The 56,590-nt window shown below is 63.1% G+C and carries 60 protein-coding genes, 1 tRNA gene and 1 pseudogene (2 of these 62 cut by a window edge); 28 read left to right on the top strand and 34 right to left on the bottom strand.

Annotated elements, in window-relative coordinates; genetic code table 11:
* The 4 genes from KEM60_RS05245 to KEM60_RS05260 all read left to right on the top strand — a co-directional run.
* Window positions 1-115: the 3' portion of a LytTR family DNA-binding domain-containing protein gene (locus KEM60_RS05245; protein ID WP_219106423.1), read on the top strand. The gene continues 653 nt to the left of window position 1, outside the view; only the last 115 of its 768 coding nucleotides appear in the window; its start codon lies off the left edge, out of view; the stop codon is at window positions 113-115.
* Window positions 112-531: a hypothetical protein gene (locus KEM60_RS05250; protein WP_219106424.1), complete on the top strand. Its 420-nt coding sequence runs from the start codon at window positions 112-114 to the stop codon at window positions 529-531. The genes KEM60_RS05245 and KEM60_RS05250 overlap by 4 nt, the downstream gene beginning before the upstream one ends.
* The gene (locus KEM60_RS05255; protein ID WP_219106425.1) at window positions 528-2,078 is read left to right on the top strand and encodes a cation acetate symporter; all 1,551 of its coding nucleotides are present in this window, start codon (window positions 528-530) and stop codon (window positions 2,076-2,078) included. The genes KEM60_RS05250 and KEM60_RS05255 overlap by 4 nt, the downstream gene beginning before the upstream one ends.
* A gap of 239 nt (window positions 2,079-2,317) precedes the next feature.
* The gene (locus tag KEM60_RS05260; protein WP_219106426.1) at window positions 2,318-2,668 is read left to right on the top strand and encodes a hypothetical protein; all 351 of its coding nucleotides are present in this window, start codon (window positions 2,318-2,320) and stop codon (window positions 2,666-2,668) included.
* A gap of 80 nt (window positions 2,669-2,748) precedes the next feature.
* On the opposite strand, the gene trpB is transcribed toward KEM60_RS05260, so the two are convergent.
* On the bottom strand, window positions 2,749-3,981 hold the full coding sequence (trpB, locus tag KEM60_RS05265) for a tryptophan synthase subunit beta (RefSeq protein WP_219106427.1): 1,233 nt from the start codon (window positions 3,979-3,981) through the stop codon (window positions 2,749-2,751).
* 331 nt (window positions 3,982-4,312) lie between these two features.
* Here trpB and KEM60_RS05270 point away from each other — a divergent pair, with 331 nt between their 5' ends.
* From KEM60_RS05270 to KEM60_RS05285, 4 genes are all read left to right on the top strand, one after another.
* Window positions 4,313-5,308 (top strand): hypothetical protein, encoded by a 996-nt coding sequence (locus KEM60_RS05270; protein WP_219106428.1) that lies wholly within the window; start codon window positions 4,313-4,315, stop codon window positions 5,306-5,308.
* 164 nt (window positions 5,309-5,472) lie between these two features.
* Window positions 5,473-7,434 (top strand): acetate--CoA ligase, encoded by a 1,962-nt coding sequence (gene acs / locus KEM60_RS05275; RefSeq protein WP_219106429.1) that lies wholly within the window; start codon window positions 5,473-5,475, stop codon window positions 7,432-7,434.
* Between the two features lie 127 nt (window positions 7,435-7,561).
* Window positions 7,562-9,442 carry an RNA polymerase sigma factor gene (locus KEM60_RS05280; protein ID WP_219106430.1) on the top strand — a complete coding sequence of 627 codons (1,881 nt, stop codon included), beginning with the start codon at window positions 7,562-7,564 and terminating at the stop codon, window positions 9,440-9,442.
* 33 nt (window positions 9,443-9,475) lie between these two features.
* Entirely contained in the window at window positions 9,476-10,417 is a 942-nt protein-coding gene (locus KEM60_RS05285; RefSeq protein ID WP_219106431.1) for an NADP-dependent oxidoreductase, read from the top strand.
* Here KEM60_RS05285 and KEM60_RS05290 read toward each other — a convergent pair.
* Window positions 10,378-10,776, bottom strand: a complete 399-nt coding sequence (locus KEM60_RS05290; RefSeq protein WP_255574284.1) for a 6-phosphofructokinase — start codon at window positions 10,774-10,776, stop codon at window positions 10,378-10,380. The genes KEM60_RS05285 and KEM60_RS05290 overlap by 40 nt on opposite strands.
* Window positions 10,777-11,005: 229 nt before the next feature.
* Here KEM60_RS05290 and KEM60_RS05295 point away from each other — a divergent pair, with 229 nt between their 5' ends.
* The 3 genes from KEM60_RS05295 to KEM60_RS05305 all read left to right on the top strand — a co-directional run bounded on the left by KEM60_RS05295 (window position 11,006) and on the right by KEM60_RS05305 (window position 13,040).
* A complete protein-coding gene (locus KEM60_RS05295) occupies window positions 11,006-11,476 on the top strand; it encodes a hypothetical protein (RefSeq protein WP_219106432.1) in 471 nt (156 codons plus the stop codon).
* Window positions 11,477-12,144: 668 nt separating this feature from the next.
* On the top strand, window positions 12,145-12,780 hold the full coding sequence (locus tag KEM60_RS05300) for a hypothetical protein (protein WP_219106433.1): 636 nt from the start codon (window positions 12,145-12,147) through the stop codon (window positions 12,778-12,780).
* Entirely contained in the window at window positions 12,768-13,040 is a 273-nt protein-coding gene (locus tag KEM60_RS05305; RefSeq protein ID WP_219106434.1) for a hypothetical protein, read from the top strand. Before KEM60_RS05300 ends, KEM60_RS05305 begins: the two co-directional genes overlap by 13 nt.
* Before the next feature lie 241 nt (window positions 13,041-13,281).
* Here the strand turns inward: KEM60_RS05305 and KEM60_RS16840 are convergent, their stop codons facing one another.
* The 3 genes from KEM60_RS16840 to KEM60_RS05320 form a co-directional block, all read right to left on the bottom strand.
* Window positions 13,282-13,623, bottom strand: coding sequence for a transposase family protein (locus tag KEM60_RS16840; protein WP_219106598.1), 342 nt, complete (start codon window positions 13,621-13,623; stop codon window positions 13,282-13,284).
* A gap of 3 nt (window positions 13,624-13,626) precedes the next feature.
* A complete protein-coding gene (locus KEM60_RS05315; protein WP_219106435.1) occupies window positions 13,627-13,983 on the bottom strand; it encodes a transposase family protein in 357 nt (118 codons plus the stop codon).
* A 563-nt stretch (window positions 13,984-14,546) separates the two neighbouring features.
* Window positions 14,547-16,850, bottom strand: a complete 2,304-nt coding sequence (locus KEM60_RS05320; protein WP_219106436.1) for a 6-phosphofructokinase — start codon at window positions 16,848-16,850, stop codon at window positions 14,547-14,549.
* Between the two features lie 304 nt (window positions 16,851-17,154).
* Between KEM60_RS05320 and KEM60_RS05325 the strand changes: the two genes are divergently transcribed.
* Together KEM60_RS05325 and KEM60_RS05330 are read left to right on the top strand one after the other, a co-directional pair.
* Window positions 17,155-17,613, top strand: coding sequence for a phage holin family protein (locus KEM60_RS05325; protein ID WP_219106437.1), 459 nt, complete (start codon window positions 17,155-17,157; stop codon window positions 17,611-17,613).
* A 25-nt stretch (window positions 17,614-17,638) separates the two neighbouring features.
* Window positions 17,639-18,553: an alpha/beta fold hydrolase gene (locus KEM60_RS05330; protein WP_219106438.1), complete on the top strand. Its 915-nt coding sequence runs from the start codon at window positions 17,639-17,641 to the stop codon at window positions 18,551-18,553.
* An 8-nt stretch (window positions 18,554-18,561) separates the two neighbouring features.
* On the opposite strand, the gene KEM60_RS05335 is transcribed toward KEM60_RS05330, so the two are convergent.
* The 3 genes from KEM60_RS05335 to nth are packed head-to-tail and all read right to left on the bottom strand — an operon-like array spanning window position 18,562 to window position 21,168.
* Complete coding sequence (locus KEM60_RS05335; protein ID WP_219106439.1) at window positions 18,562-19,764, bottom strand: MarP family serine protease; 1,203 nt, start codon at window positions 19,762-19,764, stop codon at window positions 18,562-18,564.
* Window positions 19,761-20,486: a CoA pyrophosphatase gene (locus KEM60_RS05340; RefSeq protein ID WP_219106440.1), complete on the bottom strand. Its 726-nt coding sequence runs from the start codon at window positions 20,484-20,486 to the stop codon at window positions 19,761-19,763. The genes KEM60_RS05335 and KEM60_RS05340 overlap by 4 nt, the downstream gene beginning before the upstream one ends.
* 7 nt (window positions 20,487-20,493) lie before the next feature.
* On the bottom strand, window positions 20,494-21,168 hold the full coding sequence (gene nth, locus KEM60_RS05345; RefSeq protein WP_219106599.1) for an endonuclease III: 675 nt from the start codon (window positions 21,166-21,168) through the stop codon (window positions 20,494-20,496).
* A gap of 159 nt (window positions 21,169-21,327) precedes the next feature.
* Between nth and KEM60_RS05350 the strand changes: the two genes are divergently transcribed.
* Window positions 21,328-22,005 (top strand): Crp/Fnr family transcriptional regulator, encoded by a 678-nt coding sequence (locus tag KEM60_RS05350; protein WP_219106441.1) that lies wholly within the window; start codon window positions 21,328-21,330, stop codon window positions 22,003-22,005.
* A gap of 2 nt (window positions 22,006-22,007) precedes the next feature.
* Here KEM60_RS05350 and KEM60_RS05355 read toward each other — a convergent pair whose 3' ends face one another.
* From KEM60_RS05355 to KEM60_RS16465, 3 genes are read right to left on the bottom strand one after another with little or no spacing between them, the layout of a single operon-like run.
* On the bottom strand, window positions 22,008-23,648 hold the full coding sequence (locus tag KEM60_RS05355; protein WP_219106442.1) for an MBL fold metallo-hydrolase: 1,641 nt from the start codon (window positions 23,646-23,648) through the stop codon (window positions 22,008-22,010).
* Window positions 23,649-23,656: 8 nt separating this feature from the next.
* Window positions 23,657-24,133 (bottom strand): RidA family protein, encoded by a 477-nt coding sequence (locus KEM60_RS05360; RefSeq protein WP_219106443.1) that lies wholly within the window; start codon window positions 24,131-24,133, stop codon window positions 23,657-23,659.
* Between the two features lie 3 nt (window positions 24,134-24,136).
* On the bottom strand, window positions 24,137-24,388 hold the full coding sequence (locus tag KEM60_RS16465) for a DUF4177 domain-containing protein (RefSeq protein WP_255574285.1): 252 nt from the start codon (window positions 24,386-24,388) through the stop codon (window positions 24,137-24,139).
* Window positions 24,389-24,406: 18 nt separating this feature from the next.
* Between KEM60_RS16465 and KEM60_RS05370 the strand changes: the two genes are divergently transcribed.
* Together KEM60_RS05370 and KEM60_RS05375 are read left to right on the top strand one after the other, a co-directional pair.
* Complete coding sequence (locus tag KEM60_RS05370) at window positions 24,407-25,444, top strand: ArsA-related P-loop ATPase (RefSeq protein ID WP_219106444.1); 1,038 nt, start codon at window positions 24,407-24,409, stop codon at window positions 25,442-25,444.
* Window positions 25,445-25,521: 77 nt separating this feature from the next.
* On the top strand, window positions 25,522-26,715 hold the full coding sequence (locus KEM60_RS05375) for an ArsA family ATPase (protein WP_219106601.1): 1,194 nt from the start codon (window positions 25,522-25,524) through the stop codon (window positions 26,713-26,715).
* 29 nt (window positions 26,716-26,744) lie between these two features.
* On the opposite strand, the gene KEM60_RS05380 is transcribed toward KEM60_RS05375, so the two are convergent.
* Window positions 26,745-27,068 carry a WhiB family transcriptional regulator gene (locus KEM60_RS05380; RefSeq protein ID WP_370626289.1) on the bottom strand — a complete coding sequence of 108 codons (324 nt, stop codon included), beginning with the start codon at window positions 27,066-27,068 and terminating at the stop codon, window positions 26,745-26,747.
* A 495-nt stretch (window positions 27,069-27,563) separates the two neighbouring features.
* On the opposite strand from KEM60_RS05380, the gene KEM60_RS05385 reads away from it, so the two are divergent.
* The 6 genes from KEM60_RS05385 (at window position 27,564) to KEM60_RS05410 (ending at window position 36,369) form a co-directional block, all read left to right on the top strand.
* Window positions 27,564-29,978 (top strand): penicillin-binding protein, encoded by a 2,415-nt coding sequence (locus KEM60_RS05385; RefSeq protein ID WP_219106445.1) that lies wholly within the window; start codon window positions 27,564-27,566, stop codon window positions 29,976-29,978.
* 94 nt (window positions 29,979-30,072) lie between these two features.
* Window positions 30,073-32,484 carry a transglycosylase domain-containing protein gene (locus KEM60_RS05390; RefSeq protein ID WP_219106446.1) on the top strand — a complete coding sequence of 804 codons (2,412 nt, stop codon included), beginning with the start codon at window positions 30,073-30,075 and terminating at the stop codon, window positions 32,482-32,484.
* Between the two features lie 138 nt (window positions 32,485-32,622).
* Entirely contained in the window at window positions 32,623-33,549 is a 927-nt protein-coding gene (locus tag KEM60_RS05395; RefSeq protein WP_219106447.1) for a metallophosphoesterase, read from the top strand.
* Window positions 33,550-33,729: 180 nt separating this feature from the next.
* Window positions 33,730-33,806, top strand: a tRNA-Pro gene (locus KEM60_RS05400).
* Window positions 33,807-34,038: 232 nt separating this feature from the next.
* Complete coding sequence (locus tag KEM60_RS05405; RefSeq protein WP_219106448.1) at window positions 34,039-34,668, top strand: peptidase E; 630 nt, start codon at window positions 34,039-34,041, stop codon at window positions 34,666-34,668.
* Window positions 34,669-35,274: 606 nt separating this feature from the next.
* The gene (locus KEM60_RS05410; protein WP_219106449.1) at window positions 35,275-36,369 is read left to right on the top strand and encodes a nidogen-like domain-containing protein; all 1,095 of its coding nucleotides are present in this window, start codon (window positions 35,275-35,277) and stop codon (window positions 36,367-36,369) included.
* Window positions 36,370-36,635: 266 nt separating this feature from the next.
* On the opposite strand, the gene KEM60_RS05415 is transcribed toward KEM60_RS05410, so the two are convergent.
* From KEM60_RS05415 to KEM60_RS05465, 11 genes are all read right to left on the bottom strand, one after another.
* Entirely contained in the window at window positions 36,636-37,094 is a 459-nt protein-coding gene (locus KEM60_RS05415; RefSeq protein ID WP_219106450.1) for a hypothetical protein, read from the bottom strand.
* Complete coding sequence (locus KEM60_RS05420; RefSeq protein ID WP_219106451.1) at window positions 37,049-37,738, bottom strand: hypothetical protein; 690 nt, start codon at window positions 37,736-37,738, stop codon at window positions 37,049-37,051. The genes KEM60_RS05415 and KEM60_RS05420 overlap by 46 nt, the downstream gene beginning before the upstream one ends.
* Before the next feature lie 214 nt (window positions 37,739-37,952).
* The gene (locus KEM60_RS05425) at window positions 37,953-38,651 is read right to left on the bottom strand and encodes a transposase family protein (protein ID WP_219106452.1); all 699 of its coding nucleotides are present in this window, start codon (window positions 38,649-38,651) and stop codon (window positions 37,953-37,955) included.
* Window positions 38,652-39,062: 411 nt separating this feature from the next.
* A complete protein-coding gene (locus tag KEM60_RS05430; RefSeq protein ID WP_219106453.1) occupies window positions 39,063-39,302 on the bottom strand; it encodes a hypothetical protein in 240 nt (79 codons plus the stop codon).
* 35 nt (window positions 39,303-39,337) lie between these two features.
* Window positions 39,338-39,895 carry a GNAT family N-acetyltransferase gene (locus KEM60_RS05435; protein WP_255574290.1) on the bottom strand — a complete coding sequence of 186 codons (558 nt, stop codon included), beginning with the start codon at window positions 39,893-39,895 and terminating at the stop codon, window positions 39,338-39,340.
* Between the two features lie 265 nt (window positions 39,896-40,160).
* Complete coding sequence (locus KEM60_RS05440; protein WP_219106455.1) at window positions 40,161-40,991, bottom strand: CAP domain-containing protein; 831 nt, start codon at window positions 40,989-40,991, stop codon at window positions 40,161-40,163.
* Window positions 40,992-41,205: 214 nt separating this feature from the next.
* Window positions 41,206-43,776, bottom strand: coding sequence for a cobyrinate a,c-diamide synthase (locus tag KEM60_RS05445; protein ID WP_219106456.1), 2,571 nt, complete (start codon window positions 43,774-43,776; stop codon window positions 41,206-41,208).
* Window positions 43,773-44,699 (bottom strand): ATP-binding cassette domain-containing protein, encoded by a 927-nt coding sequence (locus KEM60_RS05450; RefSeq protein ID WP_370626291.1) that lies wholly within the window; start codon window positions 44,697-44,699, stop codon window positions 43,773-43,775. Before KEM60_RS05450 ends, KEM60_RS05445 begins: the two co-directional genes overlap by 4 nt.
* The gene (cbiQ, locus tag KEM60_RS05455; RefSeq protein ID WP_219106457.1) at window positions 44,696-45,550 is read right to left on the bottom strand and encodes a cobalt ECF transporter T component CbiQ; all 855 of its coding nucleotides are present in this window, start codon (window positions 45,548-45,550) and stop codon (window positions 44,696-44,698) included. Before cbiQ ends, KEM60_RS05450 begins: the two co-directional genes overlap by 4 nt.
* 1 nt (window position 45,551) lies before the next feature.
* Window positions 45,552-45,923 carry an energy-coupling factor ABC transporter substrate-binding protein gene (locus KEM60_RS05460; protein WP_219106458.1) on the bottom strand — a complete coding sequence of 124 codons (372 nt, stop codon included), beginning with the start codon at window positions 45,921-45,923 and terminating at the stop codon, window positions 45,552-45,554.
* Window positions 45,916-46,617: an energy-coupling factor ABC transporter permease gene (locus KEM60_RS05465; protein ID WP_219106459.1), complete on the bottom strand. Its 702-nt coding sequence runs from the start codon at window positions 46,615-46,617 to the stop codon at window positions 45,916-45,918. The genes KEM60_RS05460 and KEM60_RS05465 overlap by 8 nt, the downstream gene beginning before the upstream one ends.
* 342 nt (window positions 46,618-46,959) lie before the next feature.
* Between KEM60_RS05465 and KEM60_RS05470 the strand changes: the two genes are divergently transcribed.
* From KEM60_RS05470 to KEM60_RS05490, 5 genes are all read left to right on the top strand, one after another.
* Entirely contained in the window at window positions 46,960-47,619 is a 660-nt protein-coding gene (locus KEM60_RS05470; protein WP_219106460.1) for a CGNR zinc finger domain-containing protein, read from the top strand.
* On the top strand, window positions 47,619-48,287 hold the full coding sequence (locus KEM60_RS05475; protein WP_219106461.1) for a precorrin-8X methylmutase: 669 nt from the start codon (window positions 47,619-47,621) through the stop codon (window positions 48,285-48,287). Before KEM60_RS05470 ends, KEM60_RS05475 begins: the two co-directional genes overlap by 1 nt.
* Window positions 48,284-49,450: a cobalt-precorrin-5B (C(1))-methyltransferase gene (locus KEM60_RS05480; RefSeq protein ID WP_219106462.1), complete on the top strand. Its 1,167-nt coding sequence runs from the start codon at window positions 48,284-48,286 to the stop codon at window positions 49,448-49,450. Before KEM60_RS05475 ends, KEM60_RS05480 begins: the two co-directional genes overlap by 4 nt.
* A gap of 97 nt (window positions 49,451-49,547) precedes the next feature.
* A complete protein-coding gene (locus tag KEM60_RS05485; RefSeq protein WP_219106463.1) occupies window positions 49,548-49,751 on the top strand; it encodes a CopG family transcriptional regulator in 204 nt (67 codons plus the stop codon).
* A complete protein-coding gene (locus tag KEM60_RS05490) occupies window positions 49,748-50,110 on the top strand; it encodes a type II toxin-antitoxin system death-on-curing family toxin (RefSeq protein ID WP_219106464.1) in 363 nt (120 codons plus the stop codon). The genes KEM60_RS05485 and KEM60_RS05490 overlap by 4 nt, the downstream gene beginning before the upstream one ends.
* Before the next feature lie 393 nt (window positions 50,111-50,503).
* Here KEM60_RS05490 and KEM60_RS05495 read toward each other — a convergent pair whose 3' ends face one another.
* From KEM60_RS05495 to KEM60_RS05530, 9 genes and pseudogenes are all read right to left on the bottom strand, one after another.
* On the bottom strand, window positions 50,504-50,683 hold the full coding sequence (locus tag KEM60_RS05495) for a helix-turn-helix domain-containing protein (protein ID WP_219106465.1): 180 nt from the start codon (window positions 50,681-50,683) through the stop codon (window positions 50,504-50,506).
* Between the two features lie 130 nt (window positions 50,684-50,813).
* On the bottom strand, window positions 50,814-51,044 hold the full coding sequence (locus KEM60_RS05500; protein ID WP_219106466.1) for a hypothetical protein: 231 nt from the start codon (window positions 51,042-51,044) through the stop codon (window positions 50,814-50,816).
* Between the two features lie 181 nt (window positions 51,045-51,225).
* Window positions 51,226-51,606, bottom strand: coding sequence for a hypothetical protein (locus tag KEM60_RS05505; protein WP_219106467.1), 381 nt, complete (start codon window positions 51,604-51,606; stop codon window positions 51,226-51,228).
* Window positions 51,607-51,896: 290 nt separating this feature from the next.
* Window positions 51,897-52,148 carry a hypothetical protein gene (locus KEM60_RS05510; protein WP_219106468.1) on the bottom strand — a complete coding sequence of 84 codons (252 nt, stop codon included), beginning with the start codon at window positions 52,146-52,148 and terminating at the stop codon, window positions 51,897-51,899.
* A gap of 131 nt (window positions 52,149-52,279) precedes the next feature.
* Complete coding sequence (locus KEM60_RS05515; RefSeq protein ID WP_219106469.1) at window positions 52,280-53,059, bottom strand: hypothetical protein; 780 nt, start codon at window positions 53,057-53,059, stop codon at window positions 52,280-52,282.
* A 342-nt stretch (window positions 53,060-53,401) separates the two neighbouring features.
* Window positions 53,402-53,677 (bottom strand): hypothetical protein, encoded by a 276-nt coding sequence (locus tag KEM60_RS16470; protein WP_255574291.1) that lies wholly within the window; start codon window positions 53,675-53,677, stop codon window positions 53,402-53,404.
* A gap of 129 nt (window positions 53,678-53,806) precedes the next feature.
* Window positions 53,807-53,920: pseudogene (locus KEM60_RS16845) on the bottom strand (RHS repeat-associated core domain-containing protein); the annotation flags it as partial.
* 187 nt (window positions 53,921-54,107) lie between these two features.
* A complete protein-coding gene (locus tag KEM60_RS05525) occupies window positions 54,108-54,440 on the bottom strand; it encodes a hypothetical protein (protein ID WP_219106471.1) in 333 nt (110 codons plus the stop codon).
* 244 nt (window positions 54,441-54,684) lie between these two features.
* Window positions 54,685-54,969, bottom strand: a complete 285-nt coding sequence (locus tag KEM60_RS05530; protein WP_255574311.1) for an RHS repeat-associated core domain-containing protein — start codon at window positions 54,967-54,969, stop codon at window positions 54,685-54,687.
* A 17-nt stretch (window positions 54,970-54,986) separates the two neighbouring features.
* Here KEM60_RS05530 and KEM60_RS05535 point away from each other — a divergent pair, with 17 nt between their 5' ends.
* Entirely contained in the window at window positions 54,987-55,388 is a 402-nt protein-coding gene (locus KEM60_RS05535) for a helix-turn-helix domain-containing protein (RefSeq protein WP_219106473.1), read from the top strand.
* Here KEM60_RS05535 and KEM60_RS05540 read toward each other — a convergent pair.
* Window positions 55,354-55,863, bottom strand: a complete 510-nt coding sequence (locus KEM60_RS05540; RefSeq protein ID WP_219106474.1) for a hypothetical protein — start codon at window positions 55,861-55,863, stop codon at window positions 55,354-55,356. The two genes, KEM60_RS05535 and KEM60_RS05540, sit on opposite strands and share 35 nt — an antisense overlap.
* Window position 55,864: 1 nt before the next feature.
* On the bottom strand, window positions 55,865-56,590 hold the 3' portion of the coding sequence (locus KEM60_RS05545) for an RHS repeat-associated core domain-containing protein (protein WP_370626292.1). 498 nt of this gene lie beyond the right edge of the window; only the last 726 of its 1,224 coding nucleotides appear in the window; its start codon lies beyond the right edge, outside the window — the gene reads right to left on this strand; its stop codon occupies window positions 55,865-55,867.

Here is a 56,590-nt window from a genome sequence, read left to right on the forward strand (position 1 = left end):
CGAACGCGGCCGGTGCGTCGTCGTGCTCAACGGCATCGAACTCCAGGTGAGTCGACGCCACACCCGCGAACTCCGCGAACGTCTGCTGCGCCTGCCCGGCCAAGAACGCGGTTGACCCCTCAGCACCGTCCCGCAGCGCCCCCGAGCACCACGAGCCGCGCCGGGGCGCCCCGACGGGTCAAAGTGACCTCACCGCGCAGCCAAGCCCGCCGTCGCCACCCCAAACGCACCGTCAGCCGGGAACTCGACGAGCAGACCGAATTGGGCGAGGTCTACGTCCGCTCCTTGATGCGCGCGCAACTACGCCTATCCTTCGTAGTCCTCGGCGGCGTCGGCCTGGCAGTAGGCCTGCTGCCCGCCGTCCTGACCCTGATTCCCTCGCTGTCCTGGCTCCACATCGGGCCGCTCTCGGTGACCTGGGTGCTGGTCGGCACCATGCTCTACCCCTTCCTACTGGTCGTGGCTCGCTCCTACCTGCGCGCCGCCGAACGCGTCGAACATGACTTCGACGAGCTCATGGGACGCTCATGACCGCCACGCTGGCTCTGGTCACCATCGCCGCGGTCTGCATCGGCACCGTCCTCGCCGGGAGTTTTGGTCTGCGCTGGTCCCGCACCACCCAGGACTTTTACGTCGCAGGCCGCGCCGTCTCCCCCGCCTGGAACGCCGCAGCCATCGGTGGCGAATACCTCTCCGCCGCGTCCTTCCTCGGCATTGCAGGCCTCATCTACGCCGATGGGCTGGACATGCTCTGGTATCCGGTGGGATACACGATGGGGTTCGTTGTCCTGCTGGTGTTGGTCGCCGCGCCCCTCCGCCGATCCGGCGCCTACACCCTGCCCGACTTCGCCGAGACCCGGCTGAGCAGTCACCGACTACGGCAACTGTGCACTCTGCTGGTCGTCCTCATCGGCTGGCTCTATTTCGTCCCACAGCTCCAAGGCGCCGGATTAGCGTTATTCGCCCTCACCGGAGCACCCAGCTGGGTGGGAGCCATGGCAGTGACCATCGTGGTCACCGCTAACGTCCTCGCCGGAGGAATGCGCTCCCTCACCCTGGTCCAAGCAGTGCATTACTGGGTCAAACTCATCGCCATCGCCATACCCGCAATCGCCCTCGTCGGCTACTGGCTCAAAGACGGCCAACCCTTGTCCACCGCACCCTGGCCCCCCGTCGGAGCTGGCACACTCCCCACGCTCGGCGCCGACGACGGATCGAGTTGGTCGACGCTGTACGGCTCCTACAGCACCCTGGTGGCGTTATGCCTAGGGACCATGGGGCTACCGCACGTCGTGGTGCGGTTCTACACCAACCCCGACGGCCGGACAGCCCGGCGGACCACCGTCGTCGTCATTGGGTTGCTCGGCCTGTTTTACCTCTTCCCACCGGTCTACGGGATGCTCGCCCGGATCTACCTGCCCCACTTACCGACCGGCGTCGCTGAAGACACCGTCACCCTGCTGTTACCCCAGGTCATGGCCCCTGGCACCGTCGGCGATATCCTGACCGCCGTGGTCGCCGCCGGGGCCTTCGCAGCTTTCCTTTCCACCGCGTCCGGTCTGACCGTCGCCATCGCCGGAGTCCTCGACCAGTCAGTGGTGCGCCCCCTCCTCAGCCGCACTCACGCCACTATCGACGGCATCGGCGGATTCCGGCTAGCAACCGTCCTCGCGACCACCATCCCCTGGCTGCTGTGGTGGGAACTGCGCGGCGCAGGACTAGCCACCACCGTTGGCCTGGCTTTCGCGCTCGCCGCGGCGACTTTCTGCCCGCTACTCGTCCTGGGAGTGTGGTGGCCCAAGCTGACTGCGCCAGGAGCCGCAGCTGGCATGATCACCGGGGCCGTCAGCACCGTGGTGGCCATCGTGGTCGTTGTGACGGACGGACCAGGCACCGGGTGGGGCGGGGTGATCGTGTCCCAGCCAGCAGCCTGGACCGTGCCCTTGGCCTTCCTGATGTGTGTCCTCGTGTCGTGGGCCACCCCGCGCCAGATACCCCGCCACACTGGGCGCACCATGGCTCGGTTGCACACTCCGGAGCGCCCGCCCGCTGAGATCCCCTCGTCGTACGACGGGTAAACCAGTCGACACCATCACCAGGTGAATCAATGATCATGGCAGGGAAATTCAGGAATTGAGAGGAAAGGCTCGGCTTTCCTCACCAGACCTTGACGGGGCTTTTACTCTTTCTTGACCTTAACTTCGGTGCGGCAACTGATTGAATAGCCGATTTTCTCGGTGAAAGCACGATTCACGACTGGACCTCGGGGCTTCGTCCACAACCCGTGGGATTCCACAGTCCGTCTCAAGGAGCAGACATGTCGACCTTCACGCGCATCGCCGTCGCCGCCTTCGCCTGCATCGCCATCCCAGCTGGTGCCGCCTCAGCTGCCACCGTGAGCGCTGCCTCGCCAGCCGTGGTCCACACCAATGTCGTCCACACCAATGCGTCAGTCGTGCACACCAGCTCCGCAGTCGTTCACACCAAGGGCAGCGTCGTGCACACCAATTCTGCGGTGGTGCACACCCAGTCCGGTGTCGTCCACACCCAGTCCGGTGTCGTCCACACCAAGGGTGGCGTCGTGCACACCGTGGTCCACACCAGCTCCGACACCCCGTTCACTGGCACCGACCTGGCCTTTCTGGCCCTGAACGGCCTGCTCGGCTGAGCCGGTCACTACCTCAGGCTTGAACACACCTCTGTCGAGGACCCCCTACGGGGCCTCGACAGAGGTGTTTTTCGGCTCCGTCAACCGCGACTGCTGACCTCATGGACGTAGTCGATGTCCTTGTCACCGCGTCCTGACAGGTTGGCGATCACCACGGCATCTGGCCCATACCGGCCCGCGAGCTGCACGGTGTAGGCCACCGCGTGAGCGCTCTCCAAGGCCGGGATGATGCCCTCGGCGCGACAAGACAAGGCAAAGGCGTCAAGGCAGTCCCGGTCATCAACAGAGACATAACTGACCCGACCCGAGTCTTTGAGATAGCTGTGCTGCGGCCCCACTCCGGGGTAGTCCAGGCCAGACGCGATGGAGTGCACCGGCGCGGGCTGGCCCGAGTCGTCCTGCAGCACGTAAGTCGTCATGCCATGCAACATCCCCGGCCGTCCGTGGGTCATGGTCGCCGCGTGCTCACCGACAGCAGCACCACGCCCCCCAGGTTCGACGCCGTACATGGCGACCTCATCATCGCCAAGGAACGCGGTAAACAAACCCAACGCATTGGAGCCTCCCCCGACGCAGGCCACCAATGCGTCTGGCAGCGTGCCCTCCTGAGCGAGGATCTGGGCGCGCGCTTCCCGCCCGACCACCGCTTGGAAGTCCCGCACGATCGTCGGATAGGGGTCAGGACCGACCACGGACCCAATCGCGAAGAACGTGTCCCGATAATCCCGGGCGTACGCCGCGAACGCGCTGTCCACTGCTTCTTTCAAGCTGCGGCCACCCTCATCAACAGCGACGACCGTGGCGCCGAGCATCTCCATGCGCACCACGTTGGGTCGTTGCTTAGCCACATCAATGGCCCCCATGTGGATCTCGCATTCCAAGCCGAGAAGCGCGGCCGCCGTAGCCAATGCGACTCCGTGCTGACCGGCGCCGGTCTCAGCAAGCAACCGAGTTTTGCCCATCCGCTTGGCCAGCAAGCCTTCACCGAGGCAGTGGTTGATTTTGTGGGATCCGGTGTGATTGAGATCTTCCCGTTTGAGGTAGATCTTGGCACCACCGGCATGGCGGGTGAGGGATCGAGCAAAAAACAACGGTGAGGGCCGTCCGACGTACTGGGCGAGGAGGTCGTCGTACTCCCTGAGGAAGGCGGGATCAGCTGCTGCGAGGGCGTACTGTTCGGCGACCTCAGCAATGGCGTCTTCCAACTGGGGTGGGAGATGACGTCCGCCGTAAGCCCCGAAACAGCCGCGGTCATCTGCGTGCATCAGGTCGGAGCGGGCGGGCTGGCCAAGGACGCTGTCGTGGTCGCTCATCGGGATCTCCTGGGGATGAAGGCCCACCTCCGGGAAAGACAACGAGCCGCCCGGCGGCGGGCGGCTCGTGTCGAGGATCAGTCTGGACGTGTCGAGGTAGCCACCCGAATTAGGTGGCGCGCCAGGACAGGTCAGCGAACATGGTGGGGACGCTAACGCATCGCACCGCTAGCGGGCAACGACTGTCCGCAGAGCGGGCGGAGGTGCTGTCAGCACCCCCTCATCACCACCCCCTTTCAGCGGGATCACTTAATGTGGCTTTACATTCGAGGGACAGCGTCCACTTGAACCCCTACTCCTTCCGTGGGCGCTGACAGGTCAGGAGCCCACGATGAGTGACCCCTACGACGATGTCCCTCCGACGTCCCGTCCGGCAGGTGGCGCCCCAGCAATCCCTCGTCCGGCGGGCGTTCTTCCCCCGCCATCTGAGATACCCACGGCACCACAACCGGTGGTGCCCCCCGAGGTTCCGCTCGCCAGCAGTCCCGCCAGAGCGCCCTCCACACCGTCCGCCGTACCTCCCACCAGCCCACCTGTCATCCCGTCCGCTGCGCCTCCCGGCGTACCCCTCGCGGAACCTGCGACCGATGAGGGGACCGCACCGACCACGATCATCCGGAGTCGTCGTGAACGGCGGTTGCAGGAAGCCACGACCGGGAAACATGCGGCGATCACCCCCCGACGCACCCCGAGTATGGCAACCACCGGTTTGGGGGTGATGGCGGGAACGGTGGCGGTGCTGATGGTGGCTTTCGGGATCGCCTACGTCACGTTGCGCCCAGGTGACGCAGACGCTTCCGCGAAAGGGGCCACTCCCCCCGCACCGTCGGCCTCCCCGTCGTCCAGTTCTCCGGCGTCTGAGCCTCCGAGCCCGTCCGCACCGGCCTCCCCCTCCCCGACCCCGAGTCCGACAGCAAGTCCGACCACCACGTCCGCGCTACCACCGGCAGAACGTGCCGCCGCTGACGAACTAGATCGGATCGCGCAACGTAGTGCCCCCATGGTCAGTGGCACCTGGGTGGTGACACTGTTCACGATGTACGACGGCATTGAGGACCCGTATATGGCGACGCGGGCGGGGTCGCATCGGTGGCGTCCGACCGACATTCTCTGGCTGTATCAGAAGCGGCAGAACGAGTTGGGTCTGAAGGGCGCAGCGTTATTGCGGTGGCAGGGACCGCAAGGACCGGTGTGGTCGATGGTCGCTGACGGGGGCTTCACCGATCTGAACGCAGTGAAGGCGTGGTGTTCGCAGACGTTCGCCATGCATGGGACGTACGACGACCCCGCCGTACGTGACCGGTGCGCTGCGGCGAAGATGCCCTGACCGCTGGCCGGAACCCTCACCGGAGGCATGGGCGGGAACCGTTGGGCGCGAACCGGTCCCATTCCGTCGCGGGGTGAGCATCGCCTGCTTGCCCGTGGCACACCCCCGGGTGACAGTAGTCCCTTCTGACGAGGTAGTCGTCGCCATCGACCTTGGGAGTTGCCGTGGCCGAGCAGACCCTGTCCCACCTCTTGCACGAGGACCGGCGTTTCCCGCCGAGCGAGCAGGTCCGTGCCCACGCAAACGGGACAGCCGAGCTGTATGAGCAGGCTGACGCTGACTTCGAAGGTTTTTGGGCGGCCCGTGCCCGCGAGTACGTGGCCTGGGACACCGACTTCACGCAGGTGCTGGATTGGTCCGATGCTCCGTTTGCTCGGTGGTTTGCCGACGGCCGGTTGAATGCGTCGTACAACTGCGTGGACCGGCACGTGGAGGCCGGCAACGGCGACCGGGTCGCGATCCACTTCGTGGGCGAGCCGGGCGACACTCGGGACATCACCTATGCCGACCTGCAGACGAAGGTCGCCCAATGTGCCAACGCTCTCGCCGACCTGGGCGTCGGCACGGGCGACGTGGTGATGATCTACCTACCGATGATCCCCGAGGCCGCGATCGCGATGCTGGCCTGCGCCCGCCTGGGCGCACCACACTCGGTGGTCTTCGGCGGCTTCTCCGCCGACGCGCTGCGCAGCCGCATCAACGACGCCCACGCGAAAGTCGTCGTGACGGCCGACGCGGGCTACCGGCGCGGCAAGCCCAGCGCGCTGAAATCGGCCGTGGACGAGGCGGTCTCGGTCGAGGGCTCCCCCATCAGCAAGGTACTGGTCGTCAACCGCTGCGACACCAACGTGGCCTGGGACGACGCTCGCGACGTGTGGTGGCACGACGCGGTCGACGGCGCCGCAGGCGAGCGCGCGCCCGAGATCGTCGACGCCGAGCACCCGCTCTTCATTCTCTACACCTCCGGGACGACCGGGAAGCCGAAGGGCATCCTGCACACCACCGGTGGCTACCTCACCCAGGCCGCCTACACCAACGCGGTCGTGCACGACCTGCACCCGGAGTCCGACGTCTACTGGTGCACCGCCGACATCGGCTGGGTGACCGGGCACAGCTACGTCGTCTACGGCCCGATGGCCAACGGCGCCACGCAGGTCATGTACGAAGGCACCCCCGACTCCCCGCACCAGGGCCGGTGGTGGGAGATCTGCCAGCAGTACGGCGTAACCATCCTCTACACGGCGCCCACCGCGATCCGCACGTTCATGAAGTGGGGCGCACAGATCCCGGCGACGTACGACCTGTCGGCCATCCGGCTGCTCGGCAGCGTGGGCGAGCCGATCAACCCCGAAGCGTGGATGTGGTACCGCGAACACATCGGCGGCGGACATGCCCCGGTCGTGGACACCTGGTGGCAGACCGAGACCGGGGGCATCATGATCTCCCCGCTGCCGGGCATCACCTCGTTGTGCCCCGGCTCGGCACAGACCGCGATCCCCGGCATCGTCGCCGATGTGGTCGATGACATGGCCGAGCCAGTCGACAACGGCCAGAGTGGCTACCTGGTCATCACCAAGCCGTGGCCAGCGATGCTGCGCGGCATCTGGGGTGACCCGCAACGCTACAAAGACACCTACTGGGCGCGTTGGGAGCATCTCTACTTCGCTGGTGACGGCGCGAAGAAGGACGAGGACGGCAATATCTGGGTGCTCGGTCGGGTCGACGACGTGATGAACGTTTCCGGGCATCGATTGAGTACGTCGGAAATCGAGTCAGCGCTGGTGTCGCATCCAGCGGTCGCGGAGGCTGCGGTGGTTGGCGCGTCTGACGAGATGACCGGTCAGGCAGTGGCGGCGTTCGTCATTCTGCGGGCTGGGGCCGGTGACGGTCGTGACGAGGCGTCGCTGATCACCGAGTTGAAGGCCCATGTCGGCAAGGAGATCGGGGCGATCGCCAAGCCGAAGTCGATCATGATCGTCTCCGAGCTGCCCAAGACTCGATCCGGGAAAATCATGCGCCGCCTGCTCCGCGATGTGGCCGAGAACCGCGAGGTCGGCGACGTGACGACCCTCGCCGATTCCTCGGTGATGGACTTCATCAAGAACCACATCCCAGCCAAGGCCTGACACCGGCTGCACTTCGCAGCGAGGGGGTGCGGCGGATCCCGACGTACCCTCTCCGCGTGTTTGGTGGGTGCGCGCAACGTGATTAGCGCCGGCTGGGGCGATGTGTTGAAGTGTGCGCATGTGGGGGATGCCATGGACACGTCACCAGCGACACACGTTCAGCGAGTACGTCGAGAGCCAGGGCCCGGACCTGGTCGCGCTGCTCGTCGCGCTGAGCCCGACCGCGCCCGACACCACCGTGACGGATGCGCTGGCGCGGGGGTTTCTCCACGCCCGCGCGGGCACCGACCCGCGCGCTGGCCTGATCGCCAGATCGGTGTTCTACCGGCGCTGCGGCCTGCAGTGGCTGCATGGCACGCGGCCGACGAGGCCGGACCTACCGGCGCCCGGCCCTGGGGCTGCGACGCACGACCGCGTCGGCGACCTGCGCACCGCCTTCCTAGACCTCCCACCACACGTGCGACTGGCCGTCCTCCTCCGCAGCGTGGAGGCCATGCCCGAGCGGGAGGCCGCCCGGCTCGCCCGCATGCCGGTGCACACCCTTCACCACGCCGTCGAGCTGGCGGGTGGCCCGCTCCGGGCGACCCTTGACAGGCCGGCAGGCGACACCGAGGGACTCATGCAGGCGCTGCGTCCCGGACTACGCACTGTCTTGGAGTCGTTACGGGGGCCCGTCCCCAGCATGTGGATACCGGGAGCCTGGGCGCGAGCGACCCGGCTACGACGGCGCCGACGCCGCACGATGGCTGCCCTCGTGGTCGGCAGCACCGCACTGTTGTTGGCGTTTTGGCCTCCAGCCGCGGATCCTCTGGGCCGGGCGACCTACCCGGGGCGTGTCGCCGCCACATGGCTGCCTTGGCGCGGAGCCACCGAGGGTCCGGCCGTGGCCACCGCATCGGTGGCAGAAGCCTTTACCGTTCCCGGCCACCGCCCGCGCTACACTCCCGCGCTGATTTACCCGCACGGCGCCATCGTCGAGCTACCGCACGTGGAATCCGTGGTCCTCACTCCCGACGGGCGGGGCGCCATCGTGCAGCCGAGCGACCGGGGGCCGCTGGAGTGGCGTGACCTCATCGACGGCAGCACGCGCCGCCTGCACCAGCCCGTCGACGAGCCGCCCCTGATCAACGCGCCAGGAGCCCTGATGGCCTCTCCTGACTCCGCATCGGTAGTGGGATGGGCGTGCCCTCCGCAGAACAGCCGCAGTTGCAGCGAGTCCCCGTCGTGGACGTTCGTGGGACGCCGCGACGGCGAGCCGTCGGTGTTCGCCGCCCCCGGCGCTCTGCTCGGCTGGTGGGACGATCACACCCTTGCCTACGCGACCCGGCCGGCGACGTCACCATCACAACCCGACCCACCCACCAGCATCGTCCTGAAGCTCGTCGACCCGGCCACGGGACAGGTCCGAGAAAGCCGCGTCGTGGACACCGGTCCTGTCGACTCACCCGGTTCATACGTCCACGCCAACTTCGCCCCCGGGAGCCGCACGCTCCTGGTCAATCGGCCCATAGATGGGCCCACGTCGGCGACGACCGTCAGTCCAGCTGCCCTCATCGACCTGACCGATGGCAGCTCGCGCCGGGGCGAGGACGTCGACGTCTGGCTCAGCGATTACCCGCCGATATGGGTGCACGGGCGCCCCTACGGCTGGAAGTTCAACTCCGGCAGTTCGTGGCAACTCCTTCCATTGGTCATCGCCGACGGAGACCAACCCCTCGTGACCATGGAGCAACGCCTCAAGCCCGGGGTGTGGTCGCCTCGCACCCTAGAGGGGCCTGCGCAGCCCCAGCTCTTCGGGGACTCCATCGCGTTCAGCACCTGGCTGCTGCCGTCCGTCCTCGGGGTCAGCGGAGGCCTGGTCACCGCAGTGGGAGCGATGTGGCTGCCCTGGGCGGCAGGGCCGTGGCTGCTGCCGTTGCCTGGGGGCGGCCGCCTCAACCCGCCGTACCTGCGACGCCACCGCCCCCGACTGACGAGGCGAAGCGAAGAGGACGTCGCAGCCGGGTGACTGCGGAGGGCGCCTGCTGGCAGACTCGCACCCATGCGTGCTGTAGCCATCGACCGTTTCGGGTCTGCTGACGAACTTCACCTCGTGGATCTGCCCCTGCCTGAGCCAGGTGCGGGGCAGGTGCGGGTCAAGGTCGCTGCGGCGGGCGTGAATCCGCTGGACTACAAGATCCGCGACGGTTCGTCTGGCCTGGTCAAGGACTTCGACCCGGCGAACTTCCCCCTGGTCCTGGGCCGCGAGTGCGCCGGCGTCGTCGATGCCGTCGGGGAGGGGATCACGGGCCTTGCTGTCGGGCAGCGGGTCTTCGGGATGGCGCCGCTCGCGCACCCGGGTGGGTGTTACGCCGAGTACGTCGTCCTGCCCGCTGATTGTCTGGCGGTGTCCCCGTCGGAAGTGGACGACCTGGTGCTTGCCGGGGCTGCTCTTGTCGGGTTGACCGCATGGGTTGCGGTGCACGATCTGGCCCGAGTCCGCTCCGGCGATGTCGTCCTCGTGCATGGCGGTGCCGGTGGCGTCGGGCAGGTTGTGGTGCAGTTGGCGGTCGCCGCTGGCGCCCAGGTGTATGCGACTTCAGGCCCGGCTAACCGCGACCGGATCGAGGCGATGGGCGCGACCCACATCGACTACACCAGCGTCGATTTCCGCACAGCGGTGCCCTCGCCACAGGTCATCGTGGATGGAGTGTATTTCGGGACCTATGAGCCTTCCATGGATCATCTGGCGCCGGGGGGACGTCTGGTGGTGTTGCCTTCGCTCGCGGACCTGGCCCCGGCTCGGGAGCGAGGCATTGACGTCTCGGTGCCGAGCATCACCGCGGATCGGTCTCGGCTTGATCGGCTGGCTGCGATGATCGCTGCCCGGTCTTTGAGCTTGGAAGTCGGGCATGTCTTCCGGTTGGCCGAGGCCGCAGCGGCGCACCGACAGGTGGAGACCGGTCACACCCGCGGCAAGATCGTCCTCACGGTGGCCTGCTGACGGGTCGTGGGGTGACGCACTGACGGGAATGTCTTAGGAGGCTCCCGGTTGGGAGACCGCTGCGACTGCAGGACGCACGTCGAGCCACCATTGCTGCCGAGGGCGGCGATGTTGTCTACGGCGGCTTTGACCAGGCGGGTCGCCAAGAGCCGATCAAATGGCGTGGGTGATCCGCCTTGCTGAAGATGACCCAGCACGGCTTGGCGAACGTCGAACAGAGATCGCCCTTCTTCGTGAAGATAGACCCGTTCAGCTCCGCCGGCGATCCCCGCCATGAGAGCGAGATAACCGCAGCGGCGCCCCATCGTTTCCACCACGAAGCACCGGCGTGACGCCGCCCAGTCTTTCCGCAACCTCATCCACCACCCCACCCGCGTCCTCCTCGACACCGGCAGGTTGAAACCGCAGCTACACCTGCGGCTGGGAAGAGCTCCATATCTTCCCGAACTGCGCCGACTGCACTAACACCCCCGCTGAGCAAACACTTCAATGCCTTATGCCTGATCGCTCTGCGGCCAGGGTTGAGACGAAGTCCGATGGCAGGGGCGCTGAAATACGGCTTTGCGGGTGAGTAGTCAGCGTGGGTTGGTGACCAAGGGTGCGCGACAGCCGCGTTATTGGGGTTCCTCGGGGCGCCGGAGCCCGGAGACGTCGATGTTCCGGGGGCTGTTTGCTGGGTTACACCCCGAGGCGCTGAATGCAGTGATCGAGGCGTGGATATGTGGACCACCACGAGCTGTTGTGAAGGGTTCACGGGTGATTGTCCTGGACGGCAAGACCAACCTCGGTGTCCGCCAGTTGGGCGTGTTCGACTTGGCCGGGACCGCCGAGGCAATGCACTGCCAGGACGACACAGCGAGGACCATCACTGGCGCCAGTACGGACTTCATTTCCACTGTCAAGAGCAAATACCCGAAATCTCGCGCCGCGCTCAAAGCCTTACTCTGGGCGGACGTACCGGGCCGCTCCCCTGCGGAGTGGATCAGAGGCCGACGGGTCAGGCGCATCATCAAGACCATCCAGGTCCTGACCTGGATGGTCTTCCCCAGGGCCAGATAATTCGCCTAGCTGCACTGCACGGTCATCATCAACGGGAAAAGTCTCAGGGTCGTCTACCTGGTCACGTCCACCAATGCCACACCGGCCGGCCGAGCCGCGTTGGTTCCAGGCCATTAGGGCATTGAGAGCAGGCTCCACCATGTCCGCGACGTCGTGTTCGATGAGGACACCTTCCACATCTGCGCCGGGGACGCACCTTGCATGATGGCGCCCTACCCAACATCACCGCCGCGCTACGTCGTCGCAACCGGATATCAGACGTGGTCATCGCCCTGCTGACCTACACAAACTGGGCTCAGCCATTGCCTTGGTTCCATGCCATGACATATCAACCGTACCGTCTCCTCCCCGCAAGTGATCATCACCGAAAACAGGGGCTGCCAATAAAGAACGCGCAGCAAAATTGCGCTTCACGAGGAGCGCAACGGGACGCAGCTTAGTCTCAGACTAGTAGCAAAGCCTTGCAAAGGCTAAAACCAGTACCCTGAAAAAAAATTGAGTACTGCAGCAAAGTTTCCTGAGTGTAAAGAGTGGAAATTTTGGGTTGCACATGATGCCGCAAAGAAGTAATCTCTGAGCATTGAGGGAAAATGGAGGCCCCTCAGTAACCACACCCCATTTTCAATGGGAGTACGTTGCCCTCGTTAATTCAAGCTCAAGGGAGAGCCATGAAGAAAAGAATAGTCACCCAGACGGCCGTCGCGCTCCTTTTTTTGGGAGTACTAAACCCAAGCACTAGCGCCGCAGCACAAAGCATATCGCAGATACAATCAGCTCCAGTCAGAGCAGTAGAGCAAGAAAACGACCCTGAAACCACGGCTGCATTAGAAGCGATCGCTAGCGATCTTGAATTTTTCTTTTCACGTGCTGCAGTACTAAATCCAGATGAAACCATAGCTTCAATCAACGTTAAGTTGCTAGAAGAAAAATATGGCGAGTCTAAAGATTTTACATCGCTTGGTGAAATTTATAACCAAGGGGAACGACGCGCTGCCACACACCCTGGATATAGTTTGGCAACGTTCCGTCAGTGCGTTTCAACAGGAGTGGCTCAAGCATTTGGCATAGAACTTTTAAAGCAAGCTTTTAACGACGAGGTCGTAAAGGCGCTTAAGTCCAGGGCGTGGAAAGTTGCTTCGGCGATAATTTTTAAAAATCTCGAAACTAAAATCGGTAAAAAAGGTGCTCAATTGGTTATAAAAAAAATAGCATCAAAAGCTCTCCCTGGAGGCTTACCCGCGCAGCTTGCACTTATTGGAGGAAAGTGTGGAACTAAAGAAGCATGGAATTGGTGGAAGAGTTGAGGTTCGTCTCGAAAATCATTGAGTCATTAAGCGGAGAGCCCTCTTCTTTAAAAGGTAGTGTATTACTGCTGGTAATCACAGTGACAATACCGGTGCCATTTGCGTTTTTAATGGGAGCTTTCCGCGTTTTAATACAGGGCTCATTCACTGAATTTACTCCTGAGTTTTTATCTTGGTACGCCATAGGCCTTGGATTATTTTTAGTACCGCTAATCTGGTTAAAGATTTCCGAGTGGAAAAAGGGAAGGGCGGGCCATTGATCGACTCCTTAGCGTGTTAATTGGGTGATTTTTCATGGGACTTCGTTTGTTGCACTTTGTCAGCGATGCCCCTCACGTTGAGCTGTCTGACTGTGAAGTGCGGCAGCCCGGAATTCTTAGCTAGCATATTGGCGTTTCCAGGTGGTTACACTACCCTAGCCACCTGGAAACGCTGCTGGTTTATTTTGAGCAATAGCAGCATTAAGGCGTTATTCACGAGGCATTTTCAGGTCATTCTTGGCTACCAGCCAAGTCGATAGAGCTCGAGTCGGGTGATGACGGCAATGATATCGGGGAGTTCGGCGAGTCTGCCTCGATAGCCGGTGGCGAGGATTGTCCATTGTTTAAGATGTCCGATGGCGTGTTCGACATAGGCGCGAATGCTTGATATTTCTTTGTTGTAGTGTTTTTCGTTGTCGGTTCGCTCTTGTCCTTTCTTCTTTGTGAGAGGCGTTCGTGCTCCATGGACGATGTCAGCGGTGTCGGCGATCCATGGCGTGTGGTTTTCTGCGAGGATCTGTGACCAGCCGGTGAGGTCGAGAGCAGCAGAGTCATGTCGAGCTCCGGGAACCGGTGTGGAGATCGCTCAGAGTTGTCCTTCCAAGGTGGAAGCGATCTGGATGCTGACACACTGGCAACGGCGTTGACCGGAGTAGTTGACTTTGGTGACCTCTTGCCCCTGAGCTGGACGGTTGCCAGCTGGGACATATGTGCCGTCGATCAAGATCACTCGTCCATCACCAGCGGCTTCCTCCATAGAAATGTCGGTGAAGGTCAGGGCTTCATCGATGACAAGGAGCATCCTGCGATAGATGCGCGAAGCGGTGGATGGTGAAATATGTAGCAGATCAGCAAGGAACATCTGTGACAGATTGTTCCGTAGAAGTTCCAGGGTGAGGATGACGTGTTCTTTGACGGGCAGTCGATGTCTCCTGAAGTCCACTCCCCGGGAGTAAAAAATCTCGATGACCCGCCTAACGAGTGCATCATGATCGAGTCCTGTTGAAGACGGATACCGCATCGGTCGCTTCCCTGAGAGATGTGAGTCTTTTAACCCAATGATCTCAAAGCGGCCGATTTTTTTATATATGGGCGTTATTCACGAGCGGTTAGAAGTCGGACGACCCGCCTGCTGCAAGGGTCTGTGACCTGCAGGTTTCCTGACTCTCCTCAAGGGGGTAAAACCCTCGTGAATAACGCCCTATGTGTATGGTGACAGGTGTGTATCGATTGTTTCCCGGGGTGCGGGGTGCGGGCTGCTAACACCTCGTGAATAACGCCCTTAGTGCATGATTCACGAGGTATTAGCGGCCTACCCCAGTGATCTAAAAGGGGTTGATTTTTGCGTGCGGAAAAGATTGTATGTGTGTATTCAGTTTTCATTGGGGTGCGGCAGGCACGGGACGCAAACCTAGTCAATAACGCCGCTAAGAGTTGGATATCAGTTTCCGTCATAGGATCGGTGGCCTGCTGACGGGTCGTGGGGTGACGCACTGACGGGAATGTCTAGGAGGCTCCCGGTTGGGAGACCGCTGCGACTGCAGGACGCACGTCGAGCCACCATTGCTGCCGAGGGCGGCGATGTTCGGCATCGACGTCCTCATCCATGTGCGCTAAGGGGCGTTTCTCCAAACGCCCACCCATGTGCCCTAAATAGCGGCCGTACGACGTACCAGCGTCAAGCTGGGTAGCAATGTCGTCCACGGCGGCTTTGACCAGGCGGGTCGCCAAGAGCCGATCAAATGGCGTGGGTGATCCACCTTGCTGAAGATGACCCAGCACAGCTTGGCGAACGTCGAACAGAGATCGCCCTTCTTCGTCAAACAGCCGGGCGAGGAAGTCAGTGGTATACATCTCACTGGCTTCTTCGTTGCGCACCGCCAGGTAAAGCCGTCGACCGCTGCGGAAGGACGCATTCATGCGAGTCACGTCAGCTTGGAGGTCAGCCAAAGTAATGCCTTCCTCGTGAAGATAGACCCGTTCAGCTCCGCCGGCGATCCCCGCCATGAGAGCGAGATAACCGCAGCGGCGCCCCATCGTTTCCACCACGAAGCACCGGCGTGACGCCGACGCGGATTGCTTAATGCGGTCTAACGCCCACACTGCATTGTTCAATGCCGTGTCGGCACCGATAGACAGTTCAGCGCCGGGACAGTTGTTGTCGATGCTCGCCGGGACACAGACCACTGGGATATCGAATGCGGGATAGCGGCTTCGTTCGCGGACCAGCAATGCCGCAGCTTCATAGGCGTCGTACCCACCGATGAGCAGGAGCGCATCAATCTCGTTTTTCTCGATGGCCCGCCCGATGGCGTAAAGATGCTCCACGGTCGGGACGTTACGGCGAGTACCCAGTTCAGCGCCGCCGTCACCCACCCATCCTTCAGCGTCACCCCAGCTCAACGGCCGGATATCGCCGTCAAGAAGTCCTTTGAAGGAGCCGTAAACCCCGAGCATCTCCAGGCCAGCGTCCAATCCGAGCCGTACGGCGGCGCGGGCGGCGGTGTTCATGCCAGGTGCTAAGCCTCCAGCGTGCATGATGGCGACTCGCCGACCGGCAGCGGGTGGAGTAGCCGCTGTCAACGTTGGTGGCCGACTCATCGTCGCGAAGACATCGACCATTTCTCGGAAGCTGCCGCCCCGGGCGGCCATCGCTGCGTCGTAGTCACCGGCGGTGATGTGCGCACCGACCGCGCGGGTGGCTTGCACGGAGGTGACCAGCGGAATCCGCGCGATGCGGTTGTGTCGGACACCGAGCACATGCGGGGTGGATTCCGCAGTGGCAGCAAGCACTTCACGCACAGCGGCAAACCCGAGGAGGGTCGACATCCACCGGTCGTAGGCGCTGGGTGCGCCACCGCGCTGGACGTGACCGAGGATCGTCACTCGGGTGTCTTCGCCGAGTCGTTCCGCGAGGAGGTCTTTGACCTGCTCAGCTTTGATGGGGTTGCCGTGCCGGTCAGCGGCACCCTCAGCGACCAGGACCATCGAGTCTCGTCGTCCCGCAGCCCGACCGGCACGCAATGTCTCGCAGAGGTCGTCTTCCCAGCCGTCAGCGGGAGGGTTTTCCGGGATCAAGACGTAGTCGCAGCCCCCTGCGATGGCCGCCATCAAGGGAAGATAACCACAGTGGCGACCCATCACCTCGACGACGAAGCTGCGTTGGTGACTGGCTGCGGTGGAGGTGATGGCATCGATCGCGTCGACGATGCGGTGCAGGGCCGAATCAGCACCGATGGTCATGTCGGTGCCGACCATGTCGTTATCGATCGAACCGACCAGACCGGCAATCATGAGTGCTGGATGGGCGTCAGCGACATCCTGATCGATGTCACCGCTAGCGACGAGTTCGGTGAGCAGATCGGGCCAATGCCGCCTGAACTCATCCGTTCCGGTGAGAGATCCGTCACCACCGATGACAACGAGCCGGTCGATCCCGTGTTCCAGCAGGTGACGCGCGGCAGCCAACTGCCCAGACCGCTCCCGGAAGGCCGCGCAGCGGGCGGTGCCGATGAGCGTGCCACCGCGGTGCAGCACGTTGCCGACACTGTCCCAATCCATCGCATGGATGCCTTCGCCCCCATCGACAGCGCCCTGCCAGCCCTCGGTGATGGCATACACCTCGGCGCCCAAATGCAACCCGCTGCGGATGACTGCCCTGACCGCAGCGTTCATGCCTTGGGCGTCTCCGCCGCTGGTCAGCACCCCGATGCGTGCGGGACCACCCGAGCTGGACGCGGGCAGATCAGCAGAATCACCCCAGGCGACATACTCTGCGGGGACCTCAGTGGGGCTGTCCTGCTCTGACATCCGGATCCTCCTGGCACAGAAGTCGATCAGCGCGGCAATGCCCGCCTCGGTCCATCATGCCCGGTAGGGTTGACGTACGCCCAGTCACCGACACTCAGTGAGAGTCACCGCATCCACGACCCGTGGAACTTTGATCGTCGTCGACACGGTCACCAACAGTGATGGCCTTTGGTCCCGAGATCCCCCTAGCGGCCCGCAGAAGGTCCCGTTCATCCGATCTCGATACGCCGGAACGCGCTGCACTCGCTATCGTCATCGCAGGAGATCACGTCGGGCCGGTCAGGCCCGGGAGGAGGAAAGGCCGATGGCGACCGCCAACCTTTCAACGCGGCAGTTCGAAACGGTGCCCACCACGGCCGCGGAGCGGGCAGCGGCCCGCGCCGACGAGCCCACCATCGGCAAGCTCGTGCACGACGCCCTACAGGACGTTTCGTCCTTGGTGCGCAGCGAGATCCAGCTCGCCAAGTCCGAGATCACTGCTGACGTGCGCAAAGGCGGCAAAGGTGCGGCGTTCTTCGTCGTAGCTGCCGTCGCTGCGTTCCTCGGTGTGATCTTCTTCCTGCACACCTTCGCGCGGCTGATCGCGGTATGGCTGCCGGTCTGGGCGGGCTATCTCATCGTGGCCCTGGTGCTCTTCGCAGTCGCTGGGGTCTGTGCGCTGCTGGGCAAGTCCCAGATCGACAAGGTCAAGGGCAAGCCCGAGCGGGCCATCACGACCTCACGCGAGACGGTCGAGATCGTCAAAGCCGCCGCAGCAGGCTGAAACCTGCTCCGGGCATGGTGGCGCGATGACCGCTGATTCCTCGTGCGTACTGGTGCCGGGCCCGTGGGAACACCGGTTCGTCGCCGCCAACGGGGCGCGCTTCCATGTGGCTTCACTCGGCGAGGGACCACTGGTGGTGCTTCTCCACGGCTTCCCCCAATTCTGGTGGACGTGGCGGCATCAGCTGCAGTCCCTCGCCGAGGCCGGTTATCGCGCTGTCGCGATGGATCTGCGCGGATACGGCGCCTCCGACAAGCCCCCCACCGGGTACGACGCCCCCACCTTGACGGCTGACGTCGCCGGAGTGATTCGCAGTCTTGGCGAGTCCGAAGCGGTCGTCGTAGGCCACGGGATCGGCGGCTGGCTCGCCTGGACGTTGTCCCAGAGCCACCCCGACGCGGTCCGAGCAGTGGTCTCAGTGGCCTCACCCCATCCTGCTGACGTGGCCACCGCTCGACTGTCCCTGACCACCGCCCGCGGCGCCTGGAGCGTACTGGCGATGAACCGTCCCTGGCACCCCGAGCGTTCGATGGCCCGGGGTGCGGCGTACGTCCATCACGTGCTGCGTTCCTGGCAGGGACACGATCCGGCCTGGCCGTCCCGAGAAGAAACAGCCCGGTACGCCGAAGCGATGGCCATTCCGTTCGCTGCGCATTCGGCGGTGGAGGGATACCGGTGGCTGTCCAGGGCCCGCCTGTCCCCGGCGGGACGGGAGTACCTCCGGCAGATTCGACGTCCAGTGACCGTCCCCGTCCTACACATCCACGGCACCGCTGACACGATCGTGGCGCCATCCCTGGCCGCTGGCAGCGCCCGGTGGATGCAAGCCTCATACCAGTGGTGTCCCTTACCTGGGGTAGGCCATGCCCCCCACGAGCAAGCCCCCGAGCGGGTGTCCCTGGTGATGATCAACTGGCTGCAAGGTCCCGGATCGCCCTGATCACGGAGTCAGTTGCCGCTGGTGCAGGTCCCCGTTTCAGTGACCGCGGAGGACGTCGTCACCCCGGCGGTGACCTCACGGACCTCATCCAAGGTCAAGGCATACCCGGTCAGGGGATCGTCCTGCGAACGCGCAAAGACGACCGCTGATACTTTCCCGTCCGGGGAGAGGAGCGGCCCCCCTGAATTGCCTGGTTGCACTGTGGCTAGCAGTGAATACACCTTGCGCTGCACTTGCGCCTGACCGTAGATGTCATCGCCCTTGGCATCGAGCACTTCTCGGACTCGGGCTGCTTCGACTCGCAGTGGCCCGCCTCGGGGGTATCCCGCCACGACCGCTGAATCGGAATGGGCTAGGTCCTCCCCCAACGCCAACGGTGCGGCGGTCAGTCCGGGTACGGCGAGCACCGCTAGGTCCCTGGCTGCGTCAAATGCCACTACTTTTGCTGGTAGGCGGGACGATAAATGCCGGACGGTGACTTTGCGTGAACCTGCCACGACGTGGGCGTTCGTGACGACCAGTTGTCGGGCGAAGACCCATCCTGACCCTTCTTGCATTCGTTGGCACTGGGTGGCGTCTGCGTCGATGCGCAACACTGACGCGGAGGCTCGTCGTATCTGCGGGGTTTGCGCCACCGCCGGGTCGACGGGCATGACTGGTCGGATCGGTTCGGTGTTGATCGCGGAGAACACCCGAGGGAAGCCGTAGTCGTCCAGGGTTGCTTTGACTCCGCCGAGGACTTGGTCGCTGGTGGTGGGCATGACTTCGCCGATCGCAGAGACCACGTGGGATCCCCCGATGGACCGGGAGAGGTCCCCGGGGATGACGACCCGCATCACCCCGGCGGTGAACCATACTGTCGCCGCAGTGACTGTGACGGTGAGCACACTTCCTAGCAGGGCATCGATCTTCCCCAACGGGGATCGGTCGATGCTGTCTGTCAGCCGGAAGGTCGCCCGGACTAGCAGGCCCTGCATTGCGCCAGCGCACGCCAACACCGACGCGACTAATAGCAGCGGACGCAGCAGCGGGTTGCCGTGGAGGGGAAGGTCAGCGATGTACTCCGGCAGCAGCCACAACGCCAACCCGGACCCGATGAGGAAACCCGCAGCGGCAAACAGGGTGGACACCAACCCGCGACGGTACCCCGAAAAGCCACTGAACAGGATGAACGCCACCAAAACGATGTCGATCACCGTTTCCTGGCTCACCGCACCTCCCCTGTCGACGGCGGGCTGGCCGCAGTGCCGCCCTGATCGGGAACGTTACGGCGCAGGCTGCGGTTCCAGCCACCGGGGTCGACCCCGCCCAGCTCGAAAGTCGCGGTCAGCAGGGCCGCAGTGAAACCCCAGATGAACAGTCCGTCGACATCGAATGCTGGGGCGGCGTACCCGCTGGGATGCACTGCGACGAATCGGTGTGTCGGGTCGAGTAGCTCGCGCAGCGGCACGCGGGCGACTCGGTCGACTTCTTGCTCGCTGTGGGCGCAGATCGGGCTGGGATGCTCCCACCAAGCCAGCACCGGCGTCACCGCAGACCTGGAGGCGGACAAGTCCAGTTCGGGTAGCTCCGCCACCACGTGCACTCCGGTGGGGTCGAGTCCGATTTCTTCCTCGGCTTCCCGCAGCGCAGCAGCGACCGGTCCGGCATCATCAGGGTCGATCCGCCCTCCAGGGAAGGCGACCTGCCCGGCGTGGCTGCGCAAGTGGGGAGTACGTCGGGTCAGCACGACGTCCTCCCCGCCGTGAGCACAGGGCCCAAACAGCATCAGCACCGCTGCTGTTCGCTCGCGTCGTCCGGGGGTGGTGCGATGCCGTTCGAAGTACGCCGCGCCGGGGGATGTCGCAGCGGTCGCCGCTCGATGCAGCCACGGCGGGGGTCCGCCAGGTCGGGGCGGCCCCGGCGGGATCGACGTCGCCAGGTCACGAGTCATCGATGCCTCACGAACTCTCCGGGGCGGGGGTCGCCGGTGCGTCTTTGACCAGACGGGCCGCGACCCCCGGATCGGTCGGACCGAGCCCATAGGAAGGACACCATTCGGTGACCGAACATGCCCCGCAGGCTGGCCGGCGAGAATGGCATGTCCGCCGTCCGTGAAAGATCACCGTGTGCGACAGCATCGTCCAGTCCTTGCGGGGAAACAGGGCGGCGATATCTGATTCGACCGCGACTGGATCCTGCGCAGTTGTCCACCCGAATCTCCTGGTTAACCTGCCAAAATGCGTGTCGACTGTGAGTCCCGGGATGCCAAACGCATTCCCGAGGACGACATTTGCTGTTTTGCGCCCTACCCCGGCCAGGGTGATCAGCTCGGTGAGGCGTGCCGGCACCGTCCCGTCGTACCGATCGACCAACGCTGCGGAGAGCGAGAGCAGCGACTCAGCCTTGGCACGGAAAAATCCGGTCGACTGGATGATGGTCTCCAGTGCGGTGCGATCCGCGGCCGCCAGCGCGGCCGGATCGGGATACGCCGCGAAGAGCGCCGGGGTGACTTTGTTGACCTGCACATCAGTGGTTTGCGCGGAGAGCACCGTGGCGACGAGCAACTGGAACGGATTGGCAAAATCTAGCTCGCAGTGAGCATCCGGGTAACGCTCGGCGAGCGCCCGGTACATCTTTCGTGCGCGACGTGTCCGGGCCAGGGGCGTCTCTCCTGACCGGTCAGTGGGAGGCGAGGGCAGGGTAGGGGTCACCACGGCCCCAGCCTAGGCGGAAGGGGCGATATCCTCCTGCCCCCCACGTGATCTGGCGCACATCTATGGCACAGTAGGGGCGTGGACAACGAGGTGGTCAGGCACGCTCCCCTTTTCGCTGCGCTCGACGATGCCGACGTCGATGCGCTCCGATCCACGTTGACGTGTTCCCTGTTACAACGCGGTGAGGTGCTGTTCCGTGAGGGTCAGCGGGGCGATCGTCTTTACGTGATCATCTCCGGCAAGGTCAAACTTGGTCGGTGCAGCACCGACGGTCGGGAAAACCTGATGGCGATCCTCGGTCCTGGGGAGATGTTCGGGGAGTTGAGTCTCTTCGATCCTGGTCCGCGGACGGCGACCGCGACAGCGGTGGCTGATACCGAGTTGATCGGGATGAGCAACGAGCAGTTGCATGAGTTCCTCAAGGATCGTCCGGCAGTGGCGTTGTCGATGCTGGCGTCATTGGCGCGTCGGCTGCGACGTACGAATGATTCAGTCGCTGACTTGGTCTTCACTGACGTGCCCGGCCGGGTGGCCAAAGCCTTGTTGGATTTGTCGAGCAGGTTTGGGGTGGAGTGCGGGGAAGGCGTGATGGTCGCGCACGACCTCACTCAGGAAGAGCTGGCTCAGTTGGTCGGGGCGTCCCGGGAGACCGTCAATAAGGCGTTGGCGGATTTTGCGTCCCGGGGTTGGCTGAAGTTGGAAGCGCGCGCGGTGTTGTTGCTGGATGTAGAACGGCTGTCGCGGCGTTCCCGGTGAGATCAGGTGCCGAGGTAGTCCATCTGGGCTCGCACTGACTGGGAGGCTGCTGGCCACAAGGCATGGTCAACATCGGCATACACGATCTCTACGACGTCTTGCACGGTCCGCGCTCCAGAAGCCAGGGCGCGACGTACCTGGTCGAGACGGGACAGCCGGTGTTCGCGGTAGGCGTGGAGAGTTGCCGCCGCGTCGACGATGGGGGCGCCATGTCCGGGCAGGATCAGGCGGATCGAGCCGTCCTGTGCCATGTCGATGAGTCGGTTGAGCGTGGCGAGATATTCGCCGAGGGTCCCTTCGGGCCAGGCCACCAGCGCACTCCCCCGCCCGAGAATGGTGTCCCCGGTGAGCAAGGCCTCATCCTGGGTGAGCAGGAAGGATGCACTGTCTCCGGTGTGTCCAGGGGTGGCGAGGACATGCAGGGTGATCCCGGCGCTCTCCACGACGTCACCGTCGGCGAGGTCACCGCGCCCGACCCCCAGGGCCCGGACCGGAGCGTGCGCGAGTTCAGCGAATCGCAGGGCCCCTTCGGCGTGATCGGGATGCCGATGGGTGAGCAGGATCTGCGAGACGTGGCGGGACCCAGCGACGGCAAGGAGACGTCGGAGGTGGTCTTCGTCGGCAGGGCCCGGGTCGATCACCACGACTTCCTCAGCGTCTGGCGCGCCGAGCACCCAGCTGTTGGTGCCGTCTAGGGTCAACGGCCCCGGGTTGGGAGCACACACGCAGGTGATGCGTTCGTTGACGGATGTCGTCCGGTCAGCGGTGCTCGTTGATGACGCGGCAGGCGCGGAGGTCTCGTCGGTGTCGATGACCACCATGATGTCGTCGCCGACGAGGATCGGGGTGGGGGTGACAGCCCGGAGCGGGCGGTCTCCATCATGGGCGGCGATCCACTGGGCGGCGTCAGTGACGGGGACAAGCTGGCGCAGCAGGTGTCGGGTCGGCGGGAGCAGCATGGCGTCCCCACTATCTGCCTGCGCTAGAAGATCTGCGGGGCGGATCCACCGGGAATCCTCCGCCTCAGAGCAGTCACCGTCAGGGGCTTGCCCGGTGGGGACGACCGCAGCAAAAAACCGGGTGTCATAGCGACGCGGCTCGAATGCCGGGGTGATCCACTGCGCCACGGCCCGCAACAGGTCGGTGCGTAGGACCAGCCGGTGGCTGTGGAGCAGCGCAGCAAAGGTCTCCTCGTGGCGTTCGAGGCGGCGGCGAGCGTCCAACCAGGTGCCTTCGGGGTCGGGCGCCGCAACAGTCTGGGCGTCTGGTCCGGCAAGGAGGATGCCGCACTCCTCGAAGAGTTCTCGCGCCGCGGCCACCACCAGCGCCTGGGCGGTGAGGGCGTCGGGAGTGTCGAGACGCCGGGACCACTCCGCGGGGCTGGGGCCAACCCAGGGCAGGTCTGTCGTGTCATGAGGGTCCAGTCGACCACCGGGGAAGACGTACGCCGACGGCGCGAAGGTCATCGTCGCAGCACGTCGCAGCACGAACACCTCCACGCCATCGGGACGGTCACGCAGCAGCACCACTGACGCGGCGTCGCTGACAGGGGCAGCGTCACCAGCCCCGGCGTCCCACCACGCACGGATCTGGGTCGCCGTGGTGGGAGGTACGGGGTATCGGAGGCCTTCCCCGGCGGTCATCGGGGTGCTCAGCTTTCTCGGATGGCGAAGATCGCTTCGACCTCGACCGGCGCCCCCAACGGCAGAGCCGCCACGCCCACCGCGCTACGTGCGTGGGCGCCAGCATCCCCAAAAGCGGCTTTCATCAGGTCAGATGCGCCATTGATGACGCCCGGCTGACCGGTGAAACCACTCTCGCTGGCGACGAAGCCGACGAGTTTGACGACTCGCTCGACCTGGTCGAGGTCACCGATGACGCTCTTGCACGCAGCGATCGCGTTGAGGGCGCACAATTCGGCCAGCGCAGCGGCCTGTTCCGGGACGACACACCCTTCGCCGGTGCCGACCGTGCCGGTCGCGGCGAGCGTGCCGGCAGACAGCGGCAGCTGCCCTGAGACGTAAACATGCCGTCCGTCACGCACTGCGGGGACGTAGGACGCCACCGGAGGGACCACCTCCGGGACGGTGTGTCCGAGTGCGTGGAGTCGTTCCTCGACCTGGCTCATCGTTCAGTCCTCCTGCGGACGTTTGAAGTACGCCACGAGGTTTCCACCCTCGGGCATGGTGACCACTTGCACCAGTTCCCAGCCGTCGGCACCCCAGGTGTTGAGGATGGCCTGGGTGTTGTGCATCAGTACTGGTGTCGTCGCGTATTCCCACCTCGTCATGGCGGCAACCCTAGCCGCAGGAGCGGCGGTGTGGTCGACGTACGGCAGTGCTGGGCGCGGATCTGCCAGCTCGTCTGACGCAGAGGCGCTCACCCTCCTAGACTCGCTGGCATGGCGGACTCTTCCGTGGGGACCGGCGGGGGCGGGCAGCGTGAGGACTGGACACAGGTGCGTCTGCATGTGGTGACCGGTAAGGGAGGGACGGGTAAGACCAGTGTTGCGGCGGCGCTCGCGTTGGCGTTGGCGAGCACCGGCCGCCGAGTTCTGGTGGCGGAGGTCGAAGGACGGCAGGGCTTGTGTCAGGTCTTGGACGTGCCACCGCTGTCAACCACAGAGGAACTGGTGTTGCGGGTGTCCTCCGGGGGTGAGGTGTGGGGAGTGTCGGTCGAGGCGAAAGCCGCCCTGCTGGAATATCTGGAGATCTTCTATCACCTGGGACGCGCGGGGCGGATCTTGGAAAAGGTGGGTGCTATCGATTTCGCCACCACGATCGCTCCAGGGGTGCGTGACGTCCTGCTGGTCGGGAAGGTGTACGACGCGGTACGTCGGCAGGAGGGGCGTTCCCGATCTGTCAGTGCGCCACGCTGGCGATATGACGCAGTGGTGTTGGATGCGCCCCCGACAGGACGGGTCGGACGTTTCCTCGGGGTCAATCAGGAGGTCGCTGACCTGGCACGGGTGGGTCCGGTGCATGGACAGGCCAATGACATTACGGCGTTACTGACCTCACCGTCGTGTGCGGTGCACGTGGTGACTCTGTTAGAAGAAATGCCGGTGCAGGAAGCCGCCGATGTGATTGAGGAGCTGCGTGCGTCATCGGTGCCGGTGGGGGCGATCATCGTGAATCAGGCCCGTGACCCGTTGCTTTCTGAAGAGGACGTAGCGGCCTTGTCGGTGGCAGGTCCGGCCCGGGCGGACCTGGTGGCGGCGTTGCGCGGTGTCGGTGGTCCGTGGGACGACGCGGCGGTGGATGCTTTGGTCACTGAGGGGGCCGGCCATGCGGCACGGATGCGGCTGGAGGATGCGCAGTTTGCAGTGGTGGAAGGTTTGGGCCAGCCAGTGCACGTGTTGCCCCCGTTGCGGGACGGCGTGGATGCGTCCGGGGTCCGGGTGTTGGCACAAGAACTGACCGATCAGGCGATCTGGTGAGCGAGGTGGACGCGATGGTGGGTGATGCCCAGGATCGTGGCGCGATCACCCCGCGCGGGTCATACCGGTCAGGGCGGATGAGTCATCGGTCGTCGCGCACTCCTGTGGCGTTGGATGTGGACCAGCTTCTGGATGACCGCCACACCCGAATCGTGGTGTGTTGTGGGGCCGGTGGGGTGGGCAAAACCACGACGGCGGCGGCATTGGGGCTGCGGGCAGCAGAACGTGGCCGCCGAGTGGTGGTGCTCACGATCGATCCGGCCCGACGGTTGGCGCAGGCGTTGGGCTTGCACGAGTTGGACAACACCCCGCGCGCGGTGGCCGGGGTGCGAGCCGATGCCGGGGGGTCGCTCGACGCCATGATGCTCGACATGAAACGCACCTTCGATGACGTGGTGCACGCTCATGCCAGTCCGCATAAAGCTGCGCAAATCCTGGCGAATCCGTTTTATGAGGCGTTGTCGAGTTCGTTCGCTGGGACGCAGGAATATATGGCGATGGAGAAACTCGGGCAGCTTCATGAATGCCGGGGACCGACAGGTGCACCCCGGTGGGACTTGATCGTGGTAGACACGCCACCGAGTCGGTCAGCCCTGGATTTTTTGGACGCCCCAGAACGGTTAGGCAGTTTCTTAGACGGCCGTTTCATCCGGTTGTTGACGGCGCCAGCAAAAGTCGGTGGACGAGCTTATGTCAAAGTTGTCCAGGCCAGCATGGCTGTCGCTGGTGGCGCGCTGACCAGGCTGTTAGGTGCTCAGATGTTAGCCGACGTACAAACGTTGGTTGCGGCACTGGACACGATTTTTGGGGGCTTTCGGGAGCGGGCCACCCTCACCTATGCCTTGCTGCAAGATGCGCGGACCGCTTTCCTCGTGGTGAGTACGCCGGAGCGGGACGCGCTGCGGGAGGCTGGTTTTTTCGTCGACCGATTGGCAGCCGACGACATGCCCTTGGCGGGAGCGATCATCAACCGGGTGACGACGACCTCGTCACCGCTGGCGGCGGAGGTCGCCGACCGCGCCGCCGACCGGCTCGCCACAGACGGCGGCGACGAGGTGGCACTGGCGGTGGCGTTGCTACGGGTGCATGCGGTCGCTGAAGCGGCAGCGACCCGGCAACAGTGCACCGCCCGACGGTGGTGCGACGCCCACCCTGAGGTCCCGGTCGTTCACGTGCCCGCCGGAGACACCGATGTGCACGACCTCGCAGGATTGCGCCTCATCGGACGTCACCTCGCTGGTGCAGCACGACCGTCCGGAACCTCAGAGTGAAGACCCCACGTCAGGGGGAAGACCCAAGGTCAGGCTGTGGCTTGGGCGTGCTCGCAACGATCAGCTTCGAAGAGCGCCCGGAAGGAACGGATGTTGGGGTGCCGACGCAACATAGCGCGGCGTTCCCGCTCGGTCATCCCACCCCAGACACCGAATTCAGTGCGGTTGTCGAGTGCGTCAGCGAGGCATTCCGCAATGACCGGGCATCTCTGGCAGATCTGCTTCGCCTGCTGCTGGGCAGCACCTTGGACGAAGAGATCATCCGGCGCGGACTTACGGCAGGCCGCCAGTGGCGCCCAGTCGATGGTCCATGCGATCGAAGAAACCGGTTTCATCAGAGCGACGTTGCTCATATGTGTTGCCCACCCTTGCCGGAGCCCACTCACGGGCTGCTGACATGACGACAGTTGGGACAGTAGAAGCCACAGCTCCGGTCTGCCCACCCCCCAGCCGGGCCGCCTCATCTGGTCATATGTAACTAGTCACACTGTCCAGGACCGTCGTACGCCCCGGAACGACCGGCCACCGGCAGGCTCCTCTCGTACGAACGGAATTCCCTATCCTGACGGCATTTTTCGAGGTCACTGGACGTCCGACCGTGCCAGAAGTGGCGAGCGTCGACCTGAGCGACCTGCCCATCGGGTCGCGCTACCAGTCGACGACTCGGGACATCCCAGCACCGCCGGTCGTGACGATGGTCACGAACAGCGACGGAATATTGAACAGCCGTCCAGAAAAACAATACTCCTGACTGACCAATCGGACAGCTGTTTCGACACATCGACCGAACGTCAGACCGAGACTCAACGCATCCAATAAAACCGGCGCACATTTCGTAGTCTGGAGACATGAATCGACCCGAGGGCGCGTTCACCAATGTCTTCCGACTGATGGCTGCTTTCGTTGCGACCTCGATGGTCTTTGGTCTCCTTGCAGCAGGTCTGGCGATCCCGATCGTCGGCGGCGCTGGCCTGGGCGCCAAAGTCGCTGCGGCGACCTTCGATTCACTCCCTGCCACCTTGACGACCCCGGTGATGGCACAGCAGACCCGCATCGAATCCAACGACGGCACCCTCCTCGCCACGCTGTTCACCGAGAACCGCACGGTCGTCCCCCTCGATCAGGTCTCGCCGATCATGCGCAAAGCGCAGATCGCGATTGAAGACGACCGCTTCTACGAGCACGGTGGCATCGACACCCGCGGCATCATGCGGGCGTTCGTGGTCATCATGCGCGGCGGCATCCAAGGTGCATCGACGATCACCCAGCAGTATGTGCGCCAGTCCTTGATCGCCAACGCGCTGCGCAACGGCAACAACGCTGCTGCCGAGGCCGCACAGAGCCAGCGAGGTGTGGCCGGGATCGTCCGCAAACTGCAAGAAGCCAAATACGCGATCGAGCTTGAGAAAAAAATGTCTAAAGACCAGATCCTGGAGGGCTACCTGAATCTGGTCTTCTACGGGGCCAATGCGTACGGCGTGCAAGCCGCCGCGCAACGCTACTTCGGGGTCGACGCCAAAGATCTGAACCTGCAACAGTCTGCGATGATCGCCGGGATGGCGCAGCTGCCCAGCAGATTCAACCCCATCGACAACAGTCAATCGGCCGCCACCAAACGTCGTAACACCGTGATCGACCGGATGGCCGAACTCACACTCATCACCCGCGCCGAGGCCGCCAAGGCCAAGGCTGCTCCGCTGGGTCTGGACGTGCAGCCGTTGAAGAAGTCCTGTGAATCGGCCGTCGATAAGTGGGTGTGCCTCTACGTGCAGAAATGGCTGGTCAAAAATGTCCCCGCACTCGGCAAAGACGAAGCCGAACGGGAAATCACCCTGCTGCGCGGCGGGCTGACGGTGCGCACCACTTTTGACGCCAAACTGCTGGGCTCGACCAGGCAGATCCTCACCGACTGGGTGCCACCCAGCCAGCAGGACGACGTCGGCACCGCAGCCGCAGTGGTCCAGCCCGGCACCGGGAAAATCCTCTCCATCGGTCAATCCTCCCAACAGGACAACGACCTGATTTGGTCCATCGACCAGGCCTACGGCAGTTCCGGAGGATTCCAGATCGGATCGACCGCCAAGATGTACGCCGTCGTCACCGCACTCAAGAAAGGGATGAGCGCTGAGACGACGCTCTACGCGCCCCCCAGCGGCACCTATTTCTCGGCGAACCAGTTGCACGCCGGGGACTGCGGAATGAGCAGCATGCCGTGGCCGGTCGGCAACGTGGAAGGGACCATCCCCGGGGCGATGTCACTCCGCTCGGCGACGGTCTACTCGGTCAACACCGCGTTCGCCGATCTGGCCACGAAGATCGGGATCTGTCCAGAACGCGACACGATGAAAGACATGGGCCTGCGCCAGGCCGACGGGCAGCAGTATGGCACCAGCCCGTCCAGCATCGTCTTGGGTGCTAACAACGCATCCCCGCTGACCATGGCGGCATCGTTCGCATCGTTGGCGGCTGGCGGTCAGTATTGCGAGCCCTACCCGGTGGATTCCATCACCCGGTACGACGGCAGCAAGCTGGACGTGCCCGGGCAGAAATGCCGGGACACCGGGGTCTCCCCCAGCGTGGCTTACCGCACCACGCAGATTTTGCGCGGCGTCGTCGGCGCCAACGCCCTCGACAGTGGCCGAGACTCCGCAGCAAAAACTGGGACTTCCGATGGCAGTTCGCACACCTGGATGGTCGGTTACACCCCGCAGCTGTCCACCGCGGTCTGGACTGGGCGGACGCTTCGTGGGACCCAACCGATGGAAGGCATCCGCATCGGTCAGAACTATTTCGGCAATCCGTACGGCGCGACCCTGTCCGGGCCGTCCTGGCGCAAGATCATGAATGCCGCCAGTGCAGGGATGCCACTGGAAAGTTTCAAGATCATGCCGTCTCGTTCGGACGGCAAGATCATCATGCCCGACCTGCAACGCGCCACCGAGCAAGAGGCCCGCTCGATGCTGCGGGAGCTAGGACTGGTGGTGGAGTCGACGTACCAACCCAGCACTCAGGACGGGATCTACGGCGGACAGGTCATCAGCACCTCCCCCAGCGCAGGCACCGAGGTCAAAGCTGGATCAGCAGTCACGTTGACGGTGGCATCCTGGCAACAACCAGCTCCAGCGCCGTACGTCCCGCCGGTCGCTCCGGTGAATCCCGGCGGGAGTGCACCGGCTCCGCCGCCTCGACCGCGCCCGACCTCTCGACCGGTGGCACCCGCGCCAGCCCCAGGAACCCCGTTACCCACCAGTCGTTTACGGTAGAATGACAGTAAGTTACCGGGAGCGTCTCAACTGCTGACACCGATCAACGGACGGCACTGAAGTTCAAGACGTACGTCCTAGTACCCTGAGGGGCATGCAGCGTCGTGCGGGTGCGTTCACCAATGTCTTCAGTTTATTAGCTGCTTTCGTCGCAGCGTCGATGGTCCTCGGCCTGCTCGCCGCCGGTCTGGCGATCCCAGCCGTGGGTGGGATGGGCGCCTCGACCAAATTGGCGATCAACACCTTCGACGCACTCCCCGCGACGCTGACCGCCCCGGCGATGGCCCAGCAAACTCGCATCGAAGCCAACGACGGCACCCTGCTGGCCACGCTGTTTACCGAGAACCGCACCATCGTCTCGCTCGATCAAGTCTCGCCGATCATGCGCAAGGCACAGGTCGCCATTGAGGACGACCGCTTCTATGAGCACGGTGGCATCGACACCCGCGGCATCATGCGGGCGTTCGTCGCGACGATGCGCGGTGACACCCAGGGTGCGTCGACGATCACCCAGCAATATGTGCGGCAGTCCTTGATCGCCAACGCGCTGCGCAACGGCAACAAGGACGCCGCAGACGCCGCTCAGCAGCAGCGAGGCGTCGCTGGCGTGGTCCGCAAACTGCAGGAAGCCAAATACGCGATCGAGCTTGAGAAGAAGATGCCCAAGGACAAGGTCCTTGAGGGCTACCTCAACCTCGTCTTTTACGGCGCCAACGCCTATGGCATCCAGGCCGCCGCGCAACGCTACTTCGGGGTCGACGCCAAAGATCTGAACCTGCAACAGTCCGCGATGATCGCCGGGATGGCGCAGCTGCCCACCGCGTACAACCCGATGGAACGCCCCAAGGCCGCGATGGACCGGCGTAACTCGGTGCTTGATCGGATGGCCGCGTTGAACGTCATCTCCCGCGAAGACGCCGCCAAAGCCAAGGCTGCTCCGCTGGGCCTGAACGTGCAGCCGTTGAAGAAGTCCTGCGAGTCCGCCGCTGATAAGTGGGTGTGCCTCTACGTGCAGAAATGGCTGGTCAAAAATGTCCCCGCGCTCGGCAAGAACGAAGCTGAGCGGGAAGCCAACCTGCTGCGCGGCGGGTTGACGGTGCGCACCACCTTCGACGTCAACGTGCTCAAGCAGTCTCGGGCCGCGCTGGTCGCCAAAGTCCCCGAGAGCGACTGGAAGTCGGTGGGTGCCGCCGCTGCGGTAGTTGAGCCGGGCACCGGGAAGGTCCTGTCGATCGCGCAGAGCTCCGCGCAGAGCAACGACCTGATCTGGTCAGTGGACAGCGAATACGGCCGCTCCGGAGGTTTCCAGATCGGATCGACCGCCAAGATGTACGGCGTGGTCGCGGCGTTGAAGAAGGGCTGGCGTGGGGACAGCCCGTTGAACGCCCCTGCCCCGAAAACCCCATTCAGCTATTCCCAGTTGGGTGCCGGTGAATGCGGCATGGGAAACGTCGGCACCTACGCACCAGGCAACGCCGAGCAGGCCAAGGGCGGGTCGATGACCCTGCAACAGGCCACGATGACCTCCATCAACACTGCCTTCGTGGAACTGGCCACCAAGATCGGCGTCTGCAGCGAGAAAGCCACCATGAAAGACATGGGTCTGCATACCGCTGATGGTCAGCCCTACGGCAAGTACCCCAGCCTGATCCTTGGCTCGGACAATGCCTCCCCGCTGACTCTGGCTGCGTCATACGCCACTCTCGCTGCAGGCGGCAAATACTGCGCCCCCTACCCGGTCGAGTCGATCACCCAGTACGACGGCAAGAAGATCCCCTTTGTCGGCAGCAAGTGCCGCAAGACCGAGGTCACCCCGCAGGTCGCCTTCAATGCCACCCAGATCCTGAAGACCGTCGGCCCGTGGTCGCACGTCAATCTGGCTGACGGCCGCCCGGCCGGGTCGAAGTCCGGTACGGCAGACGAAAGCAAGCACACCTGGTACGCCGGCTACACCCCGCAGCGCGCCGCCGCCGTCTGGGTGGGCCGTCCGGCCGCACAGACCGCGATGGAAGGTGTGCAGATCGGCGGCCAGTATTACGGCGTGGTCTACGGCGCCACCATCGCCGGTCCGTTGTGGGCGAAAGTGATGGATGCCGCCAGCCAGGGCCTACCCGTCGAGCAGTTCAAAGTCGACACCGACCGCACCGACGGCAAGATCGTCGTCCCTGACCTGAAGGGCTCCACCGAAGAAGACGCGAAGAACACCCTGCAGGCGATGGACTTGCAGGTGCAGATCGCTGACCAGCGGGTCCCACAAGAGGGCATCGGCCCGGGCCTGGTCGTCTCCAGCTCCCCCGGCCCTGGTGCGGAACTGCGGGCAGGCAACACGGTCACCTTGACCCTCACTCCGGCGCCGAAACCCACCGCGACGACCTCCACCGGCACTGCCCAGCCCCGCCCCGGCGCATCGCCCTCCAGCTCAGCCAAACCGTCCGCCAGCACCGGCGGCGCCAGTTCCCGACCGGGTCGCCCCGGCCGTCCAGGATCGGAAAACGGCCGACCGTGACCGACTGACCCGGTGATAGCGACCGGGCGGAATCCACCAGATGCCGGGTGCACCGCCTACGGGGCGGGGCACCCGGCATCTGTCTGTCACCGATGACCGTCCCAGCTAGCACCGCGCGATCTGCCAAAATGGGAGGCGATGAACACTGTGAGCACAACCGCCCTGTCTCTGTTTGGCGCGGCGGCCGGGGGGCTGGCCTACGCCTCACTGATCGAACGTCACGCCTTCGTTCTGCGGGAACGACACGCACCAGTGCTGCCCCGAGGAGCACGGCCCCTGCGGATCTTGCAGGTCTCAGACATCCACTTGATGCCGGGGCAACGCCGTAAAGTCGCGTGGATCAAAGAACTGGCACGGCTGCGACCCGACATGGTCGTCAACACTGGTGACAACCTGTCACACCCCGAATCGGTCACCCCGCTCCTCGAGGCGATGGCGCCGTTCCTGGACCTCCCCGGAGTTTTTGTCCTCGGTTCCAACGACTACTTCGCGCCCCGGCCGAAGAATCCTTTCGTGTATCTGACGAAAAAAGTCACCCCGCCAGACACGCCCCGACTTCCCACCGGTCAGCTAGTAGCTGGCTTGGCTTCGCAAGGCTGGCTCGACCTGTCTAACGCCCGCGGCTACCTGTCCGTCGCTGGAATCGACCTGGAGTTGGTCGGAGTCGACGACCCGCATATCCGCCGCGACCGGTACGACGACGTCGCCGGACCAGCAGACCCCGGCGTCGACCTCACCGTGGGCGTCGTCCACGCGCCGTACCAGCGGGTACTCGACGCGATGACTCGTGACGGGGCCGGGATGATCATCGCCGGACACACCCACGGCGGCCAGGTGGCTCTGCCCTGGTATGGCGCGTTAGTGACCAACTGCGACCTCGACCAGCGCCGCGCCAAAGGGATGAGCCGGTGGTGGCCCGGAGCGGACGGCGCACCAGATGCGATGGCACCATCCGACGCGGCCTGGATGCACGTCTCTGCCGGGCTGGGCACCTCGCCGTACGCACCAGTGCGTTTTGCCTGCCGACCCGAAGCCACCCTGCTCACCTTGACCCCGCGGGACTGACCCGCCCCCATTCCGCCCGGCACGAGGCCAGCGAACTGCCGTCCCCGCTTGTCCTGCCGAGCAATCCATAGAGCAGGACAAGCGACCGTGACGATTCGGAGGATCGGGCTGCCATCAGATAGCATGGGGCGTCGCCGGTTCCGGAGAGTCAAGACCCGTCGGAGCACCGGCGACATGCCACGGGGTGTGGCGCAGCTTGGTAGCGCGCTTCGTTCGGGACGAAGAGGCCGCAGGTTCAAATCCTGTCACCCCGACCAACGCATCGCAGGTTAAAGGCAGTGAAAGAGCGAAAGCTTCACTCACTGCCTTTCGCGTACTTCATGACCATCAGCGCGATGTGTCACCCAGCCGGAGCTGCTCGTATTCATCGACGGCGTGGCTTTCCTCTCTTCACCGATGCTGCTGACTCGTCTCGCATCGCTGGAGCCCGGTAACGCATTCGCAGTTCAGTGAGCCATAGAAACCGGAAAAAGCACTAGAGTCTGCGCCATGGCCGCTCTCCGTACGATCGTCTTACTTGGCGGCGGATTTTACGACCAAGAACACGTGCAGCTTGACGACTTCCTCATCGAATCCACTCCAGTCGCAAGGCCACGGATCTGCTTCATACCCACGGCAAGCGGCGATTCGAAAGGATATATCGAGCGGTTTTACGACGGCTTGGCCAAATCTGGATGCCCCCTGAGCCACCTCGACCTTTTCAATCGCACCGTCGCAAATCTGGCCGCTTATTTAGCAGCGCAAGATATTGTCTACGTCGGCGGAGGCAACACCGCTAACATGCTGGCCGTGTGGCGCCTACACGGTCTCGACGCTGCGCCCCGCCAGGCGTATCTCGAGGAGACAGTGCTCGCCGGAATCAGCGCTGGAGCAGCCTGCTGGTTTGAGTCTTCCTTGAGCGACTCGTTTGGTCGCGTGGGTCCCCTCCGGGACGGCCTAGGACTGCTGCCTGGCAGCTTCTGCCCGCACTACAACACAGAACCAGAGCGTCCCGAAGCTTACCGCCACAGCAGATCTGCACGCGGTGCCGCAGAAAACTCGCAGACATCACCACTCGGAACCCTGCAGTGCCTCACATTTCCCATTAATGAATTATGGGCGTTATTCACGAGATGTTAGCGGCTCACCCCCCACACCTCGCAAATAACACCCTTTCTTGCATTGCCGAATTTTTTGCGGTGAAATTCATGAATCCATCCAAAGATGCCATGCATGCCTGCGGCATCTCTTTCATAGAGGATGCTTCCTACGCCGGTGCCATCGTATCTCCATATACCATTGCAGGTATCTTGATTGGACCCAGTTGACGATGCAGGCCCTCTCACACCTACTCACTCATTGATACAAGTATGCCGCAGGTTCCGCTCTTGTCCCCCGCGTCGCTCTCGTCTCAATTATCCCAGATCAAAGGCCGCTAACCAGCAGCAGACGCTCAGCATTGGGATGCTAGAGGGGGGCCATCTCATCAGCCCAGGCCGAACCAGGCATGGTTAATAAAGCAAATTCCTGGTCACATACCTCTCACCTGGGGATATTCACCATTCATAGAACGCTTTGTTTCGGTCGATCGTTCGTCTATCAACTCTGTGATGCGCCTCATGTTGTAGCGCCACGTGCATGCCCGGTACTTTCCATAACTGCAGGGCTCTTGCGCTTCCAACTCAGGGCGGTCACAGGGAGGTGCCCCCTCAGGTCATTTTCGTTGATCTCTAGAGTGAGGACACCATGTATCCGGTACGTGTCTCCAAGCGATCTCTTGTCACTTCTCTCGCAGCAATGACTATGGCAACAATTCCCTTGATGGGGAATGCTGCCTCCGCTACCGCAACCCCCGCCGCCGACGCCACACCTGCGCCACGCGGCGCTATTCGTGACCTCGCTGGCTGCACTGCTCAAACCCTGCCACGAAATGATGATAGCTCCACAGGTCAGGTCACTCTTCCTTTTACAGCGAACTTCTTCGGAAAGACCTACAGTTCACTGTATGTAAACAACAACGGGAATGTGACCTTTGATTCTCCACAATCTACCTATACGCCGTATCAACTCATCAACACAGGACGAGTCATCATCGCACCGTTCTTTGGAGACGTTGACACCACCTCGGAGAACTCACTGGAGACTCACTACGGCAATACGACGGTCAATGGCCGCAATGCATTGTGCGTGAACTGGGTCCAAGTAGGTTACTTCAGTAATCATGCAGACAAGCTGAACAGCTTCCAGCTCCTACTCATCGATCGAAGCGACGTCAAAGCTGGCGATTTCGACATCGAGTTCAACTATAATCAAATTCAATGGGAAACCGGCGATGCAAGTCAAGGGTCAGGCGGAATCGGCGGATCCCCAGCCAGAGTGGGGTTCTCCAACGGGAAAGATCATGCCTTCGAGCTGCCGGGATCAGGACAGACCGGCGCCTTCTTGGATTCTAATGCCACCACTGGTCTCCGATACACCAAGCGACAAAGCAGCACGCCTGGTCAGTTGATCTTCCCAGTGCGCGGTGGTGACAACGACGCTGAGATCCGAGAAATCCCACTGCCCACCTTCACGGTGACCCCAGTCGAAGGTGTCCACAACGACATCATCACCGTTGACCCAGAGTGGCTCGCCACTTGGGGTGACAAGGTGACGATTTTCCCCAACAGCCTCCTATTCCAAGGGGGTACCGATGGCGACGTCGCCAAACCTGCCGGCCGTATCCTGCCCCAATACAGGAACAAATACATCTGGGCCGGATCCTCAGCATCAGGATGGGACCGGTGGATGCTCTATCCAGGCAGAGTGACACCCATCTATGACGGTGATAGCCCAAAATGACTCTAGTCGCGGGCTAACGACCTCCACGTGAGGTAACCCTCGCGAGCACGCCACTATGAAGCCGCCAGGAGGACACCTCACATGCCGGTGTGTGGATGACATCACTTCATGTCATCCACACACCGGCAGATTGATGCTCAGATGTACTTCACGCAGTACCTACATGCCCATATTGACGGCAGGTGGCTGAATCTGCCTGCGTGGCAAACAAGCAGGCAATCGTTGTCGTACTGCTACACACATTGCACTACGAGGAATGCATCCACTTAGGGACAATCTGTCGTGATCTCATTTTTCATTTTTCGGGACTTTGCATAGCGGATGTTTTTCTGAATCTGACGCATCACAAGCTCATTATATTCTTGCGATCCCGGGTTGATAATTAGCGATAAAGCAACAAGAAGCAACCAGGCCGCCAGGCACAAGGCCAAGCCTGGATTAATCGTAAATGAAAGTGCAATCAATAGCACCATCTGAATTAATAACAGCCAAAAAAACCAAGCAGGGCGAGCTCTTGATGATTTCCCTTGTTTTAATTGCATAACCTGATTATCAGCCATAGAAATATACCAAAAAACCTGCACAAAAAGGGTGAGAGTCAACAGTGCCGCAACACCAATTAAGCCTTCTCTAAATTTACTGCTGCTGGTGAAAAATGTGATCAGTACAATTATCCAAATCAGATTGATGAACCCGAATTTTTTAAGAGGAATTTCATCCACCATGCAAATAGAGATGTCGACTTGCGACTCATCTCCCTACGTACACTTAGTTTTTTCTTATAAAGGATTTCACCATTGTGCAGATTTTGCATCATGGCTTTATTTTTGATAGGTTCTAAAATATGGGCCTCGTGAGATCTTTCCATTAAGACACTTAAAAATGCACAGAGTAATGCAGCTAAAGCAGGAATGAGGCTGTTCATTACGCGGGGATCGACCTCAGGGTTTGGGATTCGAAAAAGAAGCCATTCAACCGCACCTAACAGAAATGACGCAGCTGATAGGCCTTCATCAAGAAATATTGAGCCAGCAAACCTATCACTATGGCAATGATTATAATTTACTTTTGGCCGACCATTGATGACCGCTGAAAACAAGAGCGCTACCGCTAACGTAGCTAGAGTAAGAGCCGCCTCTGCTGGTTGTGGACCATTGACAGCAGGCCCCACAATTACACTTCCCCACCATATATCAACGACACTGCTAGACTTCCACAAAGCGGTAAAAAATGCCACGATAAATGTATATACGAGTGCAATTACAAGCGTGAATAACGCATAGACTATAGTATATTTTAGGAGACGTTTTAACTGTTTATCGACCTTATTTAGGTCCACTTCGGGCTCAACTTCTTCAGTCTTCGACATGGCACACTTCTTCGTAACCAAACCTAGACAACAGAGACAAGCTATAACTGACACAAAAAACATCCTAAAGAGTGCATGACTCCTGCCGTCAGTTTTTTTGAATTTATCAGCAAGGCAATTTTTGGTCTTATAAATATTCATTAAGATTCACCTGTGAGTTCGATTATCGACAACTAAGGGCGTTATTTACGAGGCATTTCTAGGTCATTCTTGGCTACCACCCAAGTCGATAGAGCTCGAGTCGGGTGATGACGGCAATGATATCGGGGAGTTCGGTGAGTCTACCTCGATAGCCGGTGGCGAGGATTTTCCATTGTTTAAGATGTCCGATGGCGTGTTCGACATAGGCGCGAATACGGGATATTTCTGTGTTGTCGTGTTTTTCGTTGTCGGTTCGTTCGTGTCCTTTCTTCTTTGTGGGGGGTGTCATTGCGCCCTGGGTGGTGTAGGCGGTGTCTGTGATCCATGTGGTGTGGTGTTCTGTGAGGATCTGTGACCAGCCGGTGAGGTCGACGAGAGCAGCGGAGTCATGTCGAGCTCCAGGAATGGGTGTAGACGTGGCGAGGAGGTGTCCGGTCAGGGTGGAGGCGACCTGGATGCTGACACGCTGGCAACGGCGTTGACCGGAGTAGGTGGCTTTGGTGACATCTTGCCCCTGAGCTGGGCGGTTGCCCGTTGGAACGTATGTGCCGTCGATGAGGATGGCTCGGCCATCACTTGCTGCTTGCTCTATGGGGATACCTGTCAAGATGAGTGCTTCATTGATGATCGGGAGCATCCTGCGATGGATGCGTGAAGCGGTGGATGGTGAAATATGTAGCAGATCAGCTAGGAACGTTTGTGACAGATTGTTCCGTAGACGTTCCAGGGTGAGGATGACGTGTTCTTTGACGGGCCATCGATGTCTACTCAAGTCGACTCCCCGGATTAAAAAATGTCGATGACCCGCCTGACGAGTTCATCGAGTGCATCGTGATCGAGTCCTGCTGCGCGACTGGTACCGCATCGGCCGCTTCCCTGAGAGATGTGAGTCGTCTAACCCAATGATCTCAAAGCGGCCGATGTTTTTATATATGTGCATGGTGACAGGTGTGTATCGATTGTTTCCCGGGGTGCGGGACATGGGTCTCTAACGCCTCGTGAATAACGCCCTTAGGCTTCCTTGAAAGACCTCCTGATCATGGCGAATCGTTCCGTAGACAGCAACGGCCTCGACAGTTCGCTGGCAACCTCCACCGATATCACTCCGAGGTCCTCAGCTGATGCTTTCACTGACAGCTGACCGAATATACCTCAATACTCCGAGCCTCATTCACGCCATACCTCAGTTATATTTTTCCTTGAGTTTCTGAATGAAGATGATTCCACCCAATGCAAATGGATACCCAAAAACCACGTGGACCACTGCGGCGATCACATAGTCATGAAATTGATATCCGCCCACCCTGAGGCTTTTGTCAGCGATATAAACAACCAGAAAAATCAACACATACCCGAGCGCCTGGACGTGTAATAGCCATCGCTTTTCGCTGCTGTTCTGACTGCTGCGATCGGCATCGACCATGCCGCCTCCTAACAATAAAAAAACTCAGTACTTGCTTAGGCCGCTAGCCCGCGCCATTCGTCAGCGAGCAGTGCGTAGTCATAACCGTCGATCCAGCCCAGCTCGGCATGCCAGGAGCCGCGGATGTCGTGCTGCTCGCGGCGCATCCCGATCTTCTCTAGCACCCTCGCGGAGGCCACATTGTCGGCGTAACAACCAGCAGTGACACGCCGCACCCCTAGATCTGCGAAGGCCGCCACGAGCAGTCCCTGTGCTAACGCTGTCGCGATCCCCTGCCCCTCATATCCGGGCCGCACGATGTATCCGATCCTTGCCTCCGTGCCTCGCGGCATTCCAGGCTGACCCACGCCATCGGTCACGTCCAAGAAACCCAGCCCTACCAGCTGATGATTCACGTCTCCGACGCACGAAAACTCAGTCTCACTTGTCGGCACAGCCAACCATTCAGCCCGTAGTCGGTCTGGATCGACGTACGTGCGGAGCATCCACCGGTTGACAGACGGCAGATTGCGGAAGGAGACCATCACGTCGAGATCAGCCTCTCGGGGGTCCCGTAGGAGTACGCCAGCAACGGTCTTCGGCCAGGGGCTCACACACGTCATTTCCCCAGCCTCACATGGCACCGTCATCTCAAGCCACGGGTTTTCGATAACCCTCTCCCGGCAGCAGGTCAGACCTCTCACCACAGGTCAGACCTCTCGCCACCACCGATGGCGTCCCTGACTACTCCTGGAGATAGTGGCGCCCCCGAGGGGGCGGTGCGGTCCGAGGTGATGAGGTGCCCCTCCGGCGTCCTCACCGCGACCTGCTGGACCGCACCGACCCGCCGCGGGGGCGGCGTGGCACGTCATGACGACGTCAGCTCTTGGCCTCCAAGCCGACCTTGACGCGGGTCATCGTGTCAGCCCACCAGCCTTGGGCTTTGCCCAAGTCAGCTGGCTTGGGGGCGGCAGCTTTCGGCTTAGCGGCCTTGGCTTTGGCTTTGGCCTGCGACAGTGGGATCTCCTGCGGCGGTGCTGGCTTCACTGGGGGTGCCGGTTTCACGGGCGGCGCGGGTGGTGCCGGGGGCTGCTGACCGCCACCGGAGCCATCGCCGTTACCGTTGCCGCCACCGGAGCCATCGCCGTTACCGTTGCCACCGCCGGACCCGTCACCGCCACCAGAGCCGGGGGGCAGCGGTGCCGCGGGTCCCCGCCCGAGGTTCATCACCCAGAACGGTTGGCCGTTGCTGTCTTTCTTCATGCCGATGGAGATTTGGTCGTGCTCGGCGGTGAGGATGTTACGGCGGTGTCCGTCCGAGTTCATCCAGCCCTTCATCACCTCGGCCGGTGAACGGTAGCCCATGGCGACGTTCTCACCGGTCGTGGCGAGTTTGCAGGCGGACATGATGGGCTGCATCTCCTGGTGGGACAGCGATCCCTGAGCGACCAGGTGGTCGGCCCAACTGTCCGAGAACTTCTGCAAGCAGGTGTTCCAGGCGACTGCTTTCAGACCGTTTTTGGCCCGTTCCTGGTTGGTGAGGCGCACCACTTCCATCAGCTGGTTCATGTCGGCCGAGACCATCGGCCGGCTTGCGACACTCTGACCCGCGACCGCTGTGGGTGCCTGGGGCGCAGCCTGCACGGTCGGGGCTGCCACCACTGGCACCGCGACGGCAGACAGCGCCACCAAGACAGGGGTTAAGCGCATAGTGAGAGTTCCTCTCTGACCTTTATTGATCATCACAGCCCGCAGGCGTGACGACCTCACAGGCACTCAGGCCGGACCCTCGTGGTAGACGCGGATGACCTGCGACGTACCTGACCCTTCCCAAGCGGCAAGCCTAGAGCCGACCCTGAGTGAACTCCACCTGAACTCTGTGGGTTTCATCAAAAAGCAGGACGATCGTCCATGGATGGCGCTCTCAGCGAGGGCGCTTCGGCTCTCCTGTGTCACGCATCACATCACGATCCCGTAACGCACTCAGGGCATCTGCGAACGCCACGTGAGTCGCCTCGTCCCGCACCGCGACCCGGATCCACTGCGGCCCCAGGCCGGGGAACGTCTCCCCTCGACGCACCGCGAAGCCACGCCGCGCCAACTCCACCCGCACCGATCCTGGACCCCACGCCGACGTATCAACCAGCACAAATGACGCCGCCGGGTCAGCCACCACCGTCAACCCCACTGCGCGCAGCCGCTCGACTAGATCGGCTCGCTGCGCCGCTACCAGCGCTTGCTCCACAGCGAGCGCTGCCGCAGCGTCTTCTGACAGCACCGCCACCCCTGCGCGGATCGCTGGCGTGGACACTGACCATGGCGGTTGGTGTGCGGCGAGCGCGGCGATCAGGGTGGGGTCTCCGACGACGTATCCGGCGCGGAGGCCTGCGATTCCCCAAGTTTTGGTGAGGGAGCGTAGGACGAGCACGCCGTCGAGGTGGTCTGGGCGGATCATTGTTTCTGTTTCGCCTGGCACCACGTCCATGAAGGCTTCGTCGACGACGACAGTTCGTCCTGGGCGTCGCCACCGGTCGAGGGCGGTGCGGGGGTGGAGCACTGAGGTGGGGTTGGTGGGGTTGCCAATGATGACGAGGTCCACGTCGTCGGGGAGGTCGGTGTCGGGCAGGACGAAACCGTCGGTGGCGGAGAGGGTCCAGCGTCGTACCCGGTGTCCGGCGGCGGTGAGTGCGGCTTCGGGTTCGGTGAATTGGGGATGGATCACGGTGGGGTGGCGGGGGGAGAGGGCGCGGGCGATCAGGGTGAACGCTTCAGCTGCTCCGGCGGTGGGCAGGACCGATTCCACGGGTACGTCGTGGTGGGCGGCTGCGGCGTGGCGGAGGGGTTCGGCATCGGGGTAGGCGGCCCAGTCCAGATCGTCGGTGACGGCGCGGACCACCCAGGGTGGGGTGTGTGCGGGGCGGACGTTGACGGCGAGGTCGATGAGTCCGGTGGCGATGTCTTGGTCGCCGTGGTGGGTCAGGTCGATGAGGTTTTCGGTGTGGGTGTGGGTGGCGTAGTTGTGGACTGCGGCGGCGAAGCGTGCCGCGCAGTGGGGATGTCCGGCCCAATGGACGTGGAGGTAGCTGGCGTGCACGGTGGCTTGGCCGGTGGTGGCGGGGTTGGCGGATATTCCGTCGGCGCGGCCGTCGAGCATCCATCCGGGAGGTGGGGCGGGTTGGTTGGGGTGGGTGGGTGTGACGGTGGTGCGGTGGAATTCGTGGCCGGTGACTCGTTGTCCTTCTGATGCGACGACTGAGGTGGCGACAGCGACCCCTTCGCGGTAGCCCAAGGTGAGCCGGGGGGTCATCGTTGCGGTGAGGTCGAGTGCTCCGCTCATGGGGGCTTCGTCGACGCTGCGAGAGAGGTAGAGCAGTCCGGCGCATTCGGCGACGGTGGGCATTCCGGCATGTACGGCGTCGGCGACCGCGGAGCGTAACGCGTCGTTGGCGGCTAGCTCGCCGGCGTGTACCTGTGGGAAACCACCGCCGAGGTAGATCCCGGCGGTGCCGGGCGGCAAGGTGTCGTCGCGGGTTGGGTCGAAGATCACCGGTTCGCATCCGGCAGCGTGGAGCAATTCCACGGTTTCGGCGTACCGGAAGGTGAAGGCTCGTCCTCCTGCGACGGCCACCACGGGCCGGGGCGATCCTGGCGGGGGCAGCGCTACTGATGTTGCGGCGATCGCTGTTTTCGGATCCCAGGGGTCGCAGGTCAGCGGCGGCGCGGTCGACGCTAACGCCAGCAAGGCATCCAGGTCGATCCGGTCGGCGACGTGGTCGGCCAAGGCGTCGAGGGCGGCCTGCGATTCGGGGCGTTCTTCCACGGGGACCAAGCCCAGGTGCCGGGAGGGCGCTTCGATGGTCGCATCTCGCGGTAACGCACCCAACACGGGAATTCCGGTCGGCGCTAATGACTCCCGGACTTCTGCTTCGTGTCGTGGCGATCCGACTTGGTTGAGGATCACCCCGCCCAGACGGATCCCTGGCTCGTAGGTCGCGAGTCCGTGGACCATCGCTCCGATGGTCCGGGAGGTGTGCCGTACGTCGACGACCAGCACGATGGGGCTGCCGGTGAGGGCAGCGACCTGCGCTGTCGACGCGAAGCCTTGTGTCCCCAACTTCCCGTCGTACAGCCCCATGACCCCTTCGATGAGGGCCACGTCGCAGGGGTCTGGGGTGAGCGCACCGTGCAAGAGCAGTGGCGCGATACGGTCCTCGCCGACGAGGAACGGGTCGAGGTTGCGGCCGACACGTCCCGCAGCGAGTGTGTGATAGCCAGGGTCGATGTAGTCCGGGCCGACTTTGGCAGGGGCAACGCTCATACCGCGGCGGCGTAACGCTGCTAACAGACCGATCGTGACGGTGGTCTTGCCATGGCCGGACGCTGGGGCTGCGATGACGCACCGCGGCAGCGTCCACCCCGTCGAGTCGGCCGGGCTGTCTGGCACAGCGGAACCCTCGGGAGCGGCAGGCACAGGGGGTACGGCAGTGACCTTCATACGTCGATACGTCCTTCGTCGCAGGCGCCTTCGGCAGCGACGGTGTCGCTGCCTGCACTGTCGACACCGCTTCGGATGAGGTCAACCACCGCATCCAAGGTGCGTGGCCGACCGGGCAGCCCTAATTGAGCCGCTAACTCCAACGCCCACGGCCGAGTCAATCCCGCACGAGTGAGCACCTGCGGATCATCCAACACCACCTCGACCGGCCCTGCGACCACCCGGCCTCCGCCCACGACGGCAGCATCGTCAGCCCACGCCAACGCCAAATCCACATCGTGCGTGGCCAAGCCGACCGTGGTGCCTGCTTCTTCCAAACGTCGCAGCGCGTGCAGCATCGCCGCTGTCCCTGCCGGATCCAAACCGGCGCTGGGTTCGTCCAAGAGCACCACATCGGGGCGCATCGCTACCGCACCTGCCGTCGCAACCCGTTTGCGTTCACCGTAGGACAGTCGGTGAGTGGGCCGGGAAGCCAGATGAGTCGCCCCGACCAGGTCTAATGCCTCCGCGACGCGTCGACGTACCTCCAGCTCCGGCAGCCCCATGTTTAACGGGCCGAAAGACACATCTTGGGCGACATCAGCGGAAAACAATTGATCGTCAGGATCCTGCAACACCAACTGCACTCGGGCACGATGAGCTCGCAACCCACCGCGGTCATGACGCAGATCCGCCCCCTCCATGACGATCCGGCCGCGGTCAGGCCGATGCGCGCCTGATAAGCAACGCATCAACGTGGTCTTCCCGGATCCGTTGGCGCCGAGGAACGCCAGTCGGCGGCCCCGACGCAATTCGACGGTCGCTGCCGTCAACACTCCCGGTCGCCCCGGATGGGAAGCATCCAGGTCGTACGCCGCGAGCAGCACCGTTGGCAGCGACTCCGCCGACGACGCCCCTGGCACCGTCACGGTCTCGCCGGTCACATCAACCCCGTCCCGACGGCATGGACACCCCACACCGTCACCCAAATCGCCGCTACACCAGCGACCGTGGCCAGCTCGAAACGCCACGACCGCACCTGCGTCGCTGGCAAAGTCACTAACGTCACCTCATATCCTCGACCCGCTAAGCCGTCAGCCAACCGGGACGCCCGCACCCACGACCGCACCAACACGGTGCCGGTCACCTCCCCGGCTGCTTCGACTCGAGATCCCACCCACGACCTCGACCACCGACTCCCCACGACGCGACGTGATCGGGCGTCACCCAGACGAGCTTGCTGCGCGGCCCGCACTGTGGCTGTCGTATCGAGCAACACAAACACCAACCGGTACATCAACGCGGCAATGTCCAGACAGGCGTCAGGAATTCGCAACCGACGTCCGACCGCGACCAGGTCGACCATTGGCGTCGTCGTCGCCAACACCATCACCGCCAACGTCCCGGCGACGCCGTGCACCGCCAATTCCGCGCCGCGCACCAGGGACTGGCCCGTCATGGACAGCGGACCCCAGGACCACCAGAGCGCGGACGTCGGTGTACCCGCCCCGGCAGCGCCCGGCACCGTCACCACCACCGCGACAGATATCGCCCCCAGCACGATAAACAGGCACGGACCTGCCATCGCCTCGGCCAACACCCTGCCCGGGACCCTGGCTGGCCCCAGCAACACCGCGACCGCGACCACCGCGGCTAACATTCCGCCGGGCACCGGAGGCGTCACCAACGCCGTCACCACCAGCCCCACACTTAACAACGCCTTGTCGCCCACCGCTCGACGACGCCACGGACTGGTCCACGCAGCGTCATCGAGCGACGTCAGATGTGCAGACACCTCAGTCGTGACCGCCCGTGGATTCCGCCCCGCCAGGCTGCCCCCGACGCCGACCGTGCAACCGGCCCACCGCGTACCCAAAAATTCCGGCACCGAGCGCCGCTTGCAAGGCAAACAGCCCCGACTCGACCTCGCCGCTGCCCGGCTCAAAAATCGGGGTCATCCACTGCTGCACACCCCGCTCGGCCAGCACATCAGTGACCGCAGAATCCGTCCCGCCAAAGGCTTCCCCTTCCTTCTCCGGACGCGGAGCAAGCAGCAATGACACCATCACCAACGCCACAATTCCCGCCAGGCAGGCCGCGCTCACCCACCACGAGGCGAGTCGACGACGCACTGACACCCCGGCTGGGGCCGACACCGACTCAGACATGAGCGGCCTCCTTCGACGTACCCGACGTGACATCAGCGACCGGCACACCCAGCCGTGTCAGCTCCGGCGCAGCCGCCCGAGACAAGAAGCGATAGATCACAATCCCCAACAACCCCTCAATCAACGCCAACGGGATCTGCGTCACCGCGAAAATCCCCAAAAACTTCACCGCAGCACCCACATACCCGCTGCCCTCATCGGGGAAAGCCAACGCCAACTGCAACGACGTCATCACATACGTCGACAGATCCGCCACGGCCATCGCCAGGAAAATCCCCGCCCATGTCGGCAATGACACCATTCGAGCCAACCGATAACAGCCATATCCGCACCACGGACCCACCACCGCCATTGAAAACACATTCGCCCCCAAGGTGGACAAGCCCCCATGCGCCAGCAACGTGGCCTGGAACAGCAAAACCACCGTGCCCAAGAAAGCCATCACTGGAGGTCGAAACAGCACCGCCCCCAATCCCGTCCCCGTCGGATGCGACGAACTCCCCGTCACCGACGGCAGCTTGATCGCTGACAACACCAACGTGAACGCCCCCGCCGCTGCCAGCAGCAGCCGGTTTTCCGGGTTCTTCCGGGACTCCACGACAACGGCACGAGCTCCATGCACCACGAATGGCGCCGCAGCGACCATCCACAGCGCACAATGCGCAGGGGGTAAGAACCCCTCGGCGATATGCATGACAAAAACTCCTTCTCGAGATAACGCGTCTCGATATGAGGTGATGTGAAAGACGTGAGCGATCGAAGTGTCTGACTCTCGCCCCGCAATGCAGCGGGACGTCCACAGTGGCGCGACCGTGCCGGATCAGGCCCGGCTTCCTCCCCCGCCCACGCAAGAAAGACGCACGTATTGTTCCATGACGGACGACCGACGTTGAGGGACAAAGGACCCGAACTCTCATCGTCCCGCTGCACCAACCCCAGCGGCAACCCTGACGCCACGATGAAGCTCCACCCGCCGCAGGGCAACATGTCATGATTTGGCGGTGATCCACACCAGCGGAGCGAGGGCGCACCCCCCATGCACGTCACCCACCACGTCGACGGGCTGATCGCCGCCACGGTCGCCCTGGTCAACGCAGTCACTCCCGGTGAAGCCCATGGACAGGTCGTTGACGTCCCGCACGGGGTGGCACTGGCTGACGCCATCGCCGACGCCGTACGCCACCCCGGATATGCCGACAGGCCATCCCTGCGAGACGCTCGCCGCTTGGTCGACATGATCGTCCACGCCCGCCACGTCGTTGAAGCCCTCGACGTCGGCGACCTCGACTATGCCGCCGAACTCGTCAACTGGATGCTCACCGTCACCGGCACCCGTCCCCGCCTGGACCGCACCGGTGACGGCCGACACCACCTGCGCTTCCACGGCCCCGATGACACCTTCGCCCACGGCTGGGCCGCGTGGATCTCCGCTGGGCTAGCCATGGCCATCGACGGTGACCAGGGTCACCGGCTCGGTGTCTGCTCCGCCCCCGACTGCGATCGGATCTACGTCGCTGGCCCTGCCCAAACCCACCAGAGTTGGTGCTCCCCCACCTGCCGAGACCGCCTGGGCATCCCCCCATCCGACCAGCAGATCGACTCCCCCCACATCCCCGACCTCCCAGTCGATCACGGGTCCGCTGACATCCCTGATCCCCACGGCCCATCACACATCCCAGATGAGGAACACCCCTGATGCACACCCCCACCGGGCACACCCCCACCCCGCAGTACGACTACCGCCACCGCGGTGCTGACATTTACGACGAGTCCTTCCGGATCATCCGCGCCGAAGCTGACTTGAGCCGATTCCCGAACGACGTGGAACGGATCGTCGTACGGATGTGTCACGCCGCAGGCGACCCGAGCATCGCCGACGACATCGCCTTCACCCCCGGCGTCGCCGCCGCAGGGCGGGCCGCACTCGCTGCCGGTGCTCCCATCCTGTGCGACTCCACCATGGTCGCCACCGGGATCATTCGTTCCCGCCTCCCCCGAGACAACCAGGTCATCTGTCTGCTCAACGAGCCAGGACTGGCTGATCTGGCGGCATCCCGTGGCACCACCAAAACCGCCGTCGCCGTCGACCTGTGGGCGGAACGCGACATGCTCGACGGTGCCGTCGTCGCCATCGGCAACGCCCCCACCGCGTTGTTCCACCTGCTGGAGGTGCTGCACACCACCACGGCCCGACCGGCAGCGGTTTACGGCATCCCCGTCGGCTTCGTCGGTGCCGCCGAATCCAAACAAGCCCTGGTCGATAGCCCACTGCGGGTAGAACACCTGGTGGTGCAGGGACGACGCGGCGGCTCCGCGATGACAGTGGCCGCCGTCAATGCCACCGCCTCGGACTCCGAACGGTGACCACCCCTCGCGGTGGCCGTCGAGGCCAACTGGACTCCTCCGGTCTCCGCCCCGGCTGGACCACCGGTGCCTGTGCCACCGCTGCCGCCCGTGCTGCCTACCGGGCGTTACGCACTGGCGACTTCCCCGACCCGGTTGTCGTGGACCTGCCCGGTGGCCGACGTCCCGCTTTTGCCTTGACCTACACGGCCTGCGGTGACGGATGGGCCACCGCTGCGGTCACCAAAGACTCCGGGGACGACCCCGATGTCACCCACGGCGCAGTCGTCCAGGTGCGGGTAAGCGCCACCGCGCCAGGGAGCGGCGTCACCTTCGCTGCTGGCCCCGGCGTGGGCACCGTCACCCTGCCCGGGCTGCCCTTAGACGTCGGCGAACCGGCAATCAACCCGATGCCGCGCCAGATGATCCTCGACAACCTCCTCGCCGAATCCGTCCCGCCTGCCGCCACCCAGGAGACGTACGACGAAGACATCACCCCACCGGACGTGCAAGTCCAGGTCGGCATCGTCGACGGCGACGAGATCGCCACCCACACGCTCAACAGCCGCCTCGGCATCGTGGGGGGCTTGTCGGTGTTGGGCACCACCGGCGTCGTCGTTCCCTATTCCTGCTCAGCGTGGATCGACAGCATCCGCCGGGGCGTCGACGTGGCCCGCGCTGCTGGAATGGATCACATCGCTGCCTGCACTGGGTCCACCTCTGAACGGGTGGTGCGCGAACTATATGACCTGCCTGACCTGGCGTTGGTCGATATGGGCGATTTCGCGGGGGCGGTCCTGACCTACCTGCGTCGACACCCGGTGTCCCGGCTGACGCTCTGCGGGGGCTTCGCCAAGCTCAGCAAACTCGCCGTCGGATATCTGGATCTGCATTCGGGGCGGTCCCGCGTCGACCTGGGTTTCTTGTCACGTCTGGTATCTGGCGCTGGTGGCAGCCCCGACGTGGTCGCTGACGTCGCCAATGCCACGACCGCTTTGGGTGCGCTGCAGGTCGCAGCTGCGGCGAGGATTCCGCTCGGCGACCTGGTCGCTGCTGCGGCCCGTGATCACGCCTGCACTGTGCTCGGACCCGCGGCAGCATCAATCCACGTGGATGTCATCTGTGTGGACCGATCCGGTGCCGTGGTGGGACGCTCAGATGCCACTCCACCACCACACGGTTAACAATCACCCGGCACGTACAGGTTGTTGACCATGTGTTTTCGCCCCATGAGAGCGGCGACCATAGCGCGTCGTGATACCACAGTGATACCGTTGGGGTATGGCGATGACTTTGCGACTGACCGAGGATGACGAGCGGGTACTCGCGGCCCTAGCCGCCGATCAAGGCGTCAGCCGCCAGGAAGCCACCATTCGCGCGATCCACGAGGCTGCCGCCCGACGCGGCCACGAGCGCGACGTCGCCGGTGCGTCCGCGAGGGCTCGCGCACGGTATGCCGACGTGCTCGACCGCCTCGGGAAGTGACCAGGTATCTGACCCTGGAGGATCTGCTCACCCTCATCAAAGACCTCCAGGTCGGACCCCTCAACGACATCGGCCTGCTCGACTCGGCAGCGCATCGCCCCATGTCGACGCTGTGGGGCAAGGAGGCCTATCCCACCCTCGGCGACAAAGCCGCTGCACTGCTCGAATCACTGGTCCGCAGCCACCCACTCGTCGACGGCGACAAGCGCCTCGGCTGGCTCGCCACCGTGGTCTTCCTCGACCTCAACGGCACGTGGATCGACGCCCCCGACGACGACGCCTACGACCTTGTCATCGCCGTCGCTTCCGGAACGATCGAGCGGGAGCAGATCGCTGCCACCCTTGCGAGATGGCACTGACTGTAACTTCCGCGTTCGAATGGCGGTGTTTTTCCGACGCTTTGTGGCGGTTGGGGGTCCGGTGACTCCGGGGCCACCTCACCGGCCAAACCAGCTGAGCGGACGAAACACTTTCCCGCCCGACATCACCCGCCCCCAGCGGCCGCCAAATCAGACCGTCCGGGGTCAGGAGCTCGGTCGGGGTATCCGCCAGATCAGCAACGATCGCAAAAAACTCGTCATCCACCCGATCTTGGGACCACCCCGCTGGGCCATCGGCGGGACCGGGGCCGTCACCTGGTCCATCACCACGACCGGGTGAGTCGGGTCATAAGGGCGTGTAGACGCCGAGCACGTCCTCCATCGCCGCCACGAACACCGCGTTCTGCTTCGGCCGAATCGTCCAACAGGCCTTCAGGTGAGGCTTAAACGCACCCTTTTTAGGACCCGCCCGATCGTGGAGTGGCTCATCGGCGGTACCCCCTCGGTCACCGCGACCTGCCTTTCCAGCAGCCGCAACGTCCAGCGTTGACGTCCCGGTGGCGGTTGGCTGCACGCCAACGCGATCACCCGGGCCACGACGTCCCCGATCACCTATGGCTCCACTGGCGGCGTGGCCCGCTTCTTGCGGGTGATAACCTCCTCAACCCGACCGGCATGCTCCGTGAACGCCTTCGCGACCAGGTACACCGTGGACTCCGACGTGCCGAGCCGCCGCCCCACCTCACGCTCTGTCGAGCCACTCGACCTCCCAACCGCACTCCGCGAAGTAGGGCTCTACGTCGATGATCGACTCCACCCACGAGTCGTAGGCGTCTCCCGGGCGATCAACGTTGTCGTATGTGAGGATCAGGAAGCCCCCGGAAGTGTCCGCGTCGTCAACGACCTCGACGAACCGACCAAAGTCCTCACCTGCAACGATGCGCCCAAGCACTCCAACCCTGAGTTCGCTCATGTCAATCCATGAAAGGAATGTGGTTGTTGACCGTGGACACCCTCACCCCGGGCACGTACGTCTCCAGGTGCTTGTGTAGAACTCAGGGCGCGTGGCTGCCCAGCAGCGAATTCCCGAGGTTCGACGAGGTCGAGGAACCGAAGTGCCCGGAAGTCAGACACCTCACCGCAAAGGTCCGCTGTCATGGCAGCCACTGGGCCTTGACCTTGAACTCGAAGCATCCACCCGTGAGGACGTTCTCGTACCAGTGCGTCTCGAACTGGAACCCGTCGGCACCCCGATACGAGGAACTGCACATCTTGGCCCAGTCCTCGGGCACGCCACCGTAGTCATCCGCCAGCCTTCCAGCGACCCTCAGCTTGGTGTTGGAGCCGGCCCCGACAAGGGGGACACCAGTCCCACCCATCTCCTGCTCGCTGGCCAACTGCGGACCGAGGTTGCGGCCGGCAACCGCCGACTCAGCCCCGCTCGCTGTCTTTGCGGCAACACGCTCGTGATGAATATCTAAATGGTCGTCGACCGGCGTACCGACCATTCCCGCAGCACGCGCCGTTCGCGCCATGTGGTTCGGTTGGTCGTACCGGTATACGACGCATGCCGTGGACTCGAACAGGCAGCTCGAAGCGCCATATGAGCAATCGTCGGCCGGTCCGCGTGCAGTTCGATTGGTGTCAGCTTGGGCGGGAGGGCCGCGTTCGATCATGAAGTTGCATGACGCAGAAGCACGCAACGCGCCGTAGGTATAAGCGTGAACGAGCTCTGGGTGGTTTGGCAGTTCCACGACGCCAACCGCACGAGGCTTTACCCCAAGCCAGGCTGCAAGGAGGCCAACAACCAGCAAGAGCAGCCGTCTCATCTCGAGTACGTCCCATCGCTGGCCTTCATAGCGGTGAGCGCCGCTCCCGCAGCTCGAACGACTGCGCTCCATCGCGGATCAGAGGTGAAGACCACATCAGCCGCGTCGCCCAGCTCGTCGAGCATTGGCCCGAGGGCAAGCGCCAACTCTGATAAAGCCGGTGCTTCCTCCGCGTGAATAATTGTACCGACGCAAGGGCCGGGATCAGGAAGAACGGCGCAATCATCGTACAGGATGTGAATGTTCAAGCTTAGATCATCGTAGTAGTTCACGCCTTCTTCAACGCGACCCCATCTGAGCCTCTGGTGCTGAATATTGCTGAGGGATCGTAAAGCAGCGACTAGCTGCAGACGCATGTCGGGATATTGCACTGATCCAGTCATCGCGCATTCCAACTCGTCCACGTCATCCAATCGGAAAGGGGAATATGTGCCTGCGGGTTATCACTTAACGATCCGACGATGGGCTTGCCATCCGGCCCGATGACCTTGCCGCCACTGCAGACGACTACGTGATCAACCTGCTGCGAAAGCTCTGGCGAACCTGGGAAACCCTGATCGATCCTCACCCCATTCCCCGAGTCAGATGGGTCAAACCAGCGCGTACCGACTCCCTTCTTGTTGGGTACCCCCGGCCCCCAGGATCCCGGCAACTTGGAACGCGCATCCACGATCTTCTGGCCCCAGGGACCGATGGGTAGTGCGCGTGGGCCGCTGTATGCGGCAACACCACCAGACACAGACGAAACAGAGGGGTGCTGACGAGCGGAGACCGAGAAGCTCGGCGGACTTCGCGTGGAGACCGAGTAGCTGTCCGGTGACGCAAGCGTCAGGCCGTTGTCGTAAGACTGGGCCACCAAGTCGTCGTGGGTGAACTCGACTGGGACCTCCGCAGCCGCGACCCGCGCATCGACAGAACGAACCGCTGGCGAACGGGTATGCGCGGGGCTTTTGGCCTGGCTAGGACCTGCGACGACGCGCTTGTGGGGCCCGACGACGTGCACCGCGACAGGTGTTGAGACCCCGACGCGAGTTTGGACTTCGGGAAGGGTTGCGGCCGACGCGGTTCCGCCACCCAGCAGGCTCACCAGTAGGGCGGTGAGGGCGGCGAGGAGAAGACGCCACCACCCCACACCTGCAGGCCGAGTTACCCTCGCCATGGGGGAAGTATTGCGGATCCATGGCGAGGGTAAGCGATCACCCATTTCCTACCGCCCAAGCCACTGCCTCCCCGAGCACTTGCTCTAGCCCGAAGGTGGCCGACACCTGTAGCTGCTCGTCCGCAAGGATCTCACCGCTAGCGACGTCTCCCACAGATAGGGTGACCTCGCCGCTTTCCCAGACAATCAACCGCACAAGACGACATGGCGTGTCTAGATCTACCCATGCAGATGCGTTGTCTCGGTCTTGCAGGCTGAAGTCCAGGCTGACCTGAACCCCGCTGGCCTTCAGGCTGAGTCGTCTCTCGCCAACCCACTCCTCCAGGAACCTCAACATAGCGTTCATAACTTGGACGCGATCCACTCGATGTTGGATGCCGCCGGGAACTGAGGCAATGGGTCGCCTCGACGTGCGGCAAGCCTCCCCAACATCGAGTTGGGGCCGGGGATCTGCGCCCACCCATCCTTGCCTGCTCCAGCCAAAGACGAGGGTGGTACATCGAACTCAACATATCGCGTGCCCGGCTTGGCTTCTTTCATGTAGGCCATGACATCGGTGGGATGCGCCACGTAGGTGGTACCTCCCGCACCTTCCTGGACCATTCCGGTGCTGACCATAGCCTCATTCTCGCTCTGGCCCATCCATCTCCCGACGCGAGTCAGACCACCGCCGCTGTTTGCGGCGGTTCGTTCGGCGAGTGCTTCGGCTGCTTTGCCAACAGTCTCACAGCGCGCGAGCCCGAGAGGGTCGGTCCACGTCAGTGGATTAGGGACGCCCGCATGAGGATTGACCCCGCCCTCAATACCGATCGGATCCGGTGTGGTAAACCCACCCAAGACAGGGTCGTAATACCGGTGCAGGTTGTGGTGTCTTCGTCATACACCTGCCCCAACGAACCCAACGGACACCCTTGCGGCCCAGACCGGCCCGGGACACCCCAAACGCTCGCCTCCCGCCGTCATCAGCGGGTACGCCGGGGCCACCACCTCCAGGGGCACCATGCTAGGTGAGCGGGTAGATCCCACGTCACCAGAGCCGACCAGGGCATCATGAGAGACCCTCAGCTTGACTTCTGCCTCGGTCCGTCAGCCGCAACCAGAAACCATCACCCATCGGCGCCCAACCAAACCGCTCAAGCTCCGACTCAGCCCGACCCAGCCAATCAACATGTTCAGGCCAATCCACGAACCCCTCCTCAAGGAGATCTCCCGGCACCATCAATCTTTCAGCGAATAGACACCTCAAGACCTCCACCACGATCACTTTGGATTGCGGATTCACCTCACCCTGAGTGCCATACCAAACAACATCGTGCAAGGCAACCCAGTCATCCAGCCCACACTCCAGCAGATCGGCTACCACCTCACTTTCAGTCACCATGGCACCCCCTTCGGGAGGGGAACCTTCCTCCGCGCCCCACTCGGAGGAATAATGTCGATCGTCAGGCCACCAGAATCCGAGCTGGTTCGCCATTGAACAACGCCTCCGTCAGGCAGTCGGTACACATCTGGGATGGCGCTGCCCCGAGCAGGCAACCGCTCGGCCCCGACAGTCCACGCTTCAAAGGTGGTTCGCATCTCGTCGACAGACCCCACCGTGCGCACGGTCTTTTGCTTGCCTGCACCTAGCCCACGAAACGAATCCAGGACAGATCAGTATTCCGTGCCGGTCCAATGACCTCGGCGCCTGTCTTTGCGGCGGTTCGTCCGGCGAGTGCTTCAGCTGCTTTGACAACAGTCTCACAGCCCGCGAGCCCGAGGGGGCCTGTCCAGGTCAGTGGATTAGGGACACCCGCATGGGGATTGACCCCACCATCCAGACCAATCGGATCCGGTGTGGTGAACCCACCCAAGACAGGGTCGTCATACCGGTGCAGGTCATACACCCAACCGGTGTCCTCGTCATACACCTGCCCCAACGAGCCCAGTGGACACCCTTGCGGTCCAGACCGGCCCGGAACACCCCAACCGGAACGTCTCGACCGCCTCCGGAGGCCACGACATGCCCAGCCCCTTCCACGGCGACCGCCTCAAGACCCTGCGCACCGAACGCGGCTGGTCCCAAGCCGACCTCGCCGAGAAGATCGGCTCAGACGCCCGCCAAGTCTCCCGCTACGAAAACGGGCGCGTCACCCCCAGCCTCGACGTCACCGTCGACCACCTGCTCTACGAGAGAGCCGAACGCCGACCCCTCACGGCCCCCAGTAGCCACCTCGACGCACGCCATGCCGACCTCGACCAACTCACCGACGACGAACGCGCCAACATGACATCCTGGATCAACGCTCGGCCCCCTACTCCGCCACGACAGCCAGCCCGGACGCCATGACTGCGACGAGCTCGCCCTCCATCGACACACCAACCTCAACGGGGCCAGCCTTCAGAACCTGAGCGACTGGCAAACTGGAGAACCAGATCGTCATCTGGTCCGATGCTGCCGTCAGCGATAAGGGACACTCCACGTCAATGTCGCGGCGGGCCGGTTCCCGATAGTCCGGGGTCTCTTTCCATGGCCAGATCTCCAAGTCGAGGACTGCAGTCTCGGACCTCTGTGGCGTCGATGCACCTCGCAACCGTCGCAAATGCTCGTCTGGACGAGGCAAGTCAATGATCACCGCGCCAACCAAGGCTCCCGACTCTGGATGAACCTTGAGCTCCACATACCCCTGGTCAGGGTCCCGAACGAAGAGATAGAGCGGACTGACATCGGGCTCGACATCCCAGACCACGGACAGTGGAATCCAGGGATCGACCGCCACCTTCGCCGCCGGACTGGGTGCCGATGCCAAGAGCCTGATCGCCATGTCAGCCGACCCATCGGCCGTGAATCAAGGCAGGGAGCGCGTCTCCTGCGCGCTGTCTGAACTCCAACTCCCAACCGCCAACTGTCATTCTCTGGTTTAGCGGAACCCCGCCACGAGTGGCGCCCCCAACAGCGGCCTGCAGACTCCGCAAGCGCTGCTGCGTTCCCAGTCCGACCATTTCCAGGCTCTGCCCACTCCTCGCGGCACTTCTCGCCGCGTCAGCCAAGTGGTCGGTCACATTGCCGTGCACCCACACGCGAGAGTTGCCAGCGGTCAGCTCAAAGGACTTCGGCAGACCCCCCGTCCCAGGGATAGCGCCGGCTGTCCCGACAACATCATCCCAAACCGTCCCTGTCTTTGCGGCGGGTCGTCCGGCGAGTGCTTCAGCTGCTTTGCCAACAGCCTCACAGCCCGCGAGCCCGAGAGGGTCGGTCCACGTCAGTGGATTAGGGACGCCCGCATGAGGATTGACCCCGCCCTCAATACCGATCGGATCCGGTGCGGTCAACCCACCCAAGACAGGGTCGTAATACCGGTGCAGGTTATACACCCAACCGGTGTCCTCGTCATACACCTGCCCCAACGAACCCAACGGACACCCTTGCGGCCCAGACCGACCCGGAACACCCCAAACGCTCGCCTCCCGCCGCCACGCAATGTCACCATCCGGAGTCAAAAGCTCAGTCGGGGCACCCGCCAAATCAGCAACGATCGCAAAAAACTCGTC

The sequence above is a fragment of the Austwickia sp. TVS 96-490-7B genome, assembly GCF_019331795.1.
GTDB lineage: Bacteria > Actinomycetota > Actinomycetes > Actinomycetales > Dermatophilaceae > Austwickia.

Bases quoted from the DNA above. Each gene is read 5' to 3' on its own strand.
- KEM60_RS05255 (WP_219106425.1), top strand. From the start codon at position 528: ATGACCGCCACGCTGGCTCTGGTCACCATCGCCGCGGTCTGCATCGGC.
- KEM60_RS05260 (WP_219106426.1), top strand. From the start codon at position 2,318: ATGTCGACCTTCACGCGCATCGCCGTCGCCGCCTTCGCCTGCATCGCC.
- trpB (WP_219106427.1), bottom strand. From the start codon at position 3,981: ATGAGCGACCACGACAGCGTCCTTGGCCAGCCCGCCCGCTCCGACCTG.
- KEM60_RS05270 (WP_219106428.1), top strand. From the start codon at position 4,313: ATGAGTGACCCCTACGACGATGTCCCTCCGACGTCCCGTCCGGCAGGT.
- KEM60_RS05280 (WP_219106430.1), top strand. From the start codon at position 7,562: ATGCCATGGACACGTCACCAGCGACACACGTTCAGCGAGTACGTCGAG.
- KEM60_RS05285 (WP_219106431.1), top strand. From the start codon at position 9,476: ATGCGTGCTGTAGCCATCGACCGTTTCGGGTCTGCTGACGAACTTCAC.
- KEM60_RS05290 (WP_255574284.1), bottom strand. From the start codon at position 10,776: ATGAGGTTGCGGAAAGACTGGGCGGCGTCACGCCGGTGCTTCGTGGTG.
- KEM60_RS05300 (WP_219106433.1), top strand. From the start codon at position 12,145: ATGAAGAAAAGAATAGTCACCCAGACGGCCGTCGCGCTCCTTTTTTTG.
- KEM60_RS05320 (WP_219106436.1), bottom strand. From the start codon at position 16,850: ATGTCAGAGCAGGACAGCCCCACTGAGGTCCCCGCAGAGTATGTCGCC.
- KEM60_RS05325 (WP_219106437.1), top strand. From the start codon at position 17,155: ATGGCGACCGCCAACCTTTCAACGCGGCAGTTCGAAACGGTGCCCACC.
- KEM60_RS05330 (WP_219106438.1), top strand. From the start codon at position 17,639: ATGACCGCTGATTCCTCGTGCGTACTGGTGCCGGGCCCGTGGGAACAC.
- KEM60_RS05340 (WP_219106440.1), bottom strand. From the start codon at position 20,486: ATGACTCGTGACCTGGCGACGTCGATCCCGCCGGGGCCGCCCCGACCT.
- nth (WP_219106599.1), bottom strand. From the start codon at position 21,168: ATGTACCGGGCGCTCGCCGAGCGTTACCCGGATGCTCACTGCGAGCTA.
- KEM60_RS05355 (WP_219106442.1), bottom strand. From the start codon at position 23,648: ATGACCGCCGGGGAAGGCCTCCGATACCCCGTACCTCCCACCACGGCG.
- KEM60_RS05360 (WP_219106443.1), bottom strand. From the start codon at position 24,133: ATGAGCCAGGTCGAGGAACGACTCCACGCACTCGGACACACCGTCCCG.
- KEM60_RS05370 (WP_219106444.1), top strand. From the start codon at position 24,407: ATGGCGGACTCTTCCGTGGGGACCGGCGGGGGCGGGCAGCGTGAGGAC.
- KEM60_RS05375 (WP_219106601.1), top strand. From the start codon at position 25,522: ATGAGTCATCGGTCGTCGCGCACTCCTGTGGCGTTGGATGTGGACCAG.
- KEM60_RS05380 (WP_370626289.1), bottom strand. From the start codon at position 27,068: ATGAGCAACGTCGCTCTGATGAAACCGGTTTCTTCGATCGCATGGACC.
- KEM60_RS05385 (WP_219106445.1), top strand. From the start codon at position 27,564: ATGAATCGACCCGAGGGCGCGTTCACCAATGTCTTCCGACTGATGGCT.
- KEM60_RS05390 (WP_219106446.1), top strand. From the start codon at position 30,073: ATGCAGCGTCGTGCGGGTGCGTTCACCAATGTCTTCAGTTTATTAGCT.
- KEM60_RS05395 (WP_219106447.1), top strand. From the start codon at position 32,623: ATGAACACTGTGAGCACAACCGCCCTGTCTCTGTTTGGCGCGGCGGCC.
- KEM60_RS05405 (WP_219106448.1), top strand. From the start codon at position 34,039: ATGGCCGCTCTCCGTACGATCGTCTTACTTGGCGGCGGATTTTACGAC.
- KEM60_RS05410 (WP_219106449.1), top strand. From the start codon at position 35,275: ATGTATCCGGTACGTGTCTCCAAGCGATCTCTTGTCACTTCTCTCGCA.
- KEM60_RS05415 (WP_219106450.1), bottom strand. From the start codon at position 37,094: ATGGTGGATGAAATTCCTCTTAAAAAATTCGGGTTCATCAATCTGATT.
- KEM60_RS05420 (WP_219106451.1), bottom strand. From the start codon at position 37,738: ATGTCGAAGACTGAAGAAGTTGAGCCCGAAGTGGACCTAAATAAGGTC.
- KEM60_RS05430 (WP_219106453.1), bottom strand. From the start codon at position 39,302: ATGGTCGATGCCGATCGCAGCAGTCAGAACAGCAGCGAAAAGCGATGG.
- KEM60_RS05440 (WP_219106455.1), bottom strand. From the start codon at position 40,991: ATGCGCTTAACCCCTGTCTTGGTGGCGCTGTCTGCCGTCGCGGTGCCA.
- KEM60_RS05445 (WP_219106456.1), bottom strand. From the start codon at position 43,776: ATGAAGGTCACTGCCGTACCCCCTGTGCCTGCCGCTCCCGAGGGTTCC.
- KEM60_RS05460 (WP_219106458.1), bottom strand. From the start codon at position 45,923: ATGTCTGAGTCGGTGTCGGCCCCAGCCGGGGTGTCAGTGCGTCGTCGA.
- KEM60_RS05465 (WP_219106459.1), bottom strand. From the start codon at position 46,617: ATGCATATCGCCGAGGGGTTCTTACCCCCTGCGCATTGTGCGCTGTGG.
- KEM60_RS05470 (WP_219106460.1), top strand. From the start codon at position 46,960: ATGCACGTCACCCACCACGTCGACGGGCTGATCGCCGCCACGGTCGCC.
- KEM60_RS05475 (WP_219106461.1), top strand. From the start codon at position 47,619: ATGCACACCCCCACCGGGCACACCCCCACCCCGCAGTACGACTACCGC.
- KEM60_RS05485 (WP_219106463.1), top strand. From the start codon at position 49,548: ATGGCGATGACTTTGCGACTGACCGAGGATGACGAGCGGGTACTCGCG.
- KEM60_RS05500 (WP_219106466.1), bottom strand. From the start codon at position 51,044: ATGAGCGAACTCAGGGTTGGAGTGCTTGGGCGCATCGTTGCAGGTGAG.
- KEM60_RS05505 (WP_219106467.1), bottom strand. From the start codon at position 51,606: ATGGCGCGAACGGCGCGTGCTGCGGGAATGGTCGGTACGCCGGTCGAC.
- KEM60_RS05515 (WP_219106469.1), bottom strand. From the start codon at position 53,059: ATGGCGAGGGTAACTCGGCCTGCAGGTGTGGGGTGGTGGCGTCTTCTC.
- KEM60_RS16470 (WP_255574291.1), bottom strand. From the start codon at position 53,677: ATGGTCAGCACCGGAATGGTCCAGGAAGGTGCGGGAGGTACCACCTAC.
- KEM60_RS05525 (WP_219106471.1), bottom strand. From the start codon at position 54,440: ATGGTGACTGAAAGTGAGGTGGTAGCCGATCTGCTGGAGTGTGGGCTG.
- KEM60_RS05540 (WP_219106474.1), bottom strand. From the start codon at position 55,863: ATGGCGATCAGGCTCTTGGCATCGGCACCCAGTCCGGCGGCGAAGGTG.